Source organism: Belliella pelovolcani (assembly GCF_900156785.1).
Classification (GTDB): Bacteria; Bacteroidota; Bacteroidia; order Cytophagales; family Cyclobacteriaceae; genus Belliella; species Belliella pelovolcani.
Genome location: NZ_FTOP01000011.1, coordinates 1 through 57,671, shown reverse-complemented (window position 1 = coordinate 57,671; position 57,671 = coordinate 1). Strand labels below are relative to the sequence as shown.

At 37.9% G+C, this 57,671-nt stretch carries 46 protein-coding genes and 2 tRNA genes (1 of these 48 running past the window's edge); 26 read left to right on the top strand and 22 right to left on the bottom strand.

What is annotated here, in order from left to right:
- Positions 1-933: the beginning of an alanine--tRNA ligase gene (gene alaS, locus BW935_RS12615; protein WP_076501985.1), read on the bottom strand. 1,692 nt of this gene lie to the left of the window's left edge; the window shows 933 of its 2,625 coding nt (coding positions 1-933); the start codon lies at positions 931-933; its stop codon lies off the left edge, out of view.
- Positions 934-1,056: 123 nt separating this feature from the next.
- Between alaS and BW935_RS12610 the strand changes: the two genes are divergently transcribed.
- Entirely contained in the window at positions 1,057-2,034 is a 978-nt protein-coding gene (locus tag BW935_RS12610) for a M23 family metallopeptidase (protein ID WP_076501983.1), read from the top strand.
- A gap of 56 nt (positions 2,035-2,090) precedes the next feature.
- Here BW935_RS12610 and BW935_RS12605 read toward each other — a convergent pair whose 3' ends face one another.
- Positions 2,091-3,842 (bottom strand): ABC transporter ATP-binding protein, encoded by a 1,752-nt coding sequence (locus BW935_RS12605; protein WP_076501981.1) that lies wholly within the window; start codon positions 3,840-3,842, stop codon positions 2,091-2,093.
- A gap of 143 nt (positions 3,843-3,985) precedes the next feature.
- On the opposite strand from BW935_RS12605, the gene fsa reads away from it, so the two are divergent.
- The 4 genes from fsa to BW935_RS12585 all read left to right on the top strand — a co-directional run bounded on the left by fsa (position 3,986) and on the right by BW935_RS12585 (position 7,218).
- Complete coding sequence (fsa, locus tag BW935_RS12600) at positions 3,986-4,645, top strand: fructose-6-phosphate aldolase (RefSeq protein WP_076501979.1); 660 nt, start codon at positions 3,986-3,988, stop codon at positions 4,643-4,645.
- Positions 4,646-4,741: 96 nt separating this feature from the next.
- Positions 4,742-4,945 (top strand): fructose-6-phosphate aldolase, encoded by a 204-nt coding sequence (locus BW935_RS12595; protein WP_076501978.1) that lies wholly within the window; start codon positions 4,742-4,744, stop codon positions 4,943-4,945.
- Positions 4,946-4,947: 2 nt separating this feature from the next.
- Complete coding sequence (locus BW935_RS12590) at positions 4,948-5,658, top strand: cell division ATP-binding protein FtsE (protein ID WP_076501976.1); 711 nt, start codon at positions 4,948-4,950, stop codon at positions 5,656-5,658.
- 96 nt (positions 5,659-5,754) lie between these two features.
- Positions 5,755-7,218 carry a S41 family peptidase gene (locus tag BW935_RS12585; RefSeq protein ID WP_076501975.1) on the top strand — a complete coding sequence of 488 codons (1,464 nt, stop codon included), beginning with the start codon at positions 5,755-5,757 and terminating at the stop codon, positions 7,216-7,218.
- 20 nt (positions 7,219-7,238) lie between these two features.
- On the opposite strand, the gene BW935_RS12580 is transcribed toward BW935_RS12585, so the two are convergent.
- Positions 7,239-8,351, bottom strand: coding sequence for a glycerate kinase family protein (locus tag BW935_RS12580; RefSeq protein ID WP_076501973.1), 1,113 nt, complete (start codon positions 8,349-8,351; stop codon positions 7,239-7,241).
- A gap of 2 nt (positions 8,352-8,353) precedes the next feature.
- Positions 8,354-9,703 carry an alanine/glycine:cation symporter family protein gene (locus BW935_RS12575; protein WP_076501972.1) on the bottom strand — a complete coding sequence of 450 codons (1,350 nt, stop codon included), beginning with the start codon at positions 9,701-9,703 and terminating at the stop codon, positions 8,354-8,356.
- 232 nt (positions 9,704-9,935) lie between these two features.
- Here BW935_RS12575 and BW935_RS12570 point away from each other — a divergent pair, with 232 nt between their 5' ends.
- Positions 9,936-11,399, top strand: coding sequence for a Gfo/Idh/MocA family protein (locus BW935_RS12570; protein ID WP_076501970.1), 1,464 nt, complete (start codon positions 9,936-9,938; stop codon positions 11,397-11,399).
- 42 nt (positions 11,400-11,441) lie between these two features.
- On the opposite strand, the gene BW935_RS12565 is transcribed toward BW935_RS12570, so the two are convergent.
- The 6 genes from BW935_RS12565 to BW935_RS12540 all read right to left on the bottom strand — a co-directional run bounded on the left by BW935_RS12565 (position 11,442) and on the right by BW935_RS12540 (position 18,862).
- Positions 11,442-12,833: a TolC family protein gene (locus BW935_RS12565; RefSeq protein WP_076501968.1), complete on the bottom strand. Its 1,392-nt coding sequence runs from the start codon at positions 12,831-12,833 to the stop codon at positions 11,442-11,444.
- 6 nt (positions 12,834-12,839) lie between these two features.
- Positions 12,840-14,192: an HlyD family secretion protein gene (locus BW935_RS12560; protein ID WP_076501967.1), complete on the bottom strand. Its 1,353-nt coding sequence runs from the start codon at positions 14,190-14,192 to the stop codon at positions 12,840-12,842.
- Between the two features lie 12 nt (positions 14,193-14,204).
- Entirely contained in the window at positions 14,205-15,905 is a 1,701-nt protein-coding gene (locus tag BW935_RS12555) for a peptidase domain-containing ABC transporter (protein WP_076501965.1), read from the bottom strand.
- Positions 15,895-16,575 (bottom strand): TetR/AcrR family transcriptional regulator, encoded by a 681-nt coding sequence (locus BW935_RS12550; protein ID WP_076501964.1) that lies wholly within the window; start codon positions 16,573-16,575, stop codon positions 15,895-15,897. Before BW935_RS12550 ends, BW935_RS12555 begins: the two co-directional genes overlap by 11 nt.
- Positions 16,576-16,683: 108 nt before the next feature.
- Complete coding sequence (locus BW935_RS12545) at positions 16,684-17,208, bottom strand: hypothetical protein (RefSeq protein ID WP_084565947.1); 525 nt, start codon at positions 17,206-17,208, stop codon at positions 16,684-16,686.
- A 4-nt stretch (positions 17,209-17,212) separates the two neighbouring features.
- Entirely contained in the window at positions 17,213-18,862 is a 1,650-nt protein-coding gene (locus BW935_RS12540; protein ID WP_076501962.1) for a M28 family metallopeptidase, read from the bottom strand.
- A 136-nt stretch (positions 18,863-18,998) separates the two neighbouring features.
- On the opposite strand from BW935_RS12540, the gene BW935_RS12535 reads away from it, so the two are divergent.
- Positions 18,999-20,033, top strand: a complete 1,035-nt coding sequence (locus tag BW935_RS12535) for an alpha/beta hydrolase (RefSeq protein WP_076501961.1) — start codon at positions 18,999-19,001, stop codon at positions 20,031-20,033.
- A 25-nt stretch (positions 20,034-20,058) separates the two neighbouring features.
- Here the strand turns inward: BW935_RS12535 and BW935_RS12530 are convergent, their stop codons facing one another.
- The 4 genes from BW935_RS12530 to BW935_RS12515 form a co-directional block, all read right to left on the bottom strand.
- Positions 20,059-20,619 carry a 1-acyl-sn-glycerol-3-phosphate acyltransferase gene (locus tag BW935_RS12530; protein WP_076501959.1) on the bottom strand — a complete coding sequence of 187 codons (561 nt, stop codon included), beginning with the start codon at positions 20,617-20,619 and terminating at the stop codon, positions 20,059-20,061.
- Complete coding sequence (locus BW935_RS12525) at positions 20,616-21,419, bottom strand: patatin-like phospholipase family protein (RefSeq protein WP_076501958.1); 804 nt, start codon at positions 21,417-21,419, stop codon at positions 20,616-20,618. The genes BW935_RS12530 and BW935_RS12525 overlap by 4 nt, the downstream gene beginning before the upstream one ends.
- Entirely contained in the window at positions 21,409-22,254 is an 846-nt protein-coding gene (locus BW935_RS12520; protein ID WP_076501957.1) for an MBL fold metallo-hydrolase, read from the bottom strand. Before BW935_RS12520 ends, BW935_RS12525 begins: the two co-directional genes overlap by 11 nt.
- Before the next feature lie 89 nt (positions 22,255-22,343).
- The gene (locus BW935_RS12515; RefSeq protein ID WP_076501956.1) at positions 22,344-23,291 is read right to left on the bottom strand and encodes an acetyl-CoA carboxylase carboxyltransferase subunit alpha; all 948 of its coding nucleotides are present in this window, start codon (positions 23,289-23,291) and stop codon (positions 22,344-22,346) included.
- Positions 23,292-23,590: 299 nt separating this feature from the next.
- Here BW935_RS12515 and BW935_RS12510 point away from each other — a divergent pair.
- Positions 23,591-23,664: transfer RNA gene (locus BW935_RS12510), tRNA-Asp, on the top strand.
- Between the two features lie 59 nt (positions 23,665-23,723).
- A tRNA-Asp gene (locus tag BW935_RS12505) sits at positions 23,724-23,797 on the top strand.
- Between the two features lie 36 nt (positions 23,798-23,833).
- On the opposite strand, the gene galE is transcribed toward BW935_RS12505, so the two are convergent.
- Both galE and BW935_RS12495 read right to left on the bottom strand, forming a co-directional pair.
- Complete coding sequence (gene galE, locus BW935_RS12500; RefSeq protein WP_076501955.1) at positions 23,834-24,853, bottom strand: UDP-glucose 4-epimerase GalE; 1,020 nt, start codon at positions 24,851-24,853, stop codon at positions 23,834-23,836.
- A gap of 66 nt (positions 24,854-24,919) precedes the next feature.
- Positions 24,920-28,030 carry a PKD domain-containing protein gene (locus BW935_RS12495; RefSeq protein ID WP_076501954.1) on the bottom strand — a complete coding sequence of 1,037 codons (3,111 nt, stop codon included), beginning with the start codon at positions 28,028-28,030 and terminating at the stop codon, positions 24,920-24,922.
- A gap of 160 nt (positions 28,031-28,190) precedes the next feature.
- Here BW935_RS12495 and BW935_RS12485 point away from each other — a divergent pair, with 160 nt between their 5' ends.
- Together BW935_RS12485 and dprA are read left to right on the top strand one after the other, a co-directional pair.
- The gene (locus tag BW935_RS12485) at positions 28,191-28,541 is read left to right on the top strand and encodes a MerR family transcriptional regulator (RefSeq protein WP_076501952.1); all 351 of its coding nucleotides are present in this window, start codon (positions 28,191-28,193) and stop codon (positions 28,539-28,541) included.
- Positions 28,525-29,640: a DNA-processing protein DprA gene (gene dprA / locus BW935_RS12480; protein ID WP_076501951.1), complete on the top strand. Its 1,116-nt coding sequence runs from the start codon at positions 28,525-28,527 to the stop codon at positions 29,638-29,640. Before BW935_RS12485 ends, dprA begins: the two co-directional genes overlap by 17 nt.
- An 81-nt stretch (positions 29,641-29,721) precedes the next feature.
- Here dprA and ffh read toward each other — a convergent pair whose 3' ends face one another.
- Positions 29,722-31,059: a signal recognition particle protein gene (ffh, locus tag BW935_RS12475; RefSeq protein WP_076501950.1), complete on the bottom strand. Its 1,338-nt coding sequence runs from the start codon at positions 31,057-31,059 to the stop codon at positions 29,722-29,724.
- A 192-nt stretch (positions 31,060-31,251) separates the two neighbouring features.
- On the opposite strand from ffh, the gene BW935_RS12470 reads away from it, so the two are divergent.
- The 8 genes from BW935_RS12470 (at position 31,252) to BW935_RS12435 (ending at position 40,281) form a co-directional block, all read left to right on the top strand.
- Entirely contained in the window at positions 31,252-33,672 is a 2,421-nt protein-coding gene (locus BW935_RS12470) for a hypothetical protein (protein WP_076501949.1), read from the top strand.
- Positions 33,672-34,382 carry a class I SAM-dependent methyltransferase gene (locus BW935_RS12465; RefSeq protein WP_076502107.1) on the top strand — a complete coding sequence of 237 codons (711 nt, stop codon included), beginning with the start codon at positions 33,672-33,674 and terminating at the stop codon, positions 34,380-34,382. Before BW935_RS12470 ends, BW935_RS12465 begins: the two co-directional genes overlap by 1 nt.
- Positions 34,383-34,391: 9 nt before the next feature.
- Positions 34,392-35,426, top strand: a complete 1,035-nt coding sequence (locus tag BW935_RS12460) for a glycosyltransferase family 4 protein (protein ID WP_076501947.1) — start codon at positions 34,392-34,394, stop codon at positions 35,424-35,426.
- A 310-nt stretch (positions 35,427-35,736) separates the two neighbouring features.
- Positions 35,737-37,215, top strand: a complete 1,479-nt coding sequence (locus BW935_RS12455; protein ID WP_076501945.1) for an oligosaccharide flippase family protein — start codon at positions 35,737-35,739, stop codon at positions 37,213-37,215.
- Between the two features lie 515 nt (positions 37,216-37,730).
- Complete coding sequence (locus tag BW935_RS12450; protein ID WP_076501943.1) at positions 37,731-38,654, top strand: universal stress protein; 924 nt, start codon at positions 37,731-37,733, stop codon at positions 38,652-38,654.
- Positions 38,655-38,863: 209 nt separating this feature from the next.
- Positions 38,864-39,412 carry an RNA polymerase sigma factor gene (locus BW935_RS12445; protein ID WP_076501941.1) on the top strand — a complete coding sequence of 183 codons (549 nt, stop codon included), beginning with the start codon at positions 38,864-38,866 and terminating at the stop codon, positions 39,410-39,412.
- Positions 39,413-39,447: 35 nt separating this feature from the next.
- Positions 39,448-39,822 carry a hypothetical protein gene (locus tag BW935_RS12440; protein ID WP_076501939.1) on the top strand — a complete coding sequence of 125 codons (375 nt, stop codon included), beginning with the start codon at positions 39,448-39,450 and terminating at the stop codon, positions 39,820-39,822.
- Positions 39,823-39,825: 3 nt separating this feature from the next.
- Entirely contained in the window at positions 39,826-40,281 is a 456-nt protein-coding gene (locus BW935_RS12435) for a Spy/CpxP family protein refolding chaperone (RefSeq protein ID WP_245802699.1), read from the top strand.
- A 58-nt stretch (positions 40,282-40,339) separates the two neighbouring features.
- Here the strand turns inward: BW935_RS12435 and mscL are convergent, their stop codons facing one another.
- Complete coding sequence (mscL, locus tag BW935_RS12430; protein WP_076501937.1) at positions 40,340-40,753, bottom strand: large-conductance mechanosensitive channel protein MscL; 414 nt, start codon at positions 40,751-40,753, stop codon at positions 40,340-40,342.
- Between the two features lie 212 nt (positions 40,754-40,965).
- Between mscL and BW935_RS12425 the strand changes: the two genes are divergently transcribed.
- Positions 40,966-41,340, top strand: a complete 375-nt coding sequence (locus BW935_RS12425; RefSeq protein ID WP_076501935.1) for a methylglyoxal synthase — start codon at positions 40,966-40,968, stop codon at positions 41,338-41,340.
- 4 nt (positions 41,341-41,344) lie between these two features.
- Positions 41,345-42,331, top strand: coding sequence for a 6-phosphofructokinase (pfkA, locus tag BW935_RS12420; RefSeq protein WP_076501933.1), 987 nt, complete (start codon positions 41,345-41,347; stop codon positions 42,329-42,331).
- A 37-nt stretch (positions 42,332-42,368) separates the two neighbouring features.
- On the opposite strand, the gene BW935_RS12415 is transcribed toward pfkA, so the two are convergent.
- The 4 genes from BW935_RS12415 to BW935_RS12400 all read right to left on the bottom strand — a co-directional run bounded on the left by BW935_RS12415 (position 42,369) and on the right by BW935_RS12400 (position 49,023).
- Positions 42,369-43,919, bottom strand: coding sequence for an alpha-amylase family glycosyl hydrolase (locus tag BW935_RS12415; protein WP_076501931.1), 1,551 nt, complete (start codon positions 43,917-43,919; stop codon positions 42,369-42,371).
- Between the two features lie 68 nt (positions 43,920-43,987).
- Positions 43,988-45,049 (bottom strand): class II fructose-bisphosphate aldolase, encoded by a 1,062-nt coding sequence (gene fbaA, locus BW935_RS12410; protein WP_076501929.1) that lies wholly within the window; start codon positions 45,047-45,049, stop codon positions 43,988-43,990.
- A gap of 21 nt (positions 45,050-45,070) precedes the next feature.
- On the bottom strand, positions 45,071-47,866 hold the full coding sequence (locus BW935_RS12405; RefSeq protein WP_076501928.1) for an alpha-amylase family glycosyl hydrolase: 2,796 nt from the start codon (positions 47,864-47,866) through the stop codon (positions 45,071-45,073).
- Positions 47,867-47,970: 104 nt separating this feature from the next.
- Entirely contained in the window at positions 47,971-49,023 is a 1,053-nt protein-coding gene (locus tag BW935_RS12400) for a SusE domain-containing protein (RefSeq protein ID WP_076501927.1), read from the bottom strand.
- A 353-nt stretch (positions 49,024-49,376) separates the two neighbouring features.
- Between BW935_RS12400 and BW935_RS12395 the strand changes: the two genes are divergently transcribed.
- The 5 genes from BW935_RS12395 (at position 49,377) to BW935_RS12375 (ending at position 57,371) form a co-directional block, all read left to right on the top strand.
- Positions 49,377-50,405: a LacI family DNA-binding transcriptional regulator gene (locus BW935_RS12395; protein ID WP_076501926.1), complete on the top strand. Its 1,029-nt coding sequence runs from the start codon at positions 49,377-49,379 to the stop codon at positions 50,403-50,405.
- Between the two features lie 211 nt (positions 50,406-50,616).
- Positions 50,617-53,040, top strand: coding sequence for a glycoside hydrolase family 31 protein (locus tag BW935_RS12390; RefSeq protein WP_076501925.1), 2,424 nt, complete (start codon positions 50,617-50,619; stop codon positions 53,038-53,040).
- 31 nt (positions 53,041-53,071) lie between these two features.
- On the top strand, positions 53,072-54,406 hold the full coding sequence (locus BW935_RS12385; RefSeq protein ID WP_076501923.1) for an MFS transporter: 1,335 nt from the start codon (positions 53,072-53,074) through the stop codon (positions 54,404-54,406).
- A 352-nt stretch (positions 54,407-54,758) separates the two neighbouring features.
- On the top strand, positions 54,759-55,613 hold the full coding sequence (locus tag BW935_RS12380; protein WP_076501921.1) for a substrate-binding domain-containing protein: 855 nt from the start codon (positions 54,759-54,761) through the stop codon (positions 55,611-55,613).
- A 132-nt stretch (positions 55,614-55,745) separates the two neighbouring features.
- Positions 55,746-57,371 carry a TlpA family protein disulfide reductase gene (locus BW935_RS12375; protein ID WP_076501920.1) on the top strand — a complete coding sequence of 542 codons (1,626 nt, stop codon included), beginning with the start codon at positions 55,746-55,748 and terminating at the stop codon, positions 57,369-57,371.
- Positions 57,372-57,671: the final 300 nt, after the last annotated feature.

Sequence of the window (57,671 nt, the reverse complement as noted above, 5' to 3'; positions counted from 1 at the left end):
TACATATCCAGCTTTATTGTTAGAAGGTAATTGTCCATCTGCTATCGTAAAAGAAATCGCTCTGATATGATCGACAATGACACGCATGGCAATGTCAGTTTTTTCATCCTGGCCATATTTTTTACCAGATTTTCCTTCAAGGAAGTTGATAAATGGCATGAATACATCCGTATCATAATTGGAGGATTTCTGCTGAATAGCTCTTACCAAACGCTCAAATCCCATCCCAGTGTCTACATGCTTGGCTGGTAATTCCTTCAAAGAACCATCACTCAATCTATTGAACTGCATGAATACAAGATTCCAGATTTCAATAACTTGTGGATGGTCATTGTTTACTAGATCAAAACCACTGACAGCTTTTCTTTCTTCATCTGTACGAAGATCTATGTGAATTTCGGAGCAAGGACCACATGGACCTGTATCTCCCATTTCCCAAAAATTATCTTTCTTTGAACCAAATATGATACGATCTTCCGAAACAATATTTTTCCAAAGATCAAAAGCTTCCATGTCCTTATCAAGACCATCTTTCTCGTCACCTCCAAACACAGAAACATAAAGTCTGTCCTTTGGTAGCTGATATACTTTCGTCAAAAGCTCCCATGCCCATTCGATAGCTTCTTTTTTGAAATAATCTCCAAATGACCAATTCCCAAGCATTTCGAACATGGTGTGGTGATAAGTATCTACACCTACTTCCTCCAAGTCATTGTGTTTTCCTGAAACCCTAAGACACTTTTGACTGTTAGCTACCCGAGTGATCTTAGCGATTTCATTTCCAAGGAAAAAGTCCTTGAACTGATTCATCCCAGCATTGGTAAACATCAAAGTAGGATCGTTCTTGACAACTATTGGTGAGGATGGAACAAACTGGTGCTGTTTGGTTTGGAAAAATTCTATAAAGGTACTTCTGACTTTCTTTGCTTCCATGTAAGCTTTTGACTATGTTCGGATTATATTATCTAAATTTATATATTTGCGAGCTTCGGACTAAGAAATCACCCAAACCCCACTGAGGTTTGCAAAATTAGAATAATTACCCTGCAAATTATAATGAGTAGAATAAAATATTACTACGACCCAAAAACCTGTAAATACGAAAGATACCAGCGTAGCAAGTGGGATATTACATTAAACACCCTTGGCTTTCTTTCTTCTGCTTTGATTCTGGCAGTGGGAATTTTGATCGTATTCAATTATTATTTTGATAGCCCGAAAGAGCTAATTCTAAAAAAAGAAAATAAAGAGCTCAAATATTATTATCAATTGATGGAGTCTGAGGTTAGTCAAATGAGCCAAATGCTGGCTGACCTTCAGCAAAGAGACGATAACCTTTACAGAGTGATTTTTGAGACAGAACCAATTCCATCAGATATCAGAAGAGCGGGGATAGGTGGTACTGATCGATATAAAGAGATCAAAGAAAAAGGACTTAATCCAGAAAAATTGATCATTGATCTTAGATCTAAGGTTGATGACCTCAAAAGACAGCTCTATGTCCAAAACCTCAGTTACGATGAAGTCTCTGAAATGGCGCTCAATAAAGAAGAATATTGGGCATCTATCCCAGCAATCCAACCCATTATCAATGAAGAATTGACACGACTTGCATCTGGCTTTGGGAATAGACTTCATCCAATTCTTAAAGTGAGAAAAATGCATACTGGAGTTGATTTTTCTGCTCCTAAAGGGACGCCCATTTATGCAACTGGAGATGGTGTTGTGATTGATGTCAAGACAGTTTTTGGAGGATATGGGAAATACATAGAAATTGACCATGGTTTTGGGTTTGTCACTCGATACGCTCACATGAATGAATTCAGCGTGCGCAAGGGTCAAAGAGTAAAAAGAGGAGACCAAATTGGCACTGTAGGTAATACAGGATCATCCACGGCTCCACATGTTCACTACGAAATATTGAAAGATGGCAGGTACGTCAATCCTGTACATTACTTCTTCAAAGACCTTGAACCAAGCGAGTATGAGAAGATACTTGAATTAGCTTCTAAAGAAAACCAATCACTATCATAAACTGACAAATAATTCATAAATAGAAAAAGAGAAGCGACTGCTTCTCTTTTTCTATTTCATATTCTAGCCTGATAGGTATAAAGTTGATAATACCTTCCCTGCCTCTCGATAAGTTCTTCGTGCTGCCCTTGTTCTACGATTCTACCTTGTTCAATCACCAATATTTGGTCAGCTTGTCTGATAGTACTCAGCCTGTGTGCAATGACGAAGGTGGTTCTGCCTTGCATTAATTCTTTCAAACTTGCTTGAATCAAGGACTCACTTTCAGTGTCCAGGTTGGAAGTCGCTTCATCTAAAACCAAAATCCTTGGATCTGCCAATATCGCTCTGGCAATAGCTATTCGCTGTCTTTGTCCTCCAGATAATTTAACCCCTCTCTCTCCTATCAAGGTATCTAGCCCTTCTTCAAACCTATCGGTAAATTCATCCACGTGTGCCGCCTTCACAGCATTCTGCAAATCTTCCGATGACGCACTTGGACGGGGAAAGAGAATATTTTCTTTGATGGTACCTTCAAATAAAAAATCATCTTGAAGTACTACTCCCAATTGTGACCTAAAACTTTCAAGTGTAACTTCTTGCAAATCTACACCATCTATTAATACCCTTCCTGATTCAGGATTCAAAAAAGAAGCGGCTATACCAGCTATAGTAGTCTTACCAGAACCCGAAGTTCCAACCAATGCATTCACTGAACCTGCTGGAGCTAGAAATGAAATCTCATGTAATACGTCTTTCCCTTCTTCATAAGCAAAAGAAACAGCTTTGAATTGTATATCTCCTTTTATTTTAGGCAATTGTATCTTTCTGTTTCCACTTGAGTTTTCCAAAGGCATATTCATAATTTCCTCTGTTCTATCCAAGCCTGCAAATGCTTCTGTAAACTGACTTCCTATGTTGCTCATTTGAACTATTGGAGCAATCATAAAACCTAAATACAAAGTAAAAGCAAGAAAGTCACCGAAGGTCATCTGCCCATCCATGATCATATAGCCACCGATCCCCATGATCCCTGCTGAGGCAAGCCCTAATAGAAAAGTAGCTGAAGACGTCACAAAACTCGTGGCTGTCAGGCTTGCTTTTACATTGAGAAATAGCCGTTCCACACCATATTCAAATGTCTTAATCTCTTGTGCTTCAGCATTGAAGCCTTTGATGACTCGAATACCCCCCAAGGTTTCTGTCAATCTACCTGTTACTTCTGCATTGATTTTGCCTCTTTCTCTAAAAATTGGTCTGATCTTCCCAAAGGCTTTCAATGAAATCAAACCAAAAATAATCACAGGCACCAATACGTATAAAGTCATCAACGGACTGATATAGATCAATAGAACCAAAGAAATAATTGCTGTCAAAATCCCACCTATCATCTGAGCGAAACCAGTTCCGACAAGATTTCTAACACCCTCTACATCAGTCATGATTCTAGACACGAGTTCTCCAGTTTTAGTATTGTCAAAAAACCTGACAGGAAGTTGGATAATGTGTTTCTGTACTTTGGCCCTAAGCTTAGCGATCAAGTGCTGTGCTTCAACACTGAGGATTTGTGTCAAAGCATAAGATGTTACAGATTGTATAGTAATAGCCAAGACCACACCTAAGACCAGCCATTTTAATAAACTTAAATCATTGGATGGTATGACGTCATCGACGAGAATTTTTGAGGCCCCTGGAAGCACTAGACCTGAAAGTCTACTGATTACAATCAATATTAAACCTATGAAGAGTTGTTTTTTCCTTGGCCAGATGATGGTTTTGAAAACCTGAGTCATGGTGACTCTATTTTCACTTCTTTTTGCTTTCGACATAAAATTCGCTTTAAAAACAGGTTACAACACCAAATCGGAATTTAATAGTTCTTTTTGGAATAAAGCATTTCTGGAACCTTCCAAATCCTAGATATTCCTTTAACTTTGTTGCATTATAAAAACAATCTTTAAACCTAATAGCAATGAAATTCTTTATTGACACCGCAAATCTTGACGAAATCAAAGAAGCCTATGATCTAGGCGTACTTGATGGCGTGACCACCAACCCCTCCTTGATGGCCAAAGAAGGCATCAGCGGAGATGCAAATGTAAGAGCACACTACAAAGCTATCTGCGATATTGTAGATGATAAAGTAAGTGCTGAAGTCATCTCTACAGACTTTGAGGGAATGATCAAAGAAGGAAAAGAACTAGCCAAAATCGATGATAAGATTGTGGTAAAAATTCCAATGATCAAAGATGGTGTAAAAGCAATTAAGTACTTCCATTCAGAAGGGATCAGAACAAACTGTACACTAGTTTTTTCAGCTGGTCAGGCGATTCTTGCCGCAAAAGCTGGGGCTACATACCTTTCTCCATTTATTGGAAGATTGGATGATATCTCTTACGATGGCTTGGAGTTGATCGAACAAATCGTACATATTTATAGTACTTATGGTTTCGCTACAGAAGTACTCGCTGCTTCAGTTAGACATACTATGCATTTGATCAAATGTGCAGAAATCGGTGCAGATGTGGTCACTTGTCCATTGAAAGTAATCACAGGTCTATTGAAGCATCCTTTGACAGATTCTGGTTTGGCTACATTCTTAGCTGACCACGCCAAGGCAGCTGGAAAATAATCTGAAAGCCCATGATGTACATTTATCTGTAAACAATCAATGCTGAATAATGTATATCATGGGTAATTTATCCAAATCCACTACAATAAAATCCCTATGTACATCATTAAAGTAAAAGGTAAAGCTAAAATTCCAGACTACATTCAAATCAGAGATGAGAACTTTGTATTAGTGGCATACTTTAGAGCTGATCGACCAATGAAGAATGCTGAAAAGTTTGGGCTTGAGGGCAAGGAGGATGAATTAGAAAAATTGATTCAAGACCTTCCTTTTGGGAAATTACAAAAACTTGAGTTGTAACAATGGATTTTCAAACAGAACCTATCATACATGTACAGGAAGCCGGGATATTCCAAGGCCTTGATGCCGTATTAACCAATGTGACTTTTAGTATAGAAAAAAAGGAATTTGTGTTTTTAATAGGAAGAACAGGTAGTGGTAAAAGTTCTTTATTAAAAACCTTGTATGCGGATCTTCCTCTAAAAATGGGGCAAGCGGAAATCGTTGGTTTTGATCTTAGTAAAATTAAAACCAAGGAAGTACCTTTTCTCCGAAGAAAGTTAGGAATTGTATTTCAAGATTTTCAATTATTCCCTGATCGATCGGTAGCAGAAAATCTATTTTTTGTAATGAAAGCTACTGGCTGGAAGGATAAAAGCAAAATGAAAAATCGGATGGCTGAGGTATTGATGCAAGTAGGCCTAGCAGATGCGGCCAGTAAAATGCCTCACCAACTATCTGGGGGAGAGCAACAGCGCGTGGTGATAGCTAGGGCATTGATCAATGATCCAGAGATTCTTTTGGCTGATGAACCTACCGGGAATTTGGATCCCGATGTAGCAGATGGTGTTTTTAAGCTATTCCAAGAAATCAACAAGCAAGGGACTGCAATTTTGATGGCTACTCATAATCATGATTTATTAAGAAAATATCCTTATCGGGTTCTCAAATGTGAGAGGGGTCAATTGCTTGACAGCAAAACATCAGATATTTCAATCAACACCTCTTATTGAGGTGTTTTTTTTGGCTCATCTAATCGAAACATCCTCTCTATTTCGTTTATATTAAAACATAAAAAATATATATTTGTTATTCTAAAAATAGCAGTTATGAATACGTTTAAATTTTATCATCGCTTAATATTGCTTCTTGTGCTTTCAAGTACTTTATTATTTCAGTCATGTAAAGATGAAGATGATTTACAGCCAACTAATGACACCCAAGCACCTAACCCGAATATACGAATCAATAATTGGATTAAAAATGTAATGGATGAGGTGTATTATTGGTTGGAAGACATGAGAACCCCTATCGCTAATACCTCTGATCCTACAGCATATTTTGAATCATTTTTGTTCAAACCAACAGATAGATTTTCAGCTATTTATCCAAATTACCAAGAATTGGTAAGTGGTCTTTCAGGAGTCTCCACAGAAGCAGGATATGAATTGACTTTACTGAGAGAAAGTAACGACAATGAAAATGTGGTTGGACTTATCACTTATGTGAAAAAGAATAGTCCTGCTGCTAACGAAGGATTAAGGAGGGGTGATCTATTAACCCAAATCAATGGTACTACTATGACATTGAGCAATTATCAATCAGTTTTAAGATTGAGATCATCTCAGCATAGTGTTACGATTAGACGCTTTGATGAAAACTCCAATATGTATGGTGCTCCCCAGAGTTTCAACCTCAATACAATAGAAATCGAGGAAAACCCTAACTTCTTAGATACAGTTTTCACAATTGAGAATCATAAAATAGGTTATTTAGTATATCATTTTTTTGCACCTGGTGTCAACAGTGGCGAAAACAACCAAATGGATAATCGATATGATCTTCAAATGGATCAAATTTTCGCAAAATTTAAATCCGAAGGCGTAAATCAATTGATTGTAGATTTTAGATACAACGGAGGTGGTTTTGTCTCTAGCGCAGTGAATCTAGCTAGCTTAATCGCACCAAATGTGGATTCTGAAAAAATATTCTCGAAGACCAGATATAATAGTTTCCTATCCCAATTTTCACAATTTCAAAATATACAAACTAAATTTAGAGATAAAACTGAAAACATTGGCAATCAACTCGAAGGAGGTAAAGTTTATATCCTAACTTCAACGAGAACAGCTTCTGCCAGTGAATTGATCATCAATGGACTAAAACCACATATGCAAGTTGAAATTATCGGAGATAGGACAACCGGGAAAAATGTAGGTTCAGCGGCTCTTCAAGACCGAGATAATCCTAATAATGCTTATGGTCTGTTGCCTATTATATCAAAAAGTTTTAACAGCTTAGATCAGTCTGACTATGGTACAGGCTTTGAACCTAATGTAAGAGTCCGTGAAATTGACAACCTTCCTTTCAGAGAATTTGGAGATACTAGAGATCCACTCCTTCAGACTGCTATTTCAAGAATTACGGGGCAAGAAACAACTGGAGCAAGATTGAGAGCTGACGAAAGAATTTTTGTAGGTTCCTCTCTTGATTCTAAAATCAGACAAGGACAGTTGATTGAAGAGAAAAATATCAGTGATGCTATTCAAGAAAGAATCAAAATGATTCAATAAATTAAAATAAGGCCTCAAATTCAATTTTGAGGCCTTATTTGAAAATCTATTTTGCCAATGGCATTTTTTAAATTACTTTTTGCCAATTTCTTAAAGTCTTTCTTATTAAAATCTAGTTCAGGTAGTATCACCACCTGATCGAAATCAGGTTCAACTCCTTTTACCTTTGAAGTTATTAAGACAGATTTTTTATTATACTTTTTGGCTATTTGAAGTAACGCAAAGCATCCTTTCCCCGCCTTTGATTGCTGGTCGTAGATACCTTCTCCAGTGATGATGATATCTGATTGCTGTATTTTATCTTCAAGATTAACTTTATTAAAAAACCAACTAGAACCTGCTTCTATCTCCACGGAGTAAAAATGGCTCAATCCATAAGCAATACCTCCAGCAGCTCCGAAACCAGAACCGTCGGGGATCACCTTCGAGATTTTTCTAGAAAATAGGTCTATGATTCTCTTACAGTTAACCTCAAAACTCTCCTTTTCACTATCATTTAAGCCCTTCTGAGGTCCAAATGCCTTAATTGCTCCATTTGTACCGAAGAAAGGGTTTGATACATCACACACACAAGTCAATTTAATTTTAGATGCGTGAGGAGGCCTTTGGATATGACTTATTTTTGTCAAAAATAAATCTGTGAAAGGGATTAACTCTCTTCCTTTTTCGTCCAAAAAAGAAAAACCCAAAGCTTGAAGAATCCCAGTACCCAAATCGATACTTGCACTACCACCCAAACCCAAATAAACTTGCTCCGCCCCTCTAGCTATGGCATCTTGAATTAAGATTCCAGTACCATAAGTATTGGCTATAAAGGGATTTATTTGGGATTCATTCAGATCCTTAATCCCCGAAACTGTGCTTACATCTAAATAAGCAATACGATGAAGTTCATCCCAATAGTAATATCCAAATTTCGATCTCCCTATAGCATCTAGGCTCATTTTACCCACTTTCTCTATTCCTAGAGCATGTCCGACCAATTCACAAGTCCCATCACCTCCGTCAGCAATGGGACTTATTTCAATGTCGAAATCAGGGTTTAGTTGCTCCAACTCCACTTTTATAATTTCAGAAGCTGCAAGTGAGTCAATTGTGCCTTTGAAAGCATTGGGAGCGATAAGGATCTTCATAACTATAACTTGCCCATCCTATTGAAATAATCTTTCGTGGCAGCTTTTACTTTTGGAGCAAGGTATACAGTAGAAATCATCGTAGGAATAGCCATCACAGCATACATTCCATCAATGAAACTTACTACAACTTCAAGCGAAACTACAGCACCAGCTACAATAGTCAATAGATAGAAGTAGTTGTAATAATCTGCCTTCTTTGAGCCAAATAAGTAGATAAAACATTTATGCCCATAATAAGAGTAAGTAAACATGGTGGACATTGCAAAAACAAGCACAGCAATCATCAAAAGATACTTTCCAATACCTGGTAGAGCCATTTCAAAAGCAGATAGCGTTAATCTCACACCATCATTTTCGGTACTTTCCCAGACACCTGTCAATAAAATCACCAAAGCAGTCAGCGTACATACGACTATGGTATCTATAAATGGCCCAAGCATGGCGATTAGACCTTCCCTGACAGGCTCGTTGTTCTTTGAAGCACCATGCACCATTGGCGCAGTTCCGATGCCGGCTTCATTTGAAAAAGCAGCTCTTCTAGCCCCAAGTATGATGACTGCTCCTACTGCACCACCCATCACTGCTTGACCTGTAAATGCATCCACTACGATCAATTGCAACATTGCTGGAACATTACCTATATATTGGATCAGAATGATAATCACTGAAATGAAATAAACTCCTACCATAAATGGTACTAATCGTGAAGCTACCATTGCGATCCTTTTGATCCCTCCAAGAATCACAACTCCTACGATCAGCATCATTGAAATTCCAAGCACCCATTTGGTACTGTCTCCACTATCTAGCCCATTGGGTATCAAAAGTACAGATCTGAGTACCGCAGTAAGTTGATTGGCTTGAAAAATAGACAGTAAACCAAGAACTCCAGCGACTGAAAATAAAATAGCCAAAGGCTTCCATTTTTTGCCCATGCCTTCTTCTATCACATACATCGGACCTCCTTGGACTTCGCCGTATGAATCTTTTCCTCTATACATAATGGCTAGACTACAAGAAAAATATTTGGTTGCCATTCCCACAAATGCAGACATCCACATCCAGAAAATAGCTCCTGGTCCTCCCATATTGATTGCTATAGCTACTCCGCTAATATTCCCTAGTCCGACTGTTGCGGCAATCGCAGCAGATAATGCTTGTCGGGAGGAAATCTGCCCAGGAAGATTTTGATCGTCGTATTTACCCTGCACAAGTTTAATTGCATGACCTAACCTCCTGAAGGGTAGAAATCCTGAATAAACAAATAGAATAAATCCGCCTCCCATTAACAAGACAAGCATAGGTGTATCCCAAATCCAATTACTGAAATTAATAATAAAGTCTCCCATTGTGATTTTAAATGAAGAGGCATATTAATGCCAATTTTCTGAATTTACAATGGTATGGATAGCAATCAGCTATATTCTCTGTCTTTTGGTCATTTAAATTCAAAATTCAACTTACTCTATCCACCCATGTAAAATTGAAACTCTTAATAGAAAAAATGAACCCAAAAGCGAGTCAAAAAAATAAAAAACTTTAATTTAGACATTGATCAAACCAAAATACTTTCCTATTAAGATGAAAAAAGACAATAAACCCCAAGAGCATAATTCCAGAAGAAGTTTCATTAAAGCTTCTGCTACTGCAATAGCCGGATTTTACTTAGTTCCAAGACATGTGCTTGGAGGACCTGGCTTTATCGCTCCTTCAGATAAATTAAGAGTAGCAGGCATAGGTGTAGGTGGTATGGGCTATAATGATGTAAGAGGCACATTTAACACTGGAAAAGCTGAATTTGTAGCATTGTGTGATGTTGACGATACCCGAGCCAAAAGAGCTGTAGAAGATCATGGTAAAGCAAAATATTACAGAGATTACAGAGAGATGCTTGACAAAGAGCATCAAAGTATAGATGCCATAACCATCTCTACCCCTGACCACATGCATGCCATCCAAGCCATGGCTGCCATGCAACTTGGTAAGCATGTTTATGTCCAAAAACCCCTCTCCCACGATATATATGAGGCTCGAATGCTGACCGAAGCTGCCGACCAATATAAAGTCGTAACCCAAATGGGAAACCAAGGGTCCTCCGGTGAAGGCGTAAGAAAAATGATGGAATGGTACAATGCTGGATTAATTGGCGAAGCAACACGCGTGTATTGCTGGACAGACAGACCTGTTTGGCCTCAAGGTATTCCTTGGCCAAAGGAATCCGCTACTCCTCCCGCAGATTTGGACTGGGACCTATGGCTAGGTACTGCACCTCAAAGAGATTACGTAGCCAATTTGATCCCATTCAACTGGAGAGGTTGGTGGGATTATGGTACAGGAGCATTGGGAGATATGGCATGTCACATCATGGAGCCTCCTTTTAGAGTTCTAGGGCTGGGCTATCCCGAGTCAGCAGAATGTAGTGTAGGCTCAGTTTACATAGGAGAGTTCCAGAGAGGATATTTCCCAGATAGCTGCCCTCCTTCTTCACACATCACATTGAAATTTAAAAGAGAAGGCAAAGAAGACCTATCTTTCCACTGGATGGATGGGGGAATACAACCTGCTAGACCTGAAGAGCTCGGCCCGAATGAGGTGATGGGAGATGGAGGAAATGGTGTCATTATAGAAGGAACCAAAGGAAAGATGATGTGTGGTACCTATGGAAGGAACCCACAGCTTCTTCCAACGTCTAAAACTGCCGAAATCAATGTACCTGAAACACTTTATCGAGTTCCAAATGGTGATGCTGGTCATTATAATAACTGGGTAGAAGCTTGTATCGAAGGCTATGGAAGCAATGCTTACAATAATCTCAGTTCTCCATTTTCAATTGCGGGACCGCTTACAGAGTCAGTTTTGATGGGTAATCTAGCTATCAGAAGTTATGATTACAGAATACCACGTACCACTGGAAATGGATTTGATTACCCAGGAAGAGGAATTAAATTAGTTTGGGATGGGCCAAATATGAAAGTCACTAATTTCGACCCAGCCAATCAATTTGTAAAAAGAGAATACAGAGAAGGTTGGATGCTAGGAGGGTGAATAAAAAGCCTTAGCTAAAGAAGTTTAGCTAAGGTAATTCTTTTACTCCTCAAACCCAATACCCGCAGCATTGAGCATTTTGGCATAGGCAATCTTTCTTTTCGCTGCGAGATCGTTTAGAATTAATCTTCCATCTAGCACTGAAACCTCCCTGGCATTGATCAAAAATAGAGAGCTTTCTCCTATTTGGAATCGAATCTGCTCGCCTTCAAGCAAACTCTCCAATCCTAAAATATTGGCATTGAAAACGCCAAATTGATCCCCAAGTGTTCTAAAATTATTGATTTCCGCTTCTAGTTTTGCTTGAAGCTGCAGAAATTTCAAATCTCTATCATTCTGTTTGAAGTCAATTTTAGCTTTGGTAAGTCCCAAACCACCTCTTTCTTTTCTCAAGAATATTGGAGTCATGATGGTAACACCCCATTTATAATTGTTTTCAAAGAATGGTGCTTCATTAAATTGTCCTACTGTTTCTGTTAGGAAATTGTAATTCACTTTCACAATAGGCTTCAATTGCTCCGCTTTCCAACGACGCTCAATATCTAAACTAGCCAATTCAAAGTCAGTAATCCTTATTACAGGATGATTTGCTACTAGGCCTCTCAATGTAGCTTGGTCATAGTCTAGCTCAATAGGTGCCAATACATCCTGAGGAAAAACCCCATCAATCAAATTCAATGGCTGTCCTTCTTCGTCCCATAAGAAGGTGCTCAAGCTTTGCGATGCATCTACAAAATCAATTTGTGCAGATTGGAATCTATATATCCTATTCATCACTTGAGTGTACGCCTCCACAGTATCGATAGCAGGCAAATCACCTTGCACAAAGCTTTCTTTGACTGCTTCAAACCTAATTTGAGCTAGCTCTACGCTTTCCTCCAAAATCTTCAGATTTTGATAAGAGGCTGACCAAAACCAATACGCACTAGTGGCATCTACATATAAATCATTGAGGAAAAGTTGTCTTTCTGACTGAGTCAAATCCTTGTAAATCTCAGCTTGTCTGAGTGTCGCCCTTCTTTGATCAATCAGAAGCCCTTGACCAAGATTCACTGATGCTCCAGCTGCAATCAAACCATTGCTAGGCACAGTTCTTTCGGCATTGAGATATGTCCCTCGATTTTGTTCAAAAACTCCCTTTAGCTCCACACCTGCCATCGTAGGAACAGCAATTCCTCCCTCACGCTTATCATAATATTCAGTTCCATTGAACTGCTTGTTGTCATAATTTCCAAAAAGCTTCGGGTCAAATCCACCTCTCGCCATTCTAAGTTCTTGCTCACCAAACTTCAAATTAATATCAGCTTGCCTGGCTACTGGATGATAAAACCTCACCCATTCTAAGTATTGCTCATAGCTGAGTACTTCCTGAGCTAAAGCAACTTGGCTCAACAGCAGTAAAAACCCAAAACATAAACCTTTGAGATAACTCATGCTTGTTTATTTATTATTCTTGTTGGCAAGTTTTTCTTTTCTAGTGTAGTAGTCAGCTGGGAAGCCATTGAGCTGCCGCCAGATTTCATACCATATAGGCACATCATTCAATAGTGCAATTCCATCAGCCCCTGAGCCAATTTTCAATGCATAGGGCCATGGATCTTCTTCTGGATCTTCTACTACCAATACTCGGTATTTATTATTAGGACCAGCAAAATTATCTATCGCTACCACCTTACCTCCAAAAGTACCATTAGATAGCTGTGGCCAACCCGAAAAGACAATGGCAGGCCAACCATCAAAGATAAACCTTACCTTATTTCCTGGTCTTAGAAGCGGCAAATCCACTGGCTCAACAAACATTTCTACAGCAAGTTGTGCATCAGCAGGTAGAATACTCAAAATCTGCGCACCTTCTTTGATAGTCTCGCCAATACCCACTTGGATAGCTTGAGTAATGTACCCATCCTGAGGAGCTAAAATATGCCTAAAACCAGCCCTGAATTCATAATTGGTAAATTGATTGGAAAGCTTTGTAGCAGCAGCCTCTGAGTCAAACTGAGAGGACATAGCGGAATACATTTCTGATTCAGCTTTGGCCATCCTATCCCTAAAGTCATTATCAATAGCATTCAATTCAATTTGAGCCGCTATCAATTCATTTCTGGAACTCAATAAGTTATTTTCCGAAGCGATCAAATTTGCTTGCACTTCTTGAAACCTCAGTTTTCTGGTTTCAAAGTCTGTCAAAGATCTCAGACCTTTTTCTAATAATTCTTCAGCTCGCACCAACTGCTGCTCACCAATACTATAATTCACTTTGGCTTGCTCAAATCGAATACTGTCTGAAGTTACTTTTAGCTCAGCCATTCGAAGCCTATTAGTAGCCTGTTCCTTTCTAAGTATATTATTTGCCCTTAAGGCGTCTATCTGAATTTGCTGCGCTTTTACCTTTTGTTCATATGACTTGGCAGATAAGACTTTAGCATCTACTTGTAGCTGCGTTCTCTCCAGTAGCTGTGGATCAAAATAGTCATCTTTAATCTCAGATATCAATAAGATAGTATCTCCCTTACTCACATAGTCTCCTTCAGATACATACCATTTCTCTATCCTACCTGCAATGATAGAATGCACAGTCTGAGGCCTTTGATCTGGACGTAATGCAGTCACATAGCCATTGGACCTTACATTCTGAGTCCATGGTAGAAATATAAATAGCACTGTTCCTAGCATAAACCACAAAAGAACACGCACTCTTTTTTTGCTCTGATCCGTAGGTTCAGACATTACTAAACTCTTGAAACCTTCAAAGGATACTTTCTTCTCGACGTTATTTCTTGAAATATTTAACATAGGGCTAGAAGATTAAAGGTTTTTAAATTCAAAATAAGCATCACTTGGGCCATCGAAAATGATTTTCCCATTACTCAGCTCTATGACTCTCGGTGCTTTTTTAAGCAAATCCAAATCATCAGATATCATCATCGTAGTCCATGGACCTGCCAAAATGTAATCTCCGATACTTTTCTTCAACTCAGGATCAAAATAAGTAAATAAGTCCTCTAGAATCAATGCCTTAGGATTACCCACTAGACACCTAGCCATGATAATCTTACTGATGATCTTCTTACTAAGCCCTTTGCCCTCTGGCATAAGCATGGTATCTAAGTCATCATTCAATGCAAAAACGTATTCCTTTAAGCCAACCAGCTCTATGATTTCTTTCAGCTGTTTGGACTCCACATCTTTTCCTAGGGTGATATTTTCATAGATAGATCCATGGAATATTGATTGATGTGTCAAGCTATCACCTACGAAGCTCCTGAACTTATCCAAATTCATCATATCAATGGGAAGACCATTGACGAAAATCTTACCCTTATAATCAGAATAAAGTCCTGCCATCAAGTACATTAGGGTGCTTTTCCCACTACCACTTGACCCTGTGAGTAATACTTTCTCTCCAGTTTTCAAGTGAAAAGAGACATCATCCAATATATTGACTTGTAGATCTCTAGATTGATATGTTACATTCTGAACTTTGAATTCTAGACCTGTGAATTCACTAGTAAGTGATTTATCAGTTCCTTCGATTCTTTCAACAGGCAAATCCATGATTTGACCCATTTTCTCGGTAGCAGTCAGGGTGTCATAAACAGCCTCAAGTGTCAAAATCAATTTTTCAACTGAGCCTACTACTAAAACAATGATGATCTCGGCAGCAACAAACTGACCAATACTTATTTCATTATTGATCAATAGCAAACTACCTGCGACAAGAAGAGAACAAACAATCAAGACCTTGAACGCAATCAAGATTTTATATTGAAACATCAATACCGCAAAGTGCTTATTTCTAAACTCCACATAAGTTTGCAATAACTTATCTACGCGCATAAATGGCAACTTAGAAGTCCCTGCCAACTTGAAGGTCGCCATTGTTCTTCCAATCTCTTCAAGCCAATAAGCTACTTTATATTTAGAAGTGGATTCCTTCAAAGAAGTTTCCATTCCCTTGGGACTGGTGAAGTAGAAAATCAAAATCAACAATAGGATTAATATAAATCCAAAAATGATAAAGAATGGGTGATACAATGCCAACAAAAGCAACCCAAAGAATACTTGTATGGATGCAGTGGAAAAATCTATTAAAATCTTAGCCATCCCCTTTTGAAGATTGACCGCATCAAAAAACCTATTGACAAGATCTGGTGCATGCTTATCATGTAGGGCATCTAGCTTCAACCTTGGTAAACGATACGCAAAACTAAAACCAGATTTTGTAAAAATTCTTTGTTGAAGTTTTTCCGTAAGGTATAGCTGACTGATTTGGAGAAATCCGCCAAAGGAGATACCGGCTCCTACTACAACGACGAGTATGACCCAAGAAGTACTAATCCTACCTCCTAGAATAAAATTCAAAATGGCCTGAATACCCAAAGGTAAACTAAGTGATACTAATCCATTGAGAATGGCGTAGAAATAAATCGCATAGACATCTCTTTTTTCCTCGTTAAGAAATCTTAAAAATCTTTTCAAAGGAGTCAGTGCTACTTCAATTTTCATTTGCTATGGCTTTAAATACAAGTTGTTGGAAAAACTCCACTTTCTTACTATCCATGGGGTGAATATCAGTAAGACTTGGAATATGTTCTGAATAATAAGATTGCAATAGACTGGATTCCATTACAGTAGAAACCAGCGTTTTAGGAAATTCGTAGGTTGGATTTATTTCGAGAATTATATTTGCAATTCGCTCACCTAGCCTATTGTATAGGTTAAAGAAACCGTTTTTATAATCATCATCTACTTCTTTGGTCATATATGCTTTGGTAGATTCGTCGATGATTAATTTTTTCAAGGGAATGGGATCAACAAAATCATTGATTTTATAAATCGGACCAGAAACTAAAATTTGTATGGCAATTTTCAGCCTCTCTTTAGGGTCTTTCAGGTTTAAAGTTGATAATACTAGATTTTGCTCCAAAAAACCCCAGTACCATAATGTCAAAAATAGCATAATTTTATGCTTATTTTCAAAATATCGATAGATAGCTGCTTCAGTGCAGCCAATTTTCAATGCTAATTTTTTGAATGTAAAATGCTCAAGCCCAAGTTCAGGAATTAATACAAGGCTTTTATTAATAATTTCCTTACCTAAATCTGAGCTAAAGGGGTCTTTCAAGTAAATTTTATCATTTACATCTACCCGCATGTTTTTGAGTAATTTCTCCATAGTTTTTACCAAAACAAACTCTGTAACGATGAAGTATGTAAAAGAGTTTACAAAAATTCACTTTTTGTTTGCATTACTAACAAGAATTTCAAAAAACGGTCCTATAGCTTATTGAAAGGCATATCCAATCCCTATTCCTATCCACAAAGGCCAAAACCCTTTGGTATTGAAAACAGGATTCAAATTAGTCCTCCAAGTAAATCCGCCTTGCTTGGGAAGGTGTCTATACCCAAAACTCATGACTCCCATCATATTGGGAGACCCCTCAAAAGGCAAGACAAATTGGGTAAAGTCACTCCTAGAGTTTGGTTTGGAACTGCTAAATGCCACGAGAGTTAACCCAGCTCCCATTTCAAAATAACCAGGGCCTGGACCATATAGCTTATTTACTAAAACTGGGAGTGAAAAAAATTTATCCCCCTCAAAAAATGCATAACCACCTGCACCAACCCTCATACCCCAAGAATGAATATCTTTTTTGTCAAACCTGAAGTCGTAATTGAAGGAATAAGGGAGTCCAGCACCACCTAGTTCTACATAAACTGAACGATATGGAACGAAGTCTTGAGACTTCACCTGTCCAAAACTTAGGACAATCAATACTATACCGAGAAATATTATTCTAAGATGCACAAACTTATTTGTTTAAATATTCCTCTCTAACCGCCTTAAACTCTGAACCTGGCTTCCATTGAGGCCACTTAGAATCATTGGCTAATCTCCTGCCCACTTGGTATAAAAGCTGCACATCTTCTACTGCCCCATCGAGATTCCAGCGACTTGGGTCATATTCATCAGATGGTTTATGATAATATTTTGCTGTATAATCGTCCTGCAGCTGCTTTCCGTATTCTTTCCCTTTTTCAAAATGATCTATTCCGGTTCCAATATAGAGGGCTGGTATTCCAATTTTTGCAAAATTGAAATGATCAGACCTAAAATAAAATCCAGCTGATGGAGTTGGGTCGGGAGAAGCATACCTTCCTACTTTATCCAATTCTTCAATTAAAATATCTTCTAAGGAAGATTGCCCCATACCAATCAAAGACACGTCTTTCATTTTCCCATAAGGATTGATACCATCCATATTGATATTGGCGACAGTTTTTTCTTTAGGGAAGATCGGGTTTTGAGCGTAATATGCCGAGCCCCATAGACCTTGCTCTTCAGCAGTTACTGCAAGAAAAGCCACTGTTCGATCCGTCTGAGTATCATTTTTAAAAGCCTTAGCCATAGCCAATAGAGCGGCCGTCCCACTAGCATTGTCTAATGCGCCATTATAAAGGCTATCTCCAAGTTCATCTGGTTTTCCAATACCCAAATGATCCCAATGTGCAGTATAAATGATCACTTCATCTGGAGCAGTCTTACCAGTAATTTTTGCAATAACATTTTTACTGATATTGTAGGAAGCACTCACATCAATGGTACTTGCAGCTTTCAAATTCATCGGAATAGGTTCAAAATCAACCTTACGCGCTTTCGCTAACATCTCTCTTTCATTCAATCCTGCCATTTCAAAAAGCCTATTGGCAATTGGCAAGGTAATCCAACCTTCAAAAGCAAGTTTGTAAGATTCTTTTCCCCTATCATCTAGGTAAAGTTTAGACGCATTCCAGCTATTCTGCACCACATTGAATCCATAACCAGCTGGGATGGTGTTATGGACGATCAAACATCCCAAAGCTCCCTGCCTGATGGCTTCTTCATATTTATAGGTCCATCTACCATAATAAGTCATGGTATTACCTTTGAAAAAAGCTTCATCTTCAGTCCCAAAACCCGGATCGTTCACCAGGACCACTACAATCTTGTCTTTGACATTGAGTCCCTTATAATCGTCCCAACCATATTCAGGTGCAACTATTCCAAAACCCGCAAAAACAAGTTCAGCATCTTCGAAGCTAACGCTTGGATCAGTCCTTTGTGTCCAAATCACATAATCCTTCAATCCTTCCAATACTATTTTCTCTTTCTCAGAACTGATTTTCATCTGCGCTGCAGGAGTAGCTAGAATAGACACCATTGGCACTTCTTGAAAAAATGAATCGCCATTTCCAGGTTCAAGTCCAAGGCTTTTAAATTCATTGACCAAATAGGAAGTGGTCAGCTCCTCTCCCTTTGTAAATGGCATCCGACCAAGAAAGTCGTCTGAAGATAAGGTGATGATATGATCCTCTATGTCTTCGACTTGAAATTGATAGGTATCAGTTACTTGATATTGACAGGCACTAAAAAATATAGTAGCTATGCTCAATGATAGCAAATAATGTATTTGATTCTTCATAAGAGTTGAATTGAGTGATTACTCAAATTTAGAAAATATAGCGTGAAATATTATAAAAGTAATCAAAATTGAAAAGACTATCTTTGAACAATCAAAACAGGAAAAAGAAGTAAAACTTTTGATCAGCAAATCAATTATGCTTAAAAGAATTCTCACCATCGCCATGGCCTTAGCAATGCTTCTGGCTATTGTTTATATGCTTGGTCCGAAGGCTGAAATCGAAGACTTATCTGGGGAGTATCACCAAGTTCCCACCGATCCAACCCAATTAGAAAATTACATCAAGGCAATTGAGGATACTGTTACTGGACTGAAGCCTGGCACTACTGCTAGAATAGTCTGGGCTGATTCAAATAAATCCAAAACACCCTACTCCATTGTTTACATTCATGGTTTTGGTGCTAGCGAAAAGGAAGGTTCGCCGGTGCATGAACAGGTTGCACAATATTTCAATGCAAACCTCTACTTGGCTAGGCTTCCCGAACATGGTATATCAAGACCCGATGCTATGAAATACCTATCAGCAAAGCTTTTGCTAGAAGCAGCTAGAGAAGCTTTTATGATAGGGAAAAGCATTGGAGACAGTGTGATTGTCATTGGAACATCTATGGGTGGTGCTTTGAGTTTGAATCTGGCAGCAGAAAGACCCGATATGAAAGCTTTGATTCTATACTCACCAGCAATAGAAGAAGGAGGTAAAGCCTTAGATAGATTTTTTCAACCTTGGAATAAATACCTCGCTGAAAACTTCCTGATAAAAGACGGCATGCGCATCAATCAAAGAGAAGGTGAAAAGGCTAAATACTGGTCAGAGGAATATCATTTAAATAGTTATGTAAGTTTAGGAGTTCTTTTGAGAAGTACTATGAATGAGCAGACATTCAAAAAAATCAAGCAACCATTATTCTTGGGGTACTATTACAAAAATGATCAAGAACAGGATTTTGTAGTCTCTGTTCCAAAAATGCTTGAAATGTACGAGTCGGTGAGTACTTTACCTGAATTAAAATTAAAAAACCCCTTTCCAGAATCAGGAGACCACGTGATCGCATCTGAAATCACTTCCAAGGATTGGCAAGGCGTGAGAAACGCAACCATTGACTTTCTCGAAAATATTGTAGGCTTGAAGGCTAATCCTGAAATAGATTTGGCTGCCGTTCCATCACATTAATTAAAAATAGTATTGAAAAAATCATTTATCTAATTCCTTGCTCGGGATACTTGGCTGTAACAGTTCGTCCAAAGACCTTCATTTCTTCGATTTGTGCATCCATATTTCCATCAGGCATGATAATAGGGCCGATTCCAGCCTCTTTCTTTTTGTAATCGAGATACCCTATTACGACTGGAACATTTGCTCCTAAAGCGATATGATAAAAGCCAGATTTCCACTTTGGCGCATAGCTTCTGGTCCCTTCAGGAGTAACCATCATGACCAACTCGTCAGTTTCCTTGAGCAAATTGACCATCAATTCTGTGTACGTCTGTTTCTTTTTTCCCGGAGTTCGCCTTCTATCTATACCAATTCCACCTAGTGACTTGATAAACCAACCTAAAGGACCAACCATGACTTCCTTTTTAATGGTAAACTTTACAGGGACGTCCATCAAATAAAAAGCTGCTCTCGCATACAGCAAATCCCAATTGCTTGTATGAGGGATAGCAATCAATACTGCTTTTTTTAATTCTTTAGGCCAAACGGACACAAATTTCCAGCCTGTTAGCCAAAACACCACCTTAGATAGGAACTTCATCATTTGATTTCTAATTTTTCTTCAGTTTTGCCCAATGCCTTAAACTCCGGGTTAGCTTCTATATATTCAATTGTCGCCTTATATCCTGCATCAAATATCTCTTTGGATTTTTTGATGTCAAATACACCATACTTTGCCAAACCTTGAGGTTCTATGAAAAAATCACACTTATTCTTTCTACTATACACATTGTAATTCATGGACATAATTACTGTCCTTTCTATCAAATTCTTGATATTTTTGATGTTATGTTCTTCTGGTAAATGATTACAGTTGACTCCAATGATTACGTCACAAACACCATCATGTGGCTCAACTGGCATATTATTCAACACACCTCCATCCACATAATATCTACCATCAATTTCAATAGGATCAAACATCCCTGGGATACAAGATGACGCCATCACGGGCTTGATCAGTGGACCTTTAGAAAAATAGACCACCTTCCCTCTTTTGATGTCTGTTGCTGCTACAGTCAAGGGTATTTTCAATGCAGCAAAATCGTCTTCTGGAAAGTACTTATTAAATAGTTCTACAACTGTATCCATTTTCAAAATACCAGTCCAGCTGATAGCAGGGCGCATGAATTTGAAGTAATTGGTTTTGATAATGGCTTCATAAATCTCTTCGGCCGTATATCCATTGCAATACATGGCACCAGCTATGGCTCCAGCACTACTTCCACTCACTTGATCTGCTTTGATATCGTATTCATCCAAAGCTTTGATTACACCAAGGTGAGCAATACCTCTGATTCCCCCACCGGAGAATGCAAGACCAATTTTTGGATTAGATTTCATTAAGTTTGAATGTTTGATCAAGTCGGACACCCTTATCTGTCATTTTCACGGTACAACATTCGAATTGCGGGTCATGTTCCAAGAAGATGATATATTGATGCCTTGCTGCCTCTTCTAAAAATCTCTTCTTCTCCTCTAAAGTCAATAGAGGCCTTGTATCATACCCCATCACATAAGGAAGTGGTATATGACCTACTGAAGGAAGTAAATCAGCTGCAAAAACGATTGTTTTACCTTTGTAATGAATTTTTGGAATCATCTGTTTGTCTGTATGACCGTCGACAGTGAAAAATTCAAATCCCTCAAAAAGCTGTGGGTTTTCAAGATCAAGGAATGCCAGCTGACCACTATCTTGCATAGGAAGTATATTCTCTTTAAGAAATGAGGCTTTCTCTCTTGCATTTGGTACCGTAGCCCAATTCCAATGATCTGCATTAGTCCAATATTTGGCATTTGGAAATGTCATTAGAAATTGATCAGTATCTCCATTTGCATGCCTCACTCCTCCCCCACAATGATCAAAATGTAAGTGTGTAAGAAAATTGTCTGTGATATCCGCATAGTCGAGTCCTAACTGATTCAAAGACCCTTGCAAGGAGGCATCACCATGAAGGTAATAATGCGAAAAAAACTTTGCATCCTGCTTATCCCCAATACCATTGTCAATCAATACGATTCTACCTTGATCTTCTACCAAAAGACATCGCATGGCCCAGGTACAAAGGTTATTTTCATCAGCTGGATTGGTTCTCGACCAAAGTGTTTTTGGTACTACACCAAACATGGCTCCACCATCCAACTTAAAAAATCCAGTATTGACAACATGTAAGTTCATGACTCTTTTTTATTTAAAAACAAAAATCCCATAATAACTTAGCCTTCATTCTCAATCATTCAGGTAAGTCATTATGGGATCAGAATAATTTATTCCACAACTACACCCATAGAACAGAACTTATCTATTCTTTGGTCAATTCTCTTTTCAGGTTTAATTTTATCTAGTTCTTTCAAAGCTTCCAAAATAGCGCTTTTAATTGTTCTAGCCATTTTTTTCATATCCTTGTGTGCCCCACCAAGTGGTTCCTCAATGATTCCATCAATTAGGCCATTCTTTTGCATATCAGGAGCGGTGAGCTTAAGTGCCTCTGCTGCTTGCTCTTTATAATCCCAAGATCTCCAAAGAATAGAAGAACAAGACTCTGGAGAAATCACGGAATACCAAGTGTTTTCCAACATCATCACTCTATCTCCAATTGCGATACCTAAAGCACCTCCGGAAGCACCTTCCCCTATTATAATACAGATAACAGGCACTTTCAGCATAAACATTTCTTTGATATTTCTAGCGATAGCTTCGCCCTGACCTCTTTCTTCCGCTTCTAAGCCAGGAAATGCACCAGGAGTGTCGATTAAAGTGACAATTGGCTTACCAAACTTCTCTGCCATTTTCATCAATCGAAGTGCCTTTCTATATCCCTCAGGATTAGCCATCCCAAAGTTACGCTCTTGCCTTTGTTTGGTATTTCTACCTTTTTGCTGACCGATAAACATCACACTTCTCCCGTCCAAATCTCCTAAACCACCAATCATGGCTTTATCATCTTTGACAGATCTATCACCATGAAGCTCTATGAAATCATTCGTCATTTCATAAATATAATCCAAAGCATAAGGTCTATCTGCATGTCTAGAAAGCTGAACCCGCTGCCATCTAGTCAAATTCTGGAATGTTTCTTTTTTCAAAGCTTGTATTTTTTCTTCCAACGACTGAATATCAGCAGACAAATCAATGTTTCTACCCTTTGCCAAGTCCTTCATTTCTTGCAACTTGGTCTCAAGATCAGCAATTGGTTTTTCAAATTCTAATACCATAATAAGCGTTTTTGACTAAGGCAAAGATAAAAATAATATACCGATTAGAAACTTTTTTATATCGATGGTTCCATTTTAATCCCCCTAGAAAAATCTATTGCGAGAAAAAAAATCAGCATATAATACCTCAATCTACCATCAAATCCCGTCCTTTTAAAACAAAAACAAAACATCAATTAAATTTATCTATTTGAAAGTTAGAATTATACCTAGGTGCCAATCATTTTTTTTGATTGATTTTTTGCAATGAAAAGCCAAAATACTACCTTTGCATCACTTCAAACGAGAAGGTAACAAAAGGAGTGGTAGTTCAGCTGGTTAGAATGCCTGCCTGTCACGCAGGAGGTCGCGGGTTCGAGTCCCGTCCATTCCGCAAGGTTTTTTGTTTTGAGTTGCAAAAAATCTTTATCATTACAACAACTCAAAAATAATGGAGTGGTAGTTCAGCTGGTTAGAATGCCTGCCTGTCACGCAGGAGGTCGCGGGTTCGAGTCCCGTCCATTCCGCAGAGTCTCAAGTTTACACTTGAGACTTTTTTGTTTTTACTCAATCCCAGAAAGCCTTTTTTGCCAATTCCAGGAATCTCTTAATGAATCTTCTAGATTATATTGAGCACTCCAGCCAAGTACTGTATTCACCTTATCAGTATTTGCCCACACTTTCTCTATATCTCCAGCACGTCTTGGTCCAATTTGATAATTGAGTTTTCTCTCCGATACCTTCTCGAAAGTATTGATCACTTCTAAAACAGTATTCCCTTGCCCTGTTCCCACATTGAAAGTGTCAATGAAGCAATCTGATTGCTTATCAAGGTATTCTAATGATTTCACATGTGCATCTGCCAAGTCCAATACGTGAATATAATCACGCACACAAGTTCCATCTTTGGTATCATAATCATCACCAAAAACGGTCAACTTCTCTCGAATTCCTACAGCTGTTTGGGTGACAAAAGGAATTAAATTGGCAGGAACACCCAAAGGAAGCTCTCCTATCTCAGAAGAAGGATGGGCGCCTACAGGGTTAAAATACCTCAGTGATATTATTCTTGCACTAGCTTTACTTTTGATATAATCATGAAGAATATCTTCGCAAATCTTCTTTGTATTACCATAAGGACTTTCTGCTTCTTTTCTTGGTGTACTTTCTAACACTGGTAATTCATCCGGTTGACCATACACAGTACAAGAAGAAGAAAACACCAGATTTTTTACTCCATGTTCTTGCATCACCTCTAATATCACCAGTAAAGATCCGATGTTATTAGCGTAATAAGCTAAGGGTATTTGGGTACTTTCTCCAACTGCCTTACTAGCAGCAAAATGGATTACTCCAGAAATTTGATTCTCTGAAAAAATTTTCCCCACTAAAACACGATCATTACAATCGCCTTCATATGTCATAACATCCCTGCCTAATATTTTTTTCAAGCCTTTCAGAACACATTTTTCTGAATTTGAAAAATTATCAATGATGATAGGCTCAAAACCTGAGTTTATCAATGCTACAGCAGTGTGAGATCCTATATATCCAGCACCGCCTGTTATTAAAATGTTCTTCATGTTATTGGTTTAATGGTATGCAAGTATACACAGATTCATCAAAAGACCGAACTGTGAAGCCCAAAACTATCTAACCAAAGAGAAATTACCGCTTACTTGGCCAGATTTAGGGTCACCATTCAAAATATAATTGTATACCATGGAATAGGAGTAAGTACCTACTGGAGCATCATTTCCTTCCAAAGTCCCATCCCATCCTACTGGACCAAAGTAAATCAACTCTCCCCAACGGTTATAAACTTTGATTTCAAATGACAAGTTACAATTTGAAACTGCTTGATATGGTCCTTCTTTAGGATTAAAACCAGTAGGCATCCTTACGATTGGATCATCTTCAAACATCTCACCTGAACCAAAGCTAATGCAGCCCCTGCTGTCTACCACCGTTACATCATGAACACCTCTTGGCACTCCAATCAATAATGGTTCATCAGAACCATCTAATGTCCAGGTATAGGAAAATGGCCCATTACCTCCACTTGGCTCTGCGAACAGTTCTCCATTTGACTCTCCCGGACAAGCCAACTTTTCTATCCTTACAGCTACTTCCAGAGGTAATGGTGATTCTATTGTAAAATTCACAGGAATAATACATCCATTGGAATCCGTAATTTCTAAATCATAATCTCTACCTTCCAATTCAAAAAGACTGATCAAGTCTCCGCTGATGCTACTTGTAGTTATGTTAATTTGATATGGAGCTACTCCTCCTTGGACGCGTATCCTAGCTTCCCCATCAGCTCTTCCGAAGCAAGTAGTCGGTACTGTTTCTATTGCTCCATTTAATTCTAACAATGGCGGCTCATTGACTTCAATATTATCCAAAAGGATCTCACAGCCAAAACTATCTGTAATCAAAACACTGTAAACTCCAGCTGTAACATCTGGAGCAAACGGAGCATTGAGACTAGGGTCATGGGACCATTCAAAAGTATATGGTGCTGTCCCACCAGTCACTGTAACACTGATATTGCCAGTCTCTTCTCCAAAACACAAAATATCTGTTGTACCATCGATGACAGCAGTGAAGACATTATTAATTGTCACATCCAAAATAGGCGATTCTCCTTCACAATCATCATTGATCAAACTATACTCTCTATACCATAATTGCCCCGTAGTACCTGGGATACTCCAATTTACATCTACAGTACTATTTTCATTTGAGCCAATAATATCACCACCTATGATAAACCATTCATAGCCTCTACCATTGACAAACTCTGCTACAGTATATTCATAAATTGTACTGCCATCAAAACAGATTTCTTCATCTCCAATGGCCATTTTAGGCTGTATTTGATTATTGATAACAACAGAAAGTTCGATTTCCTCTCCTGGACATCCCTGCAAATTATAAGGAATTGCAAACAGTCTAGCATTAGGGTTAGCAGGGCCCCATCTGATGGTAACAGTCTCTTCCGTATCATCGATGATTTCACCTCCTTCTACACGCCAATCAATTTTTGAAATTGGTTGATCAGAATCGATTGTGTAAATGATTTCATCAATATCTGGACATACGCTATTTGGACCTACTATTTCTCTGACATATTCTTCAACCAACACCTCAAATCTAACTTCCTCCTGTTGATCACAACTATCATCACTAATTGATGCCGTTACTAGCACTTCATAGGTACCTGCCTGCGTAAATGTATGGGTTACATTTTTCCCTTCCTGAATTGGCGAACCATCACCAAAATTCCAAGTAAAAAAGGTGAATATTTCATTTTCTGGATTAATCTCCCAAACTGCACTTTGATTGAGACAAGCAACATTATCACCGTCTACTTCAAAATCATACTCAGGAACAACTTCGAAATTTAAATTTTCCAGACTTGCTCCCACAGCGTAACCGTATGATTCTATAGGTCCAAAGCCATAAACATAACCTATAAAACCATCCGCATTGATGAGTCGGTGAACTCCCGAAGAAATCTGAACCCTTGCGAATGAATAGTCTGTATTAGATGGAAACGGAGTGAATTGGTTCCCAATGTTTTGACCATCTAAAAAAGTATTTCCAGCAGCCGCAGTCGCTGTAATTACATTGACATAATGATTTCTAATTTCTTCTAATTGAATTGCATTAAAGGTAACTTGGGTAAGAAGTTGCTGATTAGGACTATAAGTAATCATGAAAGGGTCACCATTGTCAGCACCAGGCCCAGGAAGATTACAGTCCATACTTTTAGCAAAGCCTGTGACGGAGATAGGTTTATTACCTGTTATAAAAGCTGATTCAGTGTGAAAGAAATCCACTGAAATAAACTCACCAGCATTGATGACACCTCTTGGTGTGCCATTGATTGTAATTTGGGTATTATCCTCAGAAGCCAATACCTTGACTAACTCTCCAGATGTTCTACCCAAAAGTGGAGTATGCAAAAATTCGTCTCCCCAAGTATTAACTGGATAAGCCTGTTGAAAAAGATGGTCATTAGCTTGACCACAATTTCCTACCTGAGTCCACTTATTACCTCCAAATACAGCTATATTTTTACAATCATTGGCATTATCACCAACTACTCTCACTCGCGAACCAGTAAGATCTTCTCTTGCCTTCAACTGATAGGATTGGCCAGTATTCAATGTAATATTATAAGGAACACCTCCCGGTCTACCGAGAGCATTTCTACTTGGGGTGATTTCAATCTGTGTATTATCTTCTACGGCCACTACCAATAGTAAACTTTCATTATTGATATTGGCATTAAAAGTTGTTGGCGCTGTTACATTTTCAAAATGAGATGTAATGTAATATTCCTTTCCTAAAGTAGATATAGGTAACACTACTGTGCCGTCAGCACTTCTAAATCGATCATTGAAAGCATAAACAGAAATATTACCAGAGGAAACAATCCTGACACCTTTATTTTCTGTAATGTCATTATTTCTATGAAGTATATCAAAATCCTCAATTCGATAGAAAAACTCCTCTCCTTCTGCTAAATCAAAATTAACTGTTCTACCAGCGTACTCTACAACACCAGTTGATTGCTCTGCTGCTGTTATTACTAAAACTCCTATATCTCTGGCGTTTGCAGCTCCATTATTCTCCATAAACCCAACCCAAAACTCCTTACCTACAGTCGATACTTGTCCCATCGTAAGTGTAGACAGACTCATAGCGAGGAAAAAAAATATTGCACTTATGCGGGTAAGTTTTTGCATCTAATATGAGGATTAAAGTATTTCAAGCTCAAAATATAAGGCTATTTGTAGAATTAACACCAAAAAAATGGATGAATCGACTAGATTTGGATGTGAATAAATCATTTTTCAAGATTATCAAATATTTTTCTAAATTTGATCAAGTAAAACCTGAAGAAAAGTGCCATACAAAGAGCGTGAAATAGAGAAAAAATATTACTCCATCGGAGAAGTAGCAACCATGTTCAAAGTAGCGCCTTCACTGATCCGTTACTGGGAAGGAGAATTTGATATGATCAATCCCAAGAAGGACAAAAAAGGAAACAGACGTTTCACCAAAGAAGATATTGAGAAAATCAGATATATCTATCAGTTGGTCAAAGTAAAAGGCTTTACGCTTCAAGGTGCGCAAGAAGCTATCAAAAAAGACCAAAACAAAGTTTTTGACAAAGTTCATATGATTGATAAACTTCATCAAATGAAGAAATTTTTAACCGAAATCAGAGATTCCATGCATGTCAAGCCTGAATGAAACAACCCTTCATGAATTAGCACTCAGCTTGGTTCCTAAAATTGGCCCCGCCGTTTTTAGAAGTATTCTTGCCTATGCTGGAGATGCACAAGGTTTTTTAAACATTTCAAAAGGCAAAGCCTCCAAAATATCTAGAATCAGCAATAAAGTTGTTGAAATCAGGAATCAATTCGAGAAAAACTTACCTCTTGCTGACAAAATACTCAATGACTGCCTGAAGAAAGATATTCAAGTCAGTACATTTTCATCCATTGACTATCCATTAAGATTTAAAGGCATTGATGATTTCCCTTTAGTCATTTATAAAAAAGGCACTTGCGATCTCAATCCTGCCAGAAGCATTGGTATCGTCGGCACAAGGAGCTGTACAGAATATGGTCGTGCTGTGACAAAAAAAATCATTGAAGAACTCACACCTTATCAACCTACGATTATAAGCGGCTTAGCTTACGGAATTGATATCGATGCACACCGAGCAGCATTGCAAAATGGCCTACCTACCATAGCTTTTATGGGATCATCTGTAGACAATATCTATCCTGCCATACACAAAAGTACAGCAAAAGAAATGTGCCAATTTGGGGGACTTGCAAGTGAGTATGCTCCAGGAACAACTATGCATCCAAGTAACTTCCCGCAGCGAAATAGACTGATCGCAGGAATGTCCGATGCATTAATAGTGGTAGAAGCAGCTATCAAAGGCGGTGCTTTGATTACCGCCGAAATAGCCTATGGGTACAATAAAGAGGTATTTGCAGTACCTGGCAACCTACAATCTCAACATAGCGAGGGCTGCAATAAACTTATCAGTAAGATGAAAGCGTCCATCTATACAGGAATAAAAGACATAGAAGAAGCGCTATCATGGTCTAAAGAAAACCCAAATGAAAGTCAATTTAGTAAAGAAAAAAATTGGTCAATGCTACCAGTGGAAGACCAGCATATTCTAAAATTGATCAAAGAAAAGCAAAGTATAGAAATAGATCAACTAGCCATGCTCACTGAAATAAGTCTTCCTATTCTCGCTTCAAAACTCCTCAACTTGGAGTTTGAAGGTATGATCAGATCTCTTCCAGGGAAAAGGTATAGTTTAATTTAAAATAAAAAAGGTCATTGGAATCCAATAACCTCTTTTGATTACAATTTTCGAAATAAGCTTTTTGAATTAAGATCAAACTACTTATCTCCTACCCATTTTAGGCATGATATTCCCCAATGCTTTCTGAGCACCACCCATTTTGTTCATTTGTTTCATTAGCTTACGCATATCACCAAACTGCTTCATCAGATTATTCACTTCTGTGATTGACCTACCACTTCCTGTTGCAATACGCTTTCTTCTGCTTCCATCTATCACATCAGGATTTTCTCTTTCCATTGGTGTCATACTCCTAATGATTGCTTCTATTGGTTTGAAAGAATCATCATCTATATCTAGGCCTTTCATGGCTTTACCCATTCCAGGAATCATACCCATCAGGTCTTTAATATTCCCCATTTTTTTGATTTGCTCAAGTTGAGAAAGGAAATCATCAAAGTTGAATTGATTCTTTCTGATTTTGGCATTGATTCTCTTGGCTTCGACCTCGTCAAATGTCTGCTGAGCACGCTCTACCAAAGAGATCACATCACCCATACCAAGAATTCTCTGTGCCATCCTATCTGGGTGAAACACATCCAAATTCTCCATTTTCTCTCCTGTGGAGATGAACTTGATTGGCTTGTTCACGACGTGGCGAATGGATATGGCCGCACCACCACGTGTATCACCATCTAGCTTGGTCAATACTACGCCATCGAAATTTAGACGCTCGTCAAAAGTTTTTGCCGTATTTACCGCATCTTGACCAGTCATGGAGTCGACGACGAATAGCGTTTCTGATGGATTCAAAGCCTTTTTGAGTGCTTCGATTTCGTTCATCATCTGCTCGTCTACTGCTAAGCGGCCTGCAGTATCGACAATTACTGTCTTCTTCCCTGTTTTCTTCGCATATGCAATGGCATTATTTGCGATATCTAGGGCATTTTTATTTTCAGGTTCTGCATAGACCTCCACTCCGATCTGCTCACCCAATACTTTCAACTGATCAATCGCAGCAGGTCTGTAGATATCACAAGCAACAAGCAAAACTTGACGACCTTGTTTTTTGAGATAGCTAGCAAATTTTCCGGAAAAAGTAGTCTTACCAGATCCCTGCAAACCAGAAATCAAAACCACCGCTGGGTCACCTTTGATATTGACGTCAACCTTGGTACCACCCATAAGCTTGGTCAATTCTTCTTGGGTGATCTTGACCAACAACTGACCAGGAGAAACTGCAATCAACACATCTCTTCCAAGCGCTTGCTCTTTGATTGTATCAGTGACTTCTTTGGCAACTTTATAATTCACATCGGCATCTATCAAGGCTCTTCTGATTTCCTTGACCGTGGTAGCGACGTTTATTTCGGTGATTTTTCCAGTACCCTTGAGGGTCTTAAAAGCTTTATCTAATTTTAAACTAAGATTATCAAACATGCCTTTTAATTCTATTTTGTGCAAAAATAGGAATTTATTTGTGATTTGGGCAGGGAGTCTCAAGCTTTTGAAATTCAGATTAAAGTACCTTGGCCAAATCATTGCTTTTCAGGTAATCTGATTTTTTAGGCAATAGAATCTTATTAATTGTTTAATTTGCAGACTGTAATTTGACTTGTAAAAAGAAAAGAAATGCAAATCAACCTCAAGAAAGACCTTTTACCCCACATTATTGGGATTGTTATTTTCTACCTGATCACCCTTTTTTATTTCTCACCTGTTGTTTTTGATGGCAAGATTATCTTCCAAAATGACATCCTTCAATGGGAGGGCGGAGCAAAAGAAATTCTAGATCATAGAGCACAAACAGGACAGGAAGCGCTCTGGTCCAACAGCATGTTTGGTGGCATGCCAGCATATCTTCTCAGTTTTGAGATTGCTGGTGATATTACCAATTATATCACCAAAGTATTGACTTTAGGACTACCACATCCAATCAACTCTTTATTCTTTGGCATGGTAGCCATGTACATCCTGCTACTGAGTTTCAAAGTGAGACCTGAGTTTGCCATCATCGGAGGCATAGCGTTTTCTTTCAACACTTTTCATATCATTAGTTTAGAAGCAGGTCACAACGCCAAAATTTGGGCTATATGTTTGATCCCTTTAATCTTAGCCGGCATTCATCTGGCCTTCCAACAAAAGAAGCTTCTTGGCTTAGCCCTTTTCACACTTGGTCTTCTCCTACAATTAAAATTCAATCATATACAGATCACCTATTATACGGTCATTATTGTATTCATCTATTTGATTGCAGTGCTATTTGAATCTGCACGGGCAAAAGCATTACCTGAGTTCGCTAAAGTCGCAACTGTTCTACTAATAGGAGCTTTGATCGCTGTAGGTGGTAATATCAGTAGATTTATCAGTGTATACGAATATGGTCAATACTCCACGCGAGGTCCATCCAACCTCAATACTACTTCTGACGGAGCGAAGGGTCTTGATAAAGACTATGCTTTCAACTGGTCCCAGGGGAAAGCTGAAACGCTTACACTTCTCGTTCCATACTTCTATGGTGGAGGAAGTAGAGAGGCTTTGGGCAAAGACTCGAAAACCGAACAAGCACTCCGCTCCAATGGAGTGGATAATGCACAAATCAGAGGTTTTGTAGAAGGAGCACCCACCTATTGGGGAGATCAGCCAGGGACAGGAGGGCCAATTTATGGTGGTGCCATCATGCTTTTTTTCTTTATGCTAGGACTAATGTATGCACCTAAGAATTATAGGTACGCTTTCTTGAGTATGACCATTATTTCATTGCTTTTGGCATGGGGCAAAAATCTTGAATGGTTCAATTACACACTTTTTGACTACCTTCCAGGATACAATAAGTTTAGAGCTGTTTCTATGGCACTGTGTATAGCACTTTTTGCAATTCCTGTCTTGGGAATTCTAGGCCTAGAAAATGTTTTTTCCCAACCCATTAATTCAAAAACTTATAAAAACCTAGGCATTGCTCTGGGCAGCACTGCAGGTTTGGCACTACTTTTTGCTTTAGGAGCTGGCATTTTTGGCTTTAGAGCACCTGTTGATGCCAACTTACCTGATTGGTTGATAGGTGCCATTCAGGATGATCGAAAAGCCATGCTAAGAAGTAGTGCATTCAAAAGTTTTGTTTTCATAGCTTTATCAGCTGTCTTAATTTGGGCGGCATTGAAAGAAAAAATTTCTACACAATTAGCAGGAATAGCTATCGCAGGTATCTTAACAGTCGATTTGTGGTGGATCAACAAGCGCTATTTAAATGCAGATTCATTCGAGTACAACCCTTCTGAGCAATTCTTTGCTGCAACTCCTGCTGACAAAAAAATCCTTCAAGATGAAGATTATTTCAGGGTGCTTAATTTGAATAATCCCTTCAATGATGCACGTACTTCTTATCATTTCAATAGCATTGGGGGCTATCATGGAGCAAAAATGAGACGCTACCAAGAACTTATTGAAAATGTAATCAATCCAGAGATCAATCAATTTATCCAGAAAGCCCAGGCAGGAGACTTTGATTTCGAAAGTCTTCACTCCTTGAATATGCTCAATACCAAGTATATTATGGCAGGACCAAGTGAAAATGCCGTATTTGAGAACCCTCTGGCAAATGGCTATGCATGGATGCCAGAATTTATCCGAAATGTCAAATCCAACAATGAAGAGATCAGCCTGATTCCAGAGATTGACACCAAGATAGAGGCAACTGTCAATACCGATGAATTTGGAACAATAGCAGCTGGAGTAGGTACTGTCAGTCTAAAACATAAAAGTCCTAACATCATGCGCTATGAAGTAGATGCAAGTGAGGGAGGATTAGTAGTATTTTCAGAAATTTATTATCCTGCTGGCTGGAAAGCCTTCATCAACAACGATGAAGCACCAATAATACGAACCAATTATCTCCTCAGAGGGCTAGTTGTTCCGAATGGTAAAAGTGAAGTAGAACTACGTTTCGAACCTCAAAGTTATTTTAAAACCAAATCCATCAATGTGGCTGCTCAATATGTTTGGTTATTACTCTTTGTAGCTGGAATCTACACAGAAGTAAAAAGAAAGAAGTGATGCCTACAGAAAAAGAAAGAGTAGAAGGGTTCTATGATCAATTTGCTGATCAACAAGTGAAAACGGGAGTCAATTCCCGTCACTTGAGCATCATGGAAAAATTGATTAAATCTGGACTACAATCCAATCATCGTGTACTAGAAGTAGGCTGTGGTATCGGTACAGTCAGTCAACTGATTGCATCTAAAGTCAAACAAGGTCATGTTTTAGCTGTAGATATCAGCCCACTGAGTATCGAGAAAGCAAAAAAGATTTGGCGAAATCAATCCAATCTTAGTTTTGCAGTTTCCGATATGTCCGATTTCAATCAACCGGGAAACTCATTTGACTATTTTGTATTCCCGGATGTATTGGAACATATTCCAGTAGACCAGCATGTCAACCTATTTGCAAATATCGCTCAGCATGCACATGAAAACTCTGTAGTTTTTGTGCATATCCCATCACCTAGATTTCTAGAATGGATGATCAAAAATGAACCCGAAAAGCTTCAAGTCATCGATCAACCATTAGATACAGCCAAACTTATAGGTGTATTACAGCAATTTGGTTTTTACTTGGAAGAAATGAAAACTTACTCCGTCTTTTATGAAGAGAAGGATTATCAATATTTCATTTTCAGGAAGAATTCAGCCATAGAAAAAACCACTTTGAGAAAAAAAATGAATGTCTTTTTAGAAAGATTGAGTTTTAAACTGAAAATTAAATAAAGGTTTCGGATGGTGGTGTACATTTATCCTGTTCAAACAGCCTTTACTCAAAGGGATGTGGACATGCTCCAAACAAAGCACAAAGTCAAATGCTTAGCATTTACCCAATCCCCTATCCTACTGCCCATTTATTTCTTGATTCAATTTTTTCAATTATTACTTCTACTTCCCAAAACTAAGACTTATCTCTGTTTTTTTGGCGGGTATCATACGGTCATACCGGTTTGGTTTGGAGGATTATTTGGTATCAAGGTACTCATACAAGCGGGTGGTACCGATGCAGTCCATATGCCTAGCATTGGTTATGGAAACTTTAGAAAGAAATGGCTGAAAATGGCTACTGTCTATAGTTTTAAAAATTGCACCAAAATCCTTTCCGTAGCTGACTCACTGATAGGCTATGACTATACCTATGATGAGCAAATTGAGACAAAGCAGGGTTTGAAAAACCTTATTCCCGATCTTCAGACTCCAATCGAAGTGGTTTACAATGGATTTGATGTAGACTTTTGGAAAGATTTTAACAGTGAGCGGATACCCAATTCATTCATTACTGTGGCCAAGGGCATCTCCAATTCAACAAGAGCAAAAATCAAAGGCATTGATTTGATCGAAAAACTGGCCCTTGCTTTTCCTGAATTCCATTTCACGATTTTGGGTGATTCCACTTATACTACTAAAGCAAAGAATATACAGATAATACCAGCTTCACAGCCTGAACAACTGAGACAGATACTCAATCAGCATATATTTTACTTGCAACTCTCTACTTCCGAAGGATTTCCCAATGCATTAGCAGAGGCCATGCTCTGTGGCTGTATTCCCATTGGCTCCGCAGTTGGTGATATACCTGCCATCATTGGAACATCAGGAAGGATTCTTTCCAAAAAGGATTTCACAAAATTAAAAGCCCTAATTTTAGATTTAACTCAAACGCATGATTTGAAATCAAAACGTCATCAAGCGAGACAAAGGATAGTAGAACATTATTCCTATGACAAAAGAAAAGAAGCTCTATTGAGTCAACTTAGCTGTAGCTCCTAATTAAATTCGTTTAGTTTAGGTAACTTTTCCAAAGTTTCGATTTGTAAACAATTTCTGTTTTTACATTTAATCAAACTTTGGAAAAGTTTAAATTCAAGTTGTAGTCTTATCTAAACGACATTGGATCCCTATTAATAAATAGTAGTTTAATTTAGAATAATGATTACCAGAAACTTTACTAGAAATTACTTAGAAAAGCGAAATAGCATACCTCCGAAATTAATTGATATTAGCCAATACCATCTGATTAAATCAATGAATTGAAGTCACTGGCAACATAGCGAATAATCGGATTAAGAATTTAACATCGATGAAGAAAATAGCCAAGCAAAGTATTTTGACCACTTTATCCTCCTACTTGGGAGTATTGATTGGCTATTTCAATGTACTTTGGCTATTGCCATATGCCTTGCAACCTGAAGAGATTGGAATCTTCCGAACGATTCAAGATATGGGCTTGCTATTTGTCCCCTTTGCCCAACTTGGTGTAGGAAATGGCATCACTCGATTTTACCCAAAAGTAAAAGAAAACCAATTTTCCTTTTTCACTTTTAGCATAATCTTATCCTTGATTGGATTTATCATTGTACTGATTTTATTTTTTATTTTCAAAGAGTTGATCATTCAGGCCTTTGCCCAAAATTCGCCAGAGATTATTGATTTTCTAGCAGTAGTCTTATTGATTACACTGTTTTCAGTATTGAACACCATTTTGGATTCATTTTGTAGGTCATTTTTGAAAGTTGCTGTGCCTGCTTTTTTTAGAGAAGTCATTCTTAGACTTTTGAGTGCAGTACTGGTTTTGACTTATTTGGTACGATGGATTGAGTTCAATAGCCTGATGTGGGGTTTGGCTTTGATTTATTTGATTGCACTATTAGGTATGATTGGTTATATGTGGAAGATCAAGCTTTTTAAGTTGAACTTTGATTTTCAAGCATTCCCCCAAGGATTCCTAAGCGACTTTATGCGATTCAATCTCATCACTTTGCTCGGAACTACTGGTGCCATGTTGATCATGAAAATTGATAGCTTGATGGTCACTGCTATGATAGGGCTCGATGCCAATGCGATTTATACCATTGCATTTTCCATTGCAGTGGTGATAGAGATGCCAAGGAGGGCCATTTCTCAGGTTGTGATGCCTGTGGTGTCAGATCATTTTGAAAGCAATCGACTGACGGAGATCAATCAACTTTACAAGCAAGTAGCAGTTCATCAACTTCTGATTTGTTCTTTTATCTTTTTAGCAATTTGGATGAATATTGACAGCCTCTATCATTTTGTACCAAACAATGCAGTCTATGAAGCTGGCAAATGGGTTGTTTTGTGGATTGGATTGGGAAAATTGACTGATGTGCTCTTTTCCATCAATAGCGAAATCATCGTTTTCTCAAAGTACTATGTATTTAACATCACTGCGACTGTAATCATGAGCATTGTTGTGATTGTATTCAACATCATTTTGATCCCTAGCTTTGGCATAGAGGGAGCGGCCATTGCATCATTTATCGCCATGCTTCTATTCAATCTAATCAAATATGCTTACATCAAAAAAAGACTCAATTTTGATCCATTTTCAATGGATATCCTGAAAACCATTGGTCTAATATTTGGTATGGCGTTCATCCATTATTGGACAAAAGACTTACTTCAACCGGGCCTTGGAAGTATTATTCTCACCTTGACGCTCTTAATTGCAGTTTTTGCGATGGGGATACTCGTATTAAAAATTGCTACTGAAACTAGAAAGAGACTATTCAAAAAAATAAAAGAAGTCAGGTCTTAGAGTGTTACAAACCTCTTTATAGACAAGATTTGAGCTGCCTGAAGATCGCAAACTTCCACTGTTATCCTGCCTCCGAAGAGACGAGGTCCTGATTACTCAGGATGAGGCCTGTTTTTGAAAAGGGCTTCACTCGGTAATTTATGTTAATTGTGAAGTTTGAACATGTCGGCGACCCGACTTCCTTGGGCAAATATACGGATAAAATTTAGAGTAGTTTAGCTAACTATCCTATTTAAAGATACATTCAAACACGCTTTACAAAACACCAATAGTCTTATAGCCATCCATATAAAATTAGATTTCATATCTTCATCAATTACTAAAATTATATAATTTTAAATGGGTCAATTCAACATTTCATCAATTATGAAAAAACATATCATCTTGACTTCAATTTTCACCAATTATTATTTTGGTAATCTAAAAACTGAATAAATGAATCAAAATAATATTTCTTAAATATTCAATACTCAATTTATTTATCAATATTTTTGTAGCTCAAATCCATTATTGAAATGTACCAAATCAAAAAACTCATTGTTTGCTTAGATCAAAGTGAATTGGACGAAACATTGGTTCGATTTGCTTCTTTTGTAGCCCAGGTCAATCAGACCAAAAAGATCTACTTCACCAATGTGATCAGAAATATGAATATTCCTAAAGAGGTGCTACAGGAGTTTCCCAATTTGATCGAGAATATGGTTGAAGAGCGCAAAGGGAAAATGAAAGCATTGGTCAATAAATTTTTCGATAAAAATAAAGATGCTGAACTCTCTTTCATGGTCAAGGAAGGACAACTCTCCAAGAAAATCCTCAAGCTAGCTCATGAAAAGTCCGCTGATATGATCATCATTGGCCGAAAAGTGAACCTATCTGGCACTGGGGTCCTTTCTCAGCGGCTCGCAAGAAGGGCAAGTTGCAGCTTGCTAATCGTCCCAGAAAATTCTATTCCAAAAATTGATAAACTATTGGTTCCTAGTGATTTTTCTGACTATTCGAAAGACGCCATGGAAGAGGCCATCATGATCGTGGAAAAGTATGGTGGTAAAGCCAAGATTTTCTGTCAAAATGTATTTTCTATCCCATCAGGATACCACTTTACGGGCAAGTCTTACGAAGAATTTGCATCCATCATGGAGATGCATGCTGAGATCAATTACAAAAAATTCATTAGGAAAATAGATACCAAAGGCATAGCCATCACACCGCTATATACTAAAGACGAAGATGATGATCCAGTAGAAGATATTCTATCTAAAGCAGAAGAAATCCATGCTGATGGCATCATCATTGGGGCAAAAGGAAGAACTGCAGCTACAGCACTTTTTATCGGTAGCTTGGCAGAAAGGTTGATCCAAATGAATGATCGCTTCCCCCTTCTAGTCACCAGACCAAAAGGAAAAAATGCTGGTATTCTTGACTATATCTTAGAAATTTGATAAACCTGAACTTCTACTTCACCAAAGTTTAAAACTTTGGTGAAGTTTATAAATCTCAATAGAGCTCCCCCTATTTTTTAGACAAATACGGAGAAATAATACCCTATTTAAAAAAAATCAAACCAATAAATCTTCCATTTAGGCAGAAATCAATTTTCTTTTTGAGCAATGCATTTAAACTTATTGTTAAATTAGCTGTCTAAGCCACAATGATGTCACTCAGCGATTTAGCAATTCTAAATATGATCAAAGATCCCTCCACAAGGGAAAAAGGCTACAGAGCTTTGATGGAGACATATCAGAAGCGGGTCTACGGAATCATCAGAAAGATGGTTATCGTACACGAAGATGCAGATGACATCACGCAAAACACCTTTATCAAAGCAATCAAAAACCTAGACAGCTTTCAGAACAATGCCTCTTTATTCACATGGTTGTATAGAATTGCTACAAATGAAAGTCTGAACTTCCTTGAAAAGAAAAAGAGAAGGTATTTCTTCCCTGTAGAAGATCATGAAGAAGTGATGAAAAGCTATATAGATGACTCTCCATTGATAGATGGTGATGAAATTCAAAGAAGGCTTCAAAAATCGCTTTTGAGTTTACCGGAAAAACAAAGATTGGTCTTTAACTTAAAATATTTCGATGACCTCAGTTATGATGAGATCAGTAAGATTACTGATACTTCTGTAGGTGCATTGAAGGCGAGTTATCATCATGCTGTAAAAAAAATCGAAAACGAATTGAAAGTTGACTAAACCTCTGAGCATAAATATTGTCTAAAGGATATTATATGGAAAATCTGCCCAAAAAAAACATCTTCAAAGTTCCTGACAATTACTTTGAACAGCTCACAGAAAGTGTTTTGGAAAAAAATGCTTCTCGAAAGACTAGAGTGCTCTATTACAGAAGTATAGCTGCAGCTGCTGTTGTAATCATTAGCGTTTCACTCTTTATTTTCAAAAGTGAAATCCATAGCCACGATTATTTAGATAATAGGTTAACAGAAGACATCAACTTGTATATCAATGCAGGCTATTGGACAGCTGATGACATGTTATCACTTTCAGATGATCCTAATTACATTCTAGACCAAATCATCAACGACGAATGGGGATATTACGAAATCAACGATGAATATGGTTTTGAAGAAGATATTTGGTATTAAATTATGAATATGAAATCACCTCAATATTTGATCATTTTGCTTTTGATGGTTCTATCTAGCATCTCCTTTGCTCAAAGACCACAAGAGCAACGCTATGACAAAGAAAAGTTTGAAGCAGCTAGAGTTGCATTCATCACTAATAGACTGGATTTAAAGCCAGAGCAAGCAGAAAAATTCTGGCCTCTTTTCAATAAATACAACGAAGAGAGAGAATCATTGATGAGAAAGATGTCAAGCATCAGCAAAGAATCAGAAGGTAATATATCTGAGAATCAAGCCAAGCAATTAATTGATCAAAGGTTTAGTGTTCAAAGTGACATGCTTAAACTAGATCAAAAATTCATGGCAGATATCACAAAAGTAATCTCACATAAACAGGCTGTAGCGCTAGGCGGCGCCAACAGAGATTTCATCAGGCAAATTTACAGAATGAATCAAAGAGGAAGAGGAGGCAATTAAGTTTTATCTATACAGGTTATTTAATAAAAAAGAGGAGCAAATTTGCTCCTCCTTTTTATTACTTTTTCAGCAAATCTCTGATTTCTTCCAAAAGCACTTCTGACTTTGGAGGAGCAGGAGGAGCCGCTGGAGCTTCTTCTTTCTTCTTTTTTGTTGAATTGATCCCCTTAATAGCCAAGAAAATCACAAATGCAATGATCAAAAAGTCAACTACATTCTGGATGAAATTCCCATAGCTAAGCACTACCGCAGACATTTCAGCACCACTTTCTGCGACGTATGCCTCTCTTAGCGTTACGGTAAGATCTTTAAAATCTACTCCACCTAGCAGAACTCCAATAGGTGGCATTACAATATCATTGACAAAAGAGGACACAATCTTCCCGAATGCTCCACCAATGATCACGGCAACTGCCAAGTCGACGACATTGCCCTTCATAGCAAAATCCTTAAACTCTTTTAACATTCCCATAGTGTACAGGTTTTTAATATTTGATTAGATTAAACATGTATGAAAAATATGGATTTTTATTGATAAGTCAACAGTTTATTCTATATAATCATAATTTCTCTTTTTTTATTTTAACCTTTGCTTAACAAATCTATTCCCACAACAAAAACATTTTATTCAATTTGATATTTATAAAAATTCATAACTTTGAGTCATAACCTATTAAATCAAATATGAGAATTGCATTGATTGCGCATGATGGAAAAAAAGCCGACATGGTTCATTTTCTTTCAGGATTCAAAAAAGAACTGCACCAAAAAGAAGTGCAACTTTTCGCAACAGGAACCACAGGCTCTCACATCGAAAAAGCGGGGTTCAATGTTACAAAATTACTTTCAGGACCACTAGGAGGAGATGCACAGATTGCAGCAATGGCTGCTCAAAAAGAATTGGATTTGGTCATATTTTTCAGGGATCCATTGGATAAGCATCCCCACGAGCCAGATGTACAAATGCTGATGCGGATTTGTGACGTCCACAATATACCATTGGCAACGAACCCAGCAGCAGCAGATCTAATTTTTAAATTTATCACCATCAAACCGTAAACTAATGGAACCTAAAACTATCAAGAAAATAGGTGTATTGACCTCTGGAGGAGATGCTCCAGGTATGAACGCTGCCATCAGAGCAGTAGTCAGAGCAGGCTTTTATTATAATTTGGAAATGTACGGCATCTATCGTGGATATGAAGGGATGATCAACGATGATATCAAAAAGTTGGAAAGCAAAAACATTGCCCATGTACTGGAAAGGGGTGGTACATTCCTGAAATCAGCCAGAAGTGCTGAATTTAGAACGCCAGAAGGTAGGCAAAAAGCGTATGACAATCTCAAAAAACATGGGATAGATGCATTGGTGGTCATTGGTGGAGATGGGTCTTTGACAGGAGCACACTTATTTTTTCAAGAGTTTGGGATACCCGCTATTGGTCTACCGGGTACTATTGACAATGATCTATCGGGAACAGACTCGACAATCGGCTTTGACACTGCTTGTAATACGGCCATACAAGCCATAGACAAAATTCGAGATACAGCTACTTCACATGACAGACTTTTCTTTGTGGAAGTAATGGGAAGAGATGCTGGATTTATCGCTATCAATGCGGGTATAGGAAGTGCTGCAGCAGCCACACTCATACCGGAAAAGAAAATGCCTATAGAGAAGCTGGTAGAAAGATTGAAGGCTCGTAAAAAAGCCATGAAGCAATCTAATATCGTGATCGTAGCAGAAGGTGGAAAAAGTGGCGGTGCAGCTGAAATTGCCGAAAAAATCAAAAAACAACTCCCCTCTTATGATATTAAAGTAACGATATTAGGCCATTTACAAAGAGGTGGTTCGCCATCTTCTTTTGACAGGGTATTGGCGAGCAAACTTGGAGTCGCAGCAGTTGAAGGCTTGATGCAAGGTAAGTATGATGTGATGGCTGGAATCATCAATAATAAAATTGTATTTACTCCTATCACCAGAGCCATTGTCGATGACAAAGAAGTTGATGAAGACGATTTTAGAATTGCAAAAATTCTTTCTACATAAAAAAAGGAGGCTTCAAAACCTCCTTTTTTTGTTTTCTTTACTTTTCAAGTATTATACTTGAATAAGCCGGCAATCTAAGTTGGCCTTCCTGAATCTCAGCCATGCCAAAGCTGTAAATTGGCCAAGAGTAATCTTCTGGTGCAGTGATTTTCACCTCTTGATCACTCAAATTGTGAACGACAAACAGCTCTTGTTTATCATGAATTCTATAATAAGCCATCAATTCTTTAGGAACCGATTCCTCATATAATTCTAAATTTCCCAAAGCAAGTGCTCGATTTGTATTTCTTAATCTGATGATCTCTTTGTAATGATTAAAATAGCTCGTACTCATCGATTTTTGAATAGCTAGCGGAGTTACGGTATCATCAATAGAATATTCCGGTTCGATCCAAGTAGCTCTTCCCTTATCGTTTGCTTTAATATCCCATAAGAAAGGTTCTCTGATATTTTCATCAGGCTTCTTGCCCAACATTCCAATTTCCTCTCCATAGTACAAATAGGGTGCTCCCGGCATGGACATCAGGATATTGATAGCCTGTTTGTACTTCTTTGGGTTCTGATCCAATGAATTCAGCAATCTTGGCTGGTCATGATTGGATGAAAAAGTTGCATCAATAAAATCATCAGTTATCGCATTGTAAAAATCCAAAATCTCTTTTTGCTTCTTAGCCAAAAGCATCCCATCTACTTTATCATAGGCTTCCAATAAGGTATAATGAAAGTCAAAATTAAAAAGCGCAGGTAAACCAGGTAGATAGGGGGCTACAATCTCTTTCATGTCATATACCTCTCCTACTAAGTAAACATCAGGTTTAACTTTCGTCATTTCTTCTCTAAATTCCTTCCAAAATGCATGGTTATCTTCTGGCCTATCATCTGGGAATATATGTTTGGCAGCATCTAACCTGAATCCGTCTACTCCTACTTCTTCTAACCAAAACCTGCCAATATCATAGATCTCTTCTCTAACCTTTGGGTTATCAAAATTCAAATCGGGCATCCCACCATAGAAAAACCCATAATAAAAATCCTCTCCATGTCCTGGGTCATGCCACTGCCTGATGTTGTCGGAATCTAGGGTAATCGTCTTTTTATTCAAAAAGTCAGCAATAGTATCTTTTTGCGCCCATACATAATAGTCCCTGTATGGATTGTCTCTACCCTTTTGGGACTCTTGAAACCAAGGGTGCTCCGTACTGGTGTGATTGATGATCATATCGATTACGATTTTGATATCTTTTTTATGAGCTTCCTTGATGAGATTCTTAAAATCATCCATGGTACCATAGTCTGGATGGATTTCTTTATAATCCGTCACATCATATTTGTGATAGCTTGGGGAGGGCATGATGGGCATAAACCAGATTGCATCTGCACCAAGTTCTTTGACATGATAGAGCTTCTTGGTCACACCATTGATATCTCCAATTCCATCACCATCAGAGTCATAAAATGATTGAATAAATATTTCGTAAGTGATTCCTGCGTGTGGCCAATGATTTTTGACATCGGTTCCAATATTGCCGTCACATGATGAAAGTATGGTCAAAACCGAAAGGATTGATTGCAATAAATAATTTTTCATGGTTCAATATAATAAAAAAAGAAAAAGTCACTAAAAAGTGACCTTTTCTTGACTGATTTGCATATTTCTTAATTTCTATTTAGTGCATTGAGCATGTCGAAGGCCACTTCAAGTCTTTTGACAAAGTTTTCTTCTCCTTTTCTCAACCAGACTCTTGGGTCATAGAATTTTTTGTTTGGACTATCAGAGCCGGTCGGGTTACCTAGCTGACTTTGAAGATAGCCTTCATTTGATTTGTAGAAGTTCAATATACCTTCCCAAAACGCCCATTGCATATCTGTATCAATGTTCATTTTGATAGAGCCATAGCTATTAGCTTCTCTGATCTCCTCTACTGAAGAACCAGAACCACCATGGAACACGAAGAACAATGGTTTACCAGTTGTTCCAAACTTTTGATTGATGTAGTCTTGAGAATTTTTCAAAATCTCAGGTCTCAACGAAACATTTCCTGGCTTATAGACCCCGTGAACGTTACCGAAGGCTGCAGCTATAGTAAACAAATCACCCACTTGCTTCAACTTCTCGTAAGCATAAGCAACTTCTTCAGGCTGCGTATAAAGTTTGGAGCTATCTACATCTGAATTATCTACACCATCTTCTTCGCCACCTGTTACTCCTAATTCGATTTCAATAGCCATTTGCAACTTATTGAACTCTTCAAAATATTTTACCGAAGTCTCAATATTCTCTTCCAAAGACTCTTCAGACAAATCCAGCATGTGGGAACTATACAATGGTCTTTTGTATGCTTCATAATAAGCCTTTCCTTCTGCTAACATGCCATCGATCCATGGAAGCAGCTTTTTTGCAGCATGATCTGTGTGTAAAATCACAGGAACTCCATAAGCTTCCGCCATTTTGTGCACGTGGATAGCACCAGAAATCGCACCTGCTACACTTGCTTGCTGTTTATCATTCGGAAGGCCTTTACCTGCAAAAAATTGAGCACCTCCATTAGAGAATTGAATAATCACTGGGGAATTTACTTTTTTAGCAGTCTCCAATACACCATTGATAGTGCTAGTATTGATCACATTGACTGCTGGAAGGGCAAATTCATTTTCTTTAGCATAGGACAAAAGGTCTTTAAGCTCTTCTCCATACTTTACTCCTGGTTTGAATTTCATCTTTTCGATTTAATGGTTTGTTTATTTTTTAATAAACCGCTTTCGCAATACTTGACGGTTATCATTGAGCTCAAAGATATAAAGACCTGCTTTAAAATCCCTTATTTCAAGCTCTAAAATATCAGCAACCGCAGTACTTCCCCCTTCCAAGAGTACTTTTCCCGTTACATCTAGAATTTTATATTGAAATTGATTGAAGCCTCTAGGCAATGCTATATTGATCTTATCATCAGATGGATTAGGATAAATTTTAAATGCTCCTGAATCAATAATTTCATGATCAATTGATGTAATGACTTCTTCTAATATTTCTCCTTCTGGTAATGGAAGCTTTTCATTGGTATAAAGCAAAAACTGACTAGGTCTCAACCTTGCTGTAATTTCCCCACCACTTACCGTGATTTCGTCTCCAGTGAAGTAATTATACCAAGTGCCGTTTGAAGGGAAGGTTATCGTGGCGTTGTTGATGGTTGTATTACCAAAGTTTCCGTATAAAACCATTTCTAAGTTTCCATTTTTTGAGATAATAGACTTGAGTGCATTGTTAAATGAAAGTGTAGCATCATCGGGGTCATTGAACAAATTATACTCGTTTTTCAATTTGATCATAGCCCTATAAAGGTTATAGAGCCTTGCTCTATCTTCATTTTCTAGGTAATTCCATCTTGTAGGCTTGATTCCTAACCTGTCATTGTTCAATTCCAAATCATAACCAAATTCTTCAAATTGCCAAAGCATTTTTGGACCTGGAATTGCAAAGAAAAACGTAGCCAGCAGTTGATTTCTATTGACTGCGTTTTTCAATTGCCTAATATTTACAGGAGAAGTCTGTCCGAAGGTAAGTGACTCCCACATCGTCCTTTCTTCATCATGACTCTCCATGTAAGTCACTAAATTACTTTGATTCCATCCCCTTCTTTTATAATAGCCCCAATCAAAATTTCTGTTTTCACCTTTGGCCATAGCTCGGAAATCACCATTCATATTGCCCCAAAACATCAACCCATAATTAGCCAGCTCAGTTTCTTCCGAATTATCCGCAAAATGTTCTAAAATCACATAGGCATCTGGAAAATCCTTTTTTATATTGTCATAGATGTTCTTCCAGATGGCAATTCTAGATTCATCTCGCTGACTCCAAAAACTCACATTGTCTCCTGAGTTGACCTGTGTGAAACCTTTACTCAAATCAAATCGATAACCATCAAATTTATATTCAGACAACCAGTAGTGATTCACTGTATCTACAAAAGCCTTGGTATACTCACTTTCATGATTGAAATCATAACCCACATTAAATGGGTGTCTAGCTACTCTATTGAACCAAGGATTATCCTCAGTCGGAGCTCCATAATCTACATCATTGTATAATCTTACCATAGGATTTTGACCAAAAGCATGGTTGAGAACCATGTCAAGGATCACAACCATATCTCTTTTATGCGCCTCATCTATTAGTTCTTTAAGGTCATTTTTGGGACCATAAAACTTGTCTGCTGCAAAGAAAAATGATGGATTATAACCCCAAGATAAGTTTCCTTCAAACTCCTTGATGGGCATCAATTCAATCGCATTGATCCCTAAATCTTTCAAATAATCGAGACGCTCTGTTACTGCCTTGTAAGTCCTCCTATCATCAAAATCTCTAACCAAAAGTTCATAAACGACCAACTCTTCTGGTTTGGGTTTATTGTAATCTAAGTACTTCCATTCATAAGGTTGCTGTGCTGTTTGTAGATAAGAAGCCTGAAATTCAGTCTTTCCTTGAGGATAAGGTAATAATCCAGGATACCTATTCTGATCTATGATTTCTTGATCATGAAATGGATCCGAAACCTTTTCAGCATAAGGATCGCCAATTCGAATACTTCCATCTACCAAGTATTGAAAAATATACTCCTTCCCAACTTCTAAATTTGTCAGCCTCAACCAGAATTTCTCCTTATCTGGTGTTTGAAACATTTGATACGCTGGACTGATTTGCCAATCATTGAAATCCCCTATGACAAAGACATTTTTCTTCTTTGGCGCCTCCAAAACCAATATAACTTCAGTATCAGAAATGTAATTGATACCTTTGATCGCTCCCGATGGAATTGGAGCTTGTGGACTCTGATCTACTACATTGATTGTCAGTTCTGCAGTTGACTCGTCTTCACCAGATGTGGCTCTTGCCAAAACATTGAAAGTACCTTCTTCTGTAGCTAAAAAAGTATATTCAAGCTCATCCGCTGATAAAGCTGAAGCAACAATATTATCATTGACCGATATACTAAGTTCCGAGCTTTCAGATGCAACGATTTTAATTTCTTGAGACTCTCCTATTTCTAATAATATGGAAGATGTCTGTGGATTTGTAAAACTGACTTCAAAACCTTGACTAAGGTTGATAAAAAAATCACCATTGGTAGCAGTTTTACCCTCTCTATTCCCTGTAGCATTTCTAAAAACCATCCCTAAACGGAAGACAGTCTGGTCTCCAGAAATTTCAAAAAGTTCATTGGGGGTCAGTTCCCATTCCCATACATCAGACTCCCCTTCTACTTTAGTCATTCTTGCATCTGGATTGGCAGTACCCCATTCAAATGGAACAATTGACCATGTTGTAGAAGTTGGTCCTTGAGTGACGGCTCCTATATGAATATACACAGGGTCTTCTCCTACTAAACCTGATGATCCCTGAGTTGCGTCATAGATAATTTTTACTTTTTGATCTGCTCTAGGAAAACCTGGTTGGGTAGTAACTTGGGCGATAGCCGAACTAGAAAAAAATATAATTACTAGTAAATAAATGGATATGGTAATTCTGGATTTCATCTTGAAAGTGGATAATATATGTGTCAGGTCTTTGTTTGCCTGATTTAATTAAAAGAAGAAAAGTACCGGCGAAAACCGATACTTTTCTTAAAAATTAATATGTATTAGTTTTTAGTAACAGAGTATCTAATTTCCCAAGGAGTTTTCAAGTCAAACGTTATAGTATAATTACCAGCCTCAGCAATTGGAATATCAGCGCCGTCATTATTAAACCCAGCAACACCTTCCTCCGAACTCATCCCATAATTCATATCCCATGTTTGAGTTCTAAATTTAAACGCTCCAGGAACTAAATCGATTGTTATTTTTAATATATTCTCATCTCTATCGAAAGTCATAGGTGTCTCTGTATCCCATCCTCCTGGAGTAGCATCTCCTATGATTCCCCAGATACCTACTCTTTCCAATTCATAAGTCAAATCATTTAGGTCCACTTTAACACTGTATGTCCCATACTGATTTTGAGGAATTAATAAATCAGCACCTTTTTCTACTAAAGTTCCAGCTGCATCACCTCTACCAAAATCTGGGAACTCATCCCAAGCTGGACCAGTAATAAACTTAAATGCACCAGATCCTGAAAGTATATGAACAAAACCTTCATAAACATCGTCAGAGTTTTCCGAATAGATGATAGTATTATCATTACCTGGGTTCCAGCCTTGATAATCTCCAGGCACTCTCAAGAAAGGAAGCTCTACCTCAGTTGAGTAAGGTGTAATAGAAATGGTCACAGCATCGCCGTTGACAGTTGGTAAGCCTGCTCTTGTGGTAGTAGCACTCACTCTGAACTCAATATTACCAGCAACTTCAGCTTCAAGACCTTTTGCCACAGCTCTTCTATTCAACTCATCGATGTTTACTTCGACAGTAGTTGTAGGTGAAGAACCAACAGCAACTGGTGCAGCAAAATTATTTCCAGCGGCATCTATTTGAATGGTGTAAGTTACCTCAGATACACTTACTCCAAAGTCAGCTGAACTCACATTAAAAACAATAAAATCATCTGCTTCTTCTCTTGTAAGAACCAAATTACTAGGAGCGTCTGTGATCATCGCTCCAGTTTGTGTGATCAGCCTAGGCTCATCCAAAGTCTCACATGACCATACTAATGGCAATGCAAAAACGATAAGTAGAAGTTTACTAAATACTCTCATAATTGATTGATTTTTGGTATAAATTGTTAATTCGATAGGGTTAAATAATTAATATTTTTAATAAGTTTTATTACATGTTGTTGATTTGGATTTCAAAATTATTTTATTCGATCACAAAACCAACTTATCTATATTACTAAAAGTAGTATTTATCAGCAAGGATTTAGGTGAAAATAAATAAAATAAAATGCGTGCAAACGTCACCGCAAACGTTTGCATTAAAAAGAAATTTCTAACAACGAAAGGCTTATAACCACAAAATCCAACAGTTGAAATGAATATTAAAAATATCTTGGATAGGTATATTTCTCAAAATTAACCTATATTTAAAATCTTAGAATAATATAATTTTCATGAAACTAGGCCAAGCTACCATCAAAGACATTGCTAGAGAGCTCAATGTCTCTTCATCTACTGTTTCCAGAGCATTGAAAGACTATCCTGGAATTAGTGACGAAACCAAAAGAAAAGTCAAGGAACTTGCCGAAAAGCTAAACTATAGACCAAATGCAGTTGCGCTCAGTTTGAGAAAAAGTAAGTCCTTCACACTGGGAGTGATTATTCCTGAAGTTGTACATTTCTTTTTTTCAACTGTCATCAGTGGAATAGAAGAGGTAGCTTATGCCAATGGATACAATGTGATCTTGTGCCAAACTAATGAAAAACTTCAAAGAGAGCTCTCTAGTATCGATACGATGCTTGCGAATCAAATTGATGGATTATTGGTCAGCTACTCTAAGGAGACCGAAGAATTCAGTCATTTTTCCAAACTGATGGCTCAAAATTTCCCTATTGTTTTTTTTGACCGCGTACCGGAAATTGAAAATACGGTCAATGTCACAGTGAATGACTTTCAAGGAGCATATGATGCCACCAAACACTTGATCAGTCAAGGTTACACCTCTATAGCTCACTTGGCTGGCCCCAAAAATCTAACTATTAGCAAAAAACGAATGGATGGCTATCAAGCTGCGCTAAGGGACCATGGCTTAGAAATTAATCCAGATTGGATTTTACCTTGCCCCATGGGCACACAAGAAGAAAGTATGAAAATCATCGAAAAACTCTATGAAAAAGGTGGAGATTTTCCAAATGGATTTTTTGCAAGCAATGACATCGCAGCCGCAGGTGCCATGATGGCTTTAAAAAAACTAGGGTATAAAATTCCTAAGCAAGTGGGTGTTGTTGGATTTTCCAATTGGCAATTCTGCTCAATGATAGATCCTCCTCTTTCTACAGTTGCACAACCTGGATTCAAGATGGGTGAGAAAGCCACACAATTACTGCTAGAAATGATAGACAACAAAGAAAGAAGTTATGACAGCACTAAAACAGTGGTATTAGAGACTGAATTACTCATAAGAAAGTCTTCGGTGAAATAATTATGAATTATTTTGAGAATTTTTGCACTTTTTTATGCAAACGTTTGAATAAGGCTGTTCATTTAAAATTTAAGGTTTACAAGTGATAATTAGGCTCAAATATGCCTATCTCACTGCATTAAGCAATTTTTTACTTTGGTATTACTTTATAAATTAGCCTTAGACAAATAGGCTTCAAAGCCTATAATCCGAGCACAATACCGTTTTCAAGATGATCACTTCTACTCAAATCAAACATAGTAATCAAAATCAGCAGGCTGGTAATATTCAATTTTGGAATAGAGAACCTTGGGGAATCTCAGGCAGCACAGAGGCAGCGATATTCAAAATTACCATATACGATGCTGACACGATACGTGTCCAATTCACTAGGGAAGAAAATTTTTCTCCAAATCCATATAGCGTAATAATACATCCAAGTCAAACTACCTTTGTAATTGAGGAGGACTCTGAAAAAATCAAAGTCAAAACAGATAAAATCGAAGCCATCATCTATAAGTTTCCTTTTCATATCAAATTTTTTGACGTGAATGGCAACTTACTGAATGAAGATGATGAAGCGTTTTCTGTTTCATGGCTTGGAACTGAAGTGAGTAATTATAAAAAATTACAGCCCAATGAGAAGTTTATCGGTCTTGGTGAGAAAACAGGAAATTTGAATCGAGCAGGTAATGCCTATACCAATTGGAACACTGATTATTTCGCCTATGGAGTTGGTGACGATCCATTATATATGTCTATTCCATTTTATATCGGTGTGTTAGACAGCAAAGCATACGGGATTTTCTTTGACAATACGCATAAGTCTGTCTTCAATTTTGGTGCTTCCAATAGAAGATTCATGTATTATTCCGCAGATGATGGGGACATGGATTATTATTTTTTTCATGATGACTCCGTAGGGAAAATCATCAGCGCATATACCAGATTGACTGGGAAAATGGAAATGCCACCAATGTGGGCATTAGGTTATCAACAATGTCGCTATTCTTATTATCCAGAATCTGAGGTCTTAAATCTCGCACAGACTTTCAGGGAAAAAGATATGCCTGCTGATGTAATTTATCTTGATATACATCACATGGAAAAGTATAAGGTTTTCACTTTTGATGGAGAAAAATTCCCTGATCCTCAATCCATGATCAAAAAGCTCAAAGAAAGGGGTTTCAAGGTAGTGGTCATCATGGATCCGGGAATCAAAACAGAACTGGGTTACGAACCATATGAAGATGGAATAGATAAAAACCTTTTTGTGAAATTCCCTGATGGAAAGGTTTATGAAGGACAAGTTTGGCCAGGATGGTGTGCTTTCCCTGATTTCACCAAAGAAGAAACCAGAACTTGGTGGGGAGAAAAGATGAAATTCTATAAAGATGCTGGTGTAGATGGCTATTGGACTGACATGAACGAGCCTGCTTCTTGGGGACAATTCACGCCCAACTTGATCAATTTTGATTATGAAGGAGAGCAAGTCAGTCACCGAAAGGCTAGAAATATATATGGCATGCAGATGGCTCGTGCAGCCAAAGAAGGAAGTGAAATGCAAGCTCCAGAGGAAAGGGCTTTTGTATTGACTCGTTCAGGGTTCTCAGGGATTCAGCGCTATGCAGCTGCTTGGACGGGTGACAATGTGTCTTCTGATGAGCACATGCTAGCAGGTGTCAGATTAGTCAATAGCCTTGGACTGAGCGGAGTTGCTTTTTCTGGTTATGATGTGGGTGGATTTGCAGGTGAGGCCAGTAAGGCGTTATTTGCCAGGTGGATGAGTATTGCTGCATTTGCGCCTTTTTACAGAGCCCATTCCATGATCAATACTTGTGATTCTGAACCTTGGTCTTTTGGCGAAGAAGTGGAAGAGATTTCTCGCAATTACATGAAAATGAGGTATCAATTGCTGCCAACACTTTATTCGGCTTTTTATAAAAGCTCTTTGGATGGACTGCCAATTTCCAAAAGCTTAGCGGTAGATTATCCTTTTGATACAAAAATTTATGATGGGGCTTACCAAAATCAGTACCTTTTCTGTGATACATTCTTAGTTGCTCCACTAGAAAGCACTAAAATGATCAATAAGGTTTATTTGCCTGAAGGAAACTGGTATTACTTGTATAACGATCACCAATCTCAAGGAAATGCGGAAATCTATGTCGATACTCCATTGAGTTACCTTCCAGTATTCGTCAAGGCTGGTGCCGTATTCTCCATGCAATCAATAGTACCTTATACAGATGCCAAGCATGATGGAGTTCTCCATCTTCATATCTACAATGGAAGCGGAGAGCAAACTTTCATACACTACGAAGATGACGGCAAGAGCCAAGCGCATAAAAGTGGACATTTTTATAAAAGATCCATCAGGTGGAAAGCTGATCAAAAAACTTTAACCTTCAGTTCACCAGAAGGAGCATATGAATCTCAATTTAAGTCTATTAAGCTTCACATACATGATCTAAATTCTCAAGAAATCGAAGTCTTGAATCAGCATATCAAAGCTGAAAAAGAGAACTTCGCTTTTTTAGGCAGGCTGACAGAGTTTGACCCATTACCTGATCATTACCATCCTTATTTCGAAGTAAAAGATTTGATTCATTTTACATTTCCTCATCATCAGCAGGAATTTGTTATTCAATTTTGATTACCTTTTGAAGTTACAATAAACCCATACCATGCATCTAGAAGGAAATAAGCCAAGGTTGAGCTTTTGGCAAATTTGGAATATGAGTTTTGGATTCTTAGGAATTCAGTTTGCCTTTGCTTTGCAGGGCGGATTTATGTCTAGAATTTTTCAGACCCTTGGTGCTGAAAAAGATGATATCCCAATACTTTGGCTAGCAGCTCCACTTACTGGATTGATTGTGCAACCCATCGTAGGCTACCTAAGTGATAGAACTTGGCATCCAATTTTAGGCAGAAGAAGACCTTTTTTCTTCATCGGGGCTGTATTTAGTACCATTGCATTGTTCTTCGCCCCCTACTCTAGCGCACTGTGGATGGCTGCTTCTTCCTTATGGATTTTGGATGCTTCTATAAATATTAGCATGGAGCCATTCCGCGCATTGGTTGCAGACAAACTACCGGACAGCCAGCGCTCATACGGATTCGTTGTACAGACTTTGATCATTGGAATTGGGACGTGGATTGCAAGTAATCTGCCGTGGTTTATGACGCAAATTGGAATACCAAATACAGCGGAACCGGGAGTCATTCCTGATTCGGTAAAATTTGCATTTGGTATTGGCGCCGCGGTGCTTTTTTTATCCATACTCTATACTATTCTGACAACAAAAGAATATCCACCAGAAGATCTTGAGAAGTTTCGAAGAGAAAAGGAAGCTAGCAAGGGTTTTTTCAATGGCTTCAAAGAGATTTTTGAAAATATCCAAGGCATGCCTTCAGTGATGAAAAAACTGGGAATAGTTCAGTTTTTCTCTTGGTTCGCCTTTTTCACCATGTGGACTTATGCTACGCCTGCCATAACAGAGCATGTATTCAAAGCTACGGATACTTCTTCCTTGGCCTACAATGATGCGGCTGATAGCGTGGGTAATTATCTGGGTACTTATGGATTGGTCTCTATGTTTATGGCATTGATCTTAGCCTTTGTAACCAGCAAGATAAAAATCAACCGAAAGTTGGTGCATATGGTCAGTCTTATCTCTGGGGGGATTGGTTTTATGTCGATTTTCCTGATCACGGATCCTTGGATGCTTCATATCTGTTTTGCATTGGTTGGGATAGCTTGGGCTAGCATTCTATCCATGCCTTATGCCATGCTTTCGAGTTCGGTAGATCCTAATAAAATGGGGATATATATGGGGATTTTCAATATGTTCATCGTCATACCGCAAATCATCGCATCAGTTGGAGGAATCACATATACTTACAAGTTACTCTTTGGTGAAGAAGTGGTTTATACTATGGTTTTGGCTGGTTGCTCCTTGATCTTAGCTGGACTGGCTAACCTATTGATCACAGATAGAAATGCCACCCATGATGGCTAAAAACTGAATAAAAGTTGAATAAAACTAGTGTTGAATTTAATGTCTGAATTAAAACAGCTGCGGCATTTAATACAGAAATATTGAATCTGATTTGATGGTGTAGTGAAAAAGCTTAGTAAATACAAAATCAATGTCGTTTAGATAAGACTACAAGTTGGATTTAAACTTTTCCAAAGTTGGGTTAAAAGTAAATACAAAGATTATTTACAAATCTGAACTTTGGAAAAGTTACTCTAAACTAAACGATATTGAATACAAAATATTAAATTTTAGGTTTGAGATTGAAAAAACCCAGTGAGCTTTGTTTACTGGGTTTTTATATTTTTATCAGAAATTACTGATAATTTTGAATATGCAAAAAATCAGAATTACAGGAGTACCTGAGCATTTTAATTTTCCATGGATCAAGGTTATCGAGCAGCAACCATTTTTGAAAGATGGAATCGAACTGGAATGGATAGAAGAATCAAGGGGGTCTGGAGCGATGAACAAAGCTTTAAGAGTCGGCAGTACAGATATTGCCCTAGTCCTTACAGAAAGCTTTATCAAGGATCGTATAGAGGGAAACCCATCAAGAGTCATCGGATTCCATATTGCTTCGCCTTTGATTTGGGGGATTCATATATCAGCTAGATCACCTCAAAGCTCTTTGACTGAACTTGAAGATGCTCCATTTTTGATCAGTCGATATGGCTCTGGATCGCACTTGATGGCATTCCTATTGGCGCAGCGAGAAGGATGGGCTTCTGACAAATTGAAATTTGAAGTTATCGATAATCTTGATGGGGCAAAAAAAGCATTTGAAAATCCAGAACCAAAAATGTTCCTTTGGGAAAAATACACGACCAAACCACTCGTGGATGCTGGTCAATTCAAACGTGTAGGTGAGATCCCGACCCCTTGGCCTTGTTTTGTAATTGTCGCTACAGAAAATGTGCTAGCCAAACATAGCAGTATAATTGAAAAACTTCGTGACCTAGTCTATGCTTATGTAAAAGAAATGGTCAAACACACAGATTTTGTTAAAATCATTGCGCAAAATTATGGATTAGAGGAAGTTGATGTCAAGGAATGGTTACAACAAACTCAGTGGGCTAATAACAATGAAATTCCTGAGTCTGTCCTGATGGATACCGTTCATACCTTGCAGCGGCTTGACCTAATCAAAAATACTGTGAGCTTAGAAAACATTAAATTCGGATTGTAGTCTTAACTCAAACGATATTTCTTTGAAACAATAGATTTTTAATGATTTTAGGGCGGGGAATGATAAAATAAAACTAAATACTTTTTAATCTCCATTGAATCATTTACATTAGTTGGAACTAAACTAATAAGCATGAAAACAAAACATTTTTACGCATTCCTACTTTTTGTAGGACTATCCTATCAACAAGTAATAGCTCAAGAAAGTACTCCAGATACAATTGAGATTAAGTTAGAAAAACAACAAGGTGTAGGTCCTTTCAATGCTGGGATGACAATGGCAGGGAGCAGGTCTGATGAAAGTCATCCATATTTCAAAGCACAGCCAGAACCTATAGAGCTGCCAGAAGACATGGCTAATTATAAGCAGTACTATATTATACCAAACTTTATTCAATTTGTCTATCAATCCGCCAATGAAGGTTTGATCGAAGAGTCTTATTGGAAAGGTCTCGAAACAAGATACGATGGTGAGGAAATTATCTCCCAATTATCAAAAAGTCCAATCAGAACCTTCATCAGACTGGCTAGCGCGAGTGATGCTGATGGAAATATCAATATTTGGGTAGACATGAATGCCAATGATCAAGTCGATCCAGGAGAGATTCACCATTATTCTACTTCTTTGAAAGGCTCTCCTAGTCTATATAGTGGAGAAAACTCCTTTGAAGTTACTTATGAAAAATTTGTAAATGGAGAAATTGTCGAAGCTCGCATCCAACTGAACCTTAACCCGTTTGCCTATCAAGATAACATCCTCTACAATTTCAGTGAATATAAAAAAGGTGAAATAAAAACCGATACAGGGTCATTTGACATCTATTTGAGCAATGGAGGTACATCAGACTATTTTGTCAAAGAACAGATCAATGTATTCTTTCACGATGACCCTAGAGCTTTTCAAGACATTCCTTATGAAGAAAAAGAATACCTTCAATACCAAGAAGTCATATTTATCAACGGAATCAAATATAAAATAGGAAAAACAAGCGTAGATGGCTCTACTTTAACCTTAATCAAATATCCAGAAGACCAAGAGTGGATAGGCACTCAAATCGGCGCAAAAGCAGTTCCGATAAATTCGCTTACACTTGATAGTATTCCTTATAACCTATACAATGGAAAGATTACAATGCTTGACTTTTGGGGCTCATGGTGCGGACCATGTGTAGCAGAGATTCCTTTTCTCAAGGATGCTGCTGGATTTTTTGAAGGCGATCAGTTTGAACTTGTTGGGATCATCTTTGATACAAGAAAGACCGTAGAGGCTTTCATCGAAAAAAACAATGTCTTTTGGAAGCAAGTCATGCATCAATATGATAAATCTGACTCAGTTGATATCTCTAAGGCTTATGGAATTTCAGGCTATCCTACGACTTATCTTATAGATCAAAACAATCAAGTAGTTATCAAAAACAAAGGGCTAAGAAGCTATCAGCTTTACAAAACACTATCCAAATACCTCAATAGAGATGAGGGGGATTTTCTGAAGTACATTACTCAAGGTGATTTTATCATTTCCATAGATCATTCAGATAAAAAGATCAGCTCTCCTTATGCTACAATAGGGGAATCTACTGACAAGTACTATGCCTACCCAATTGATGGTCACTACCAACGAGGATTCAACTTTGGGGATAATCAAGAAGAAATCGATTTAGTATTGAATTATTCAGATGAAAATAGACAGCTTATCAAAAAAGAAATCAAGATCAAGAAAACTGATCTTGTTGCAGGTAAGTTCACTGTTAAATTATAACAATTCAAAAAAGTCAGGAATCTGCTATCTCTCGATTGCAGATTCCTGTATTATTTGAAGATTTTGATTTTTTTTAAAACATTTGAATGAAAGTAGTCTTCCAAATGACAACATTAAGAATCTGACTCACCTCCTAAAAGCTATCGGATCAGCCTTTCCTATCCAATCTATAGAATATCCATCTGTATCGATATCTCCTAGTACCCCTGACTTCGACAGTCGTCAGTCCCATTTAATCGTAAGGCTTTGATAGATAATGTTTTATATTTTTTGATTTTGAATTTGGGTGTCCCAGAGGTA

Bases quoted from the DNA above. Each gene is read 5' to 3' on its own strand.
- BW935_RS12610 (WP_076501983.1), top strand. From the start codon at position 1,057: ATGAGTAGAATAAAATATTACTACGACCCAAAAACCTGTAAATACGAA.
- BW935_RS12605 (WP_076501981.1), bottom strand. From the start codon at position 3,842: ATGTCGAAAGCAAAAAGAAGTGAAAATAGAGTCACCATGACTCAGGTT.
- fsa (WP_076501979.1), top strand. From the start codon at position 3,986: ATGAAATTCTTTATTGACACCGCAAATCTTGACGAAATCAAAGAAGCC.
- BW935_RS12595 (WP_076501978.1), top strand. From the start codon at position 4,742: ATGTACATCATTAAAGTAAAAGGTAAAGCTAAAATTCCAGACTACATT.
- BW935_RS12590 (WP_076501976.1), top strand. From the start codon at position 4,948: ATGGATTTTCAAACAGAACCTATCATACATGTACAGGAAGCCGGGATA.
- BW935_RS12585 (WP_076501975.1), top strand. From the start codon at position 5,755: ATGAATACGTTTAAATTTTATCATCGCTTAATATTGCTTCTTGTGCTT.
- BW935_RS12580 (WP_076501973.1), bottom strand. From the start codon at position 8,351: ATGAAGATCCTTATCGCTCCCAATGCTTTCAAAGGCACAATTGACTCA.
- BW935_RS12575 (WP_076501972.1), bottom strand. From the start codon at position 9,703: ATGGGAGACTTTATTATTAATTTCAGTAATTGGATTTGGGATACACCT.
- BW935_RS12570 (WP_076501970.1), top strand. From the start codon at position 9,936: ATGAAAAAAGACAATAAACCCCAAGAGCATAATTCCAGAAGAAGTTTC.
- BW935_RS12565 (WP_076501968.1), bottom strand. From the start codon at position 12,833: ATGAGTTATCTCAAAGGTTTATGTTTTGGGTTTTTACTGCTGTTGAGC.
- BW935_RS12560 (WP_076501967.1), bottom strand. From the start codon at position 14,192: ATGTTAAATATTTCAAGAAATAACGTCGAGAAGAAAGTATCCTTTGAA.
- BW935_RS12555 (WP_076501965.1), bottom strand. From the start codon at position 15,905: ATGAAAATTGAAGTAGCACTGACTCCTTTGAAAAGATTTTTAAGATTT.
- BW935_RS12550 (WP_076501964.1), bottom strand. From the start codon at position 16,575: ATGGAGAAATTACTCAAAAACATGCGGGTAGATGTAAATGATAAAATT.
- BW935_RS12540 (WP_076501962.1), bottom strand. From the start codon at position 18,862: ATGAAGAATCAAATACATTATTTGCTATCATTGAGCATAGCTACTATA.
- BW935_RS12535 (WP_076501961.1), top strand. From the start codon at position 18,999: ATGCTTAAAAGAATTCTCACCATCGCCATGGCCTTAGCAATGCTTCTG.
- BW935_RS12530 (WP_076501959.1), bottom strand. From the start codon at position 20,619: ATGATGAAGTTCCTATCTAAGGTGGTGTTTTGGCTAACAGGCTGGAAA.
- BW935_RS12525 (WP_076501958.1), bottom strand. From the start codon at position 21,419: ATGAAATCTAATCCAAAAATTGGTCTTGCATTCTCCGGTGGGGGAATC.
- BW935_RS12520 (WP_076501957.1), bottom strand. From the start codon at position 22,254: ATGAACTTACATGTTGTCAATACTGGATTTTTTAAGTTGGATGGTGGA.
- BW935_RS12515 (WP_076501956.1), bottom strand. From the start codon at position 23,291: ATGGTATTAGAATTTGAAAAACCAATTGCTGATCTTGAGACCAAGTTG.
- galE (WP_076501955.1), bottom strand. From the start codon at position 24,853: ATGAAGAACATTTTAATAACAGGCGGTGCTGGATATATAGGATCTCAC.
- BW935_RS12495 (WP_076501954.1), bottom strand. From the start codon at position 28,030: ATGCAAAAACTTACCCGCATAAGTGCAATATTTTTTTTCCTCGCTATG.
- dprA (WP_076501951.1), top strand. From the start codon at position 28,525: ATGTCAAGCCTGAATGAAACAACCCTTCATGAATTAGCACTCAGCTTG.
- ffh (WP_076501950.1), bottom strand. From the start codon at position 31,059: ATGTTTGATAATCTTAGTTTAAAATTAGATAAAGCTTTTAAGACCCTC.
- BW935_RS12470 (WP_076501949.1), top strand. From the start codon at position 31,252: ATGCAAATCAACCTCAAGAAAGACCTTTTACCCCACATTATTGGGATT.
- BW935_RS12465 (WP_076502107.1), top strand. From the start codon at position 33,672: ATGCCTACAGAAAAAGAAAGAGTAGAAGGGTTCTATGATCAATTTGCT.
- BW935_RS12460 (WP_076501947.1), top strand. From the start codon at position 34,392: ATGGTGGTGTACATTTATCCTGTTCAAACAGCCTTTACTCAAAGGGAT.
- BW935_RS12455 (WP_076501945.1), top strand. From the start codon at position 35,737: ATGAAGAAAATAGCCAAGCAAAGTATTTTGACCACTTTATCCTCCTAC.
- BW935_RS12450 (WP_076501943.1), top strand. From the start codon at position 37,731: ATGTACCAAATCAAAAAACTCATTGTTTGCTTAGATCAAAGTGAATTG.
- BW935_RS12445 (WP_076501941.1), top strand. From the start codon at position 38,864: ATGATGTCACTCAGCGATTTAGCAATTCTAAATATGATCAAAGATCCC.
- BW935_RS12440 (WP_076501939.1), top strand. From the start codon at position 39,448: ATGGAAAATCTGCCCAAAAAAAACATCTTCAAAGTTCCTGACAATTAC.
- BW935_RS12435 (WP_245802699.1), top strand. From the start codon at position 39,826: ATGAATATGAAATCACCTCAATATTTGATCATTTTGCTTTTGATGGTT.
- mscL (WP_076501937.1), bottom strand. From the start codon at position 40,753: ATGGGAATGTTAAAAGAGTTTAAGGATTTTGCTATGAAGGGCAATGTC.
- BW935_RS12425 (WP_076501935.1), top strand. From the start codon at position 40,966: ATGAGAATTGCATTGATTGCGCATGATGGAAAAAAAGCCGACATGGTT.
- pfkA (WP_076501933.1), top strand. From the start codon at position 41,345: ATGGAACCTAAAACTATCAAGAAAATAGGTGTATTGACCTCTGGAGGA.
- BW935_RS12415 (WP_076501931.1), bottom strand. From the start codon at position 43,919: ATGAAAAATTATTTATTGCAATCAATCCTTTCGGTTTTGACCATACTT.
- fbaA (WP_076501929.1), bottom strand. From the start codon at position 45,049: ATGAAATTCAAACCAGGAGTAAAGTATGGAGAAGAGCTTAAAGACCTT.
- BW935_RS12405 (WP_076501928.1), bottom strand. From the start codon at position 47,866: ATGAAATCCAGAATTACCATATCCATTTATTTACTAGTAATTATATTT.
- BW935_RS12400 (WP_076501927.1), bottom strand. From the start codon at position 49,023: ATGAGAGTATTTAGTAAACTTCTACTTATCGTTTTTGCATTGCCATTA.
- BW935_RS12395 (WP_076501926.1), top strand. From the start codon at position 49,377: ATGAAACTAGGCCAAGCTACCATCAAAGACATTGCTAGAGAGCTCAAT.
- BW935_RS12390 (WP_076501925.1), top strand. From the start codon at position 50,617: ATGATCACTTCTACTCAAATCAAACATAGTAATCAAAATCAGCAGGCT.
- BW935_RS12385 (WP_076501923.1), top strand. From the start codon at position 53,072: ATGCATCTAGAAGGAAATAAGCCAAGGTTGAGCTTTTGGCAAATTTGG.
- BW935_RS12380 (WP_076501921.1), top strand. From the start codon at position 54,759: ATGCAAAAAATCAGAATTACAGGAGTACCTGAGCATTTTAATTTTCCA.
- BW935_RS12375 (WP_076501920.1), top strand. From the start codon at position 55,746: ATGAAAACAAAACATTTTTACGCATTCCTACTTTTTGTAGGACTATCC.